Origin of the sequence: Paludibaculum fermentans (genome assembly GCF_015277775.1) — a bacterium.
Taxonomy (GTDB): domain Bacteria; phylum Acidobacteriota; class Terriglobia; order Bryobacterales; family Bryobacteraceae; genus Paludibaculum; species Paludibaculum fermentans.
Map to the genome: position 1 here is coordinate 7,171,120 of NZ_CP063849.1, position 57,671 is coordinate 7,228,790.

Here is a 57,671-nt window from a genome sequence, read left to right on the forward strand (position 1 = left end):
GCCGAAGACCTGAAATGGCAGGTCAAGGCCGCCGAAGCCACGATGCGCGATCTGGAAGTGAAGCTGGAAACCGCCAAGTTGGATCTGCGGTCGGCCGTTGCCCGCGTAGAGAGTGAATTCGTCCAGGCCAAGTTGAAAGCCGAGCGCGATGACGCCCTGGGCAAAGAGGGCTTGACGCCCGATCTGACCATCCGTCTCTCCCGCGCCGCCGCCGACGAAGCTGGCAAGCGTTTTGACATCGATAAGAAGCGGCTGGAAATCAGCGGCGCCTCGGCGGAAGCGCAAATTGCCGCCCAACAGGTGAATATTGAGAAACTGCGCGCCGCTTATGTCCTGAAAAAGCAGCAGGTAGACGGCCTACGGGTGGTTGCCGGCTTCCCTGGAGTTCTCCAGCAGATGGCCGTGGAAGAAGGACAGCGCGTCGCACCGGGCACAATTCTGGCAAAAGTCGTCCAGCCCACGCACCTGAAAGCTGAGATTAAGATTCCCGAAACGCAGGCAAAGGATATCACCATCGGCCAATTGGCTCAGGTAGATACGCACAACGGTGTAATCCAGGCCAAGGTCTCGCGCATCGACCCGGCGGCGATCAACGGCAACGTAACCGTCGACCTCCGGCTGGAGGGCGATCTGCCCCTGGGCGCCCGTCCTGATTTAAGTGTTGATGGAACTGTGGAACTTGAGCGGCTCTCAGACGTATTGTATGTGATGCGTCCGGTATTCGGTCAGCCCAACAGCGTCATCGGCCTCTTCAAGGTAACTCCCGACGGGAAGGAAGCTTCCCGCGTCCAGGTAAGAATCGGCCGCGTTTCCGTACAAACAGTTGAGGTTTTGGATGGTCTAAAGGTGGGCGACCGAGTGGTGCTTTCCGACATGGCTGCCTGGGACGGCCACGACCGCCTGAGGCTGAATTAACAAAAGTATCCGTCCGGCCGTTGAATGATGAGACGACAATCCTAGCCAACGCGAGCAAAACAGGAGATTGCAGTGCAACTGAGCGACCAGTCGATGATCAAACTTGACGGCGTCACCAAGGTATTCACCACCGAGGACGTCGAAACCCATGCCCTCTCTGGTATCCACCTGGATATCAAGAAGGGTGAATACGTCACCATTGCGGGACCGTCTGGCTGCGGTAAGTCTACGCTGCTCGCCATTCTGGGGCTGTTGGATTCGCCCAGCGGCGGCTCCTACACGCTCAACAACCAGGCGGTGCAAAGCCTGAAGCTCAGCGACCGGGCGCGGATCCGCAACCGGGAGATCGGCTTCATCTTTCAGGCGTTCAACCTCATCGGCGACCTGACGGTGTACGAAAACGTCGAGCTTCCGCTCACTTACCGTGGGATGGGCTCCGCCGAGCGCAAAAAGCGTGTCCACGAAGCGCTGGAGCGCGTCGGCATGTCGCACCGCGTAAAGCACTACCCCTCACAGCTTTCGGGCGGTCAGCAGCAGCGTGTCGCCGTCGCCCGCGCCCTGGTGGGCAGCCCGTCGATCCTGCTCGCTGACGAGCCTACCGGAAACCTGGATTCCGCCAACGGCGAATCCGTGATGGAACTCATGACCGAACTGCACCGCGGCGGCGCGACGATCTGCATGGTGACGCACGATCCCCGTTATGCCCTGCTGGCGCAGCGCACGGTTCGCTTGTTTGACGGCCGAATAGTTGAAGAAAGTGTGGGCATGGCGTCATGAAACTGAAGTTCGCCTCATTTCTGCGCACGAATCCCGACGTCGTCGCGCTGGCGTTGTTGCTTGCCGTGTGTCTGCCCATGTCGGCAGTCGCCCGGCCGAAACTCCATCTGACCTTCGCGTCCGACCAGCAGCACGAGCGCTCCTTGAACAAGCTGGAAGAACGCGGTCAGCGTGTCTGGCAGCGCCTCGAGGATCGCATGCGTCGTTTTGAAGAGAAGTTCGACAAAATGTCCATGCCGCGTACCAAGTCCACTTACTGTGATGGAGTAGAGTCAGACTGAAGAAGTAGAGGCTTGACATGCTCGACGACCTGCGCGGCGCACTCCGCCGTCTGTGGAAGAACCCGGGTGCGAGCGCTGCGGCAGTGCTCGCTTTGGGCATTGGGATTGGTTTCAATACCGCCATCTACTCCGTGGCGGACGCACTGCTTTTGAGACCGCTGCCACTTCCGGAGATCGACCGGGTGGTCATGCCTGCGGGCCAGAACGAAGGCGATCCCCGCAGCTTTCGCTCGATTTCCCCCGCCGACTATCGGGAATGGCGGGCCTCGGCCCAGTCTTTTCAGAGCCTTGCCGTCTCCCACGGGTGGTCGGCCAATCTGACCGGTGCGGGTGATCCGGTCCCGTTGGAAGGCTCCCAGGTCACTGCCAGCCTGTTCGACGTCCTCCAGGTTCAGCCGCTGCTGGGCCGCGGGTTTCTGGCGGAAGAGGAAGAGCCAGGCAAAGACCGTTCAGTCGTATTGAGCTACAACCTGTGGCAGCGCCAGTTCGGCTCAGATCCTGCGATCCTTAGCCGCTCCATAGAGTTGAGCGGACGCAAGTTCACCGTGATCGGCGTCATGCCGAAGGGCATCACTTTTCCGCAGCCCAGCGAATTCTGGGTGCCCTTGCCCATGAAATCGGAAGATTGGAACGAGGCGGGCAGTTTCTATTTGAAGCCCGTGGCTCGTTTGAAGCCGGGGGTGACCCTGGAGGCGGCGCGCGCTGAACTGCAGGGCATCGCCCAGCGCATGTCCGCCCAATTTCCTTCCAGCCACCGCAAACTGGGCGCCCGGGTCGAGTCGCTGCGGGAACGGATCTCCGGTGACCTCACCGCCAGCTATACCCGCGTGACGGTGGCTGCGGCGCTCTTCCTCCTGCTCATCGCCTGCCTGAATGTCGCCAGCCTCCAGTTCGCGCACGTCGTCTCGCGGACCAGGGAAATGGCGATTCGCGGCGCCTTGGGCGCGCCACGCCTGCGTTTGCTGCGGCAGATCCTCACCGAAAGTGTCCTGGTGGCGCTGGCCGGAGCGGTTTTCGGACTGCTCGTCGCGGTCTGGTCGCTGGATCTGATGAAATCGTCCATGCCGCCGGAGGTCGAACGCTGGCTGCCGGGTTGGCAGAAGCTCGGGTTGAACGGTCTTGTCCTGGCGTGCACCACGGTCACCGCCATGGCTGCCGGGTTGTTATCCGGCTTGGGGCCGGCTCTCTGGCTCAGCCGCACGCCCATCCTGGGCAATCTGCACGATTCCGGACGAGGCTCGACGGGTTCAGCGGCGCGGCAGCGGCTGCGCAACCTCCTGGTAGGCGGGGAGATCGCCCTGGCAACCGTGCTGCTTTCCGGCGCCGTGTTGATGGTGAAGGGCTTCCACGCTATCGGGCAGTTGCACCTGTCTGTCGATCCGGCGCAGATTCTTACACTGAGGGTGAACCTGCCCCAGCAACGCTACCCGGACCATGCCTCCGTGGCGCGCTTTCAGCGGGACCTGCTCGATCGACTCAGAGGAGCCGCAGGCGTCACCAGCGTGGCGGTCACCTCCAATCTGCCGTACTCCGACTTCATGAACCGGTCGTATGTGACCTTCGAAGGCCGGGCCGACGATGGCCGCCCGAAGGCAATCGCCCAGATCCAGAATGTGTCCGGCGGGTTCTTCGGGACGTTGGGCATTCCTGTCCTGGACGGGCGGGCCTTTGCCGGGTCTGAGACAGACGATTCCCAGAAGGTGGCCATTGTCACCTCGGCGTTTGTCCGCCAGTACTTCCCCGATCAGAACCCGATCGGGCGCCGCTTCCATCTAGGCGATGGCAAGTGGTGGACGATCCAGGGTATCGCTGGGGATGTTGCACACGACTTTACTGAGCGGACTCCGCAACCGGTGGTCTATCTGCCCTATACCCAGTCCGGATGGGGTGCTTTCGATCTGGCCATCCGAACAACCGGGGAACCCATGGCGCTGCTGCCGGCCGTCCGGGCGGCCGTCCGGGCGATTGATCCGGCCCAACCGCTGGCCCTCATCCGGCCGTTTCGGAAGCTCATCAATGACGCCATCCTGGGCATCGGACACATGGCTGCAATGTTGACGGTACTGGCGGCGGTGGCTTTGTTCCTTTCGGTTCTGGGGATCTACAGCCTGATGGCGTGGTCGGTTCGCGAGCGGACCAGGGAGATCGGCGTGCGCGTCGCGCTTGGCGCCCAACGCGGTCAGATCCTCCGTATGGTATTGAAAAAAGGAGCCTGGATCGCCGGTCTCAGCCTGCCCCTCGGGCTCGCCGGCGCGGTTGCCGTCGCCCGGCTGCTGAGCCAGTTGCTCTTCGGAGTCTCCGCATCGGATATCCTGGCATTCATTGGCATGCCTCTGGTTCTCGCACTTGCCTTGACGGCCGCCTGTCTGGTGCCGGCGCGGCGGGCCACACGCACAGACCCGCTGGCGGCATTGCGACACGAGTAGAAACAACATGATTTCCTTACGAAATATCGAGAAGTTCTATCAGCAGGGTCCTGACCGGTTCTATGTGCTGCGGCGCATTAACCTTGAGATCAAGGAAGGCGACTTCATCGCTGTGATGGGGCCGTCGGGCGCGGGCAAGTCGACCCTACTCCACGTGCTGGGGATGCACGACACCTCCTGGACCGGCGAGTACCAACTCTTCGATCACAGCATCCACCGCATGGACCGCAAACAGCGCATGGAGGTCTATAAGAAGTACTTCGGTTTCGTTTTCCAGAGCTATCACCTGCTGGACGACCTGACCGTGGCCGAGAACCTTGATGTCCCGCTCTCTTACCGCAACATTAAGAAGACAGAGCGTCAGGCGATTGTGGCCGACACCCTGGACCGGTTCCAGATGGTGGGGAAGAAGGACCTGTTCCCCAGCCAGCTCTCGGGCGGACAGCAGCAGTTGGTAGGTGTGGCGCGCGCGATTATCGCCAACCCCAAGGTGATTCTGGCCGACGAACCCACGGGCAACCTCCACTCCTCGCAAGGCATTGAGATTATGGAGATGTTCAAGAAGCTGAACGAGGCCGGCGCGACTATCGTGATGGTCACGCACTCAGAGACCAACGCCTCGTATGCCCACAAAATTGTCCGCATCGTGGACGGCTGGATCGAAGGCGACCCCAGAGGTTAAGCGCCGGAAACGGATCAGGTTCGCCGGAGTGGACCCGGCCTCTGCTTTGCGCTAGGAATAGTAGTTCCGCAATGTCATCCTATCGAACCCAAACCCGGCTTCTGGTGGCCGACGACCAGGAAGACGTCCTGGCTGCACTCAGACTCCTGCTGAAGCCGGAAGGCCTGGCGCTCGATTGCGTCACTTCGCCCCATGCGGTGTTGTCCGCGCTCGACCAGAAGGAATACGACCTTCTGCTGATGGACCTCAACTACACCCGCGACACCACGTCGGGTCAGGAAGGGTTCGAACTGATGAGTAAGGTGCAGCAGGTGGATTCCATGCTGCCCATCGTGGTGATGACTGCCTGGGGCAGTGTCGAAGTGGCTGTCGAAGCCATGCGGCGTGGAGCGAAGGACTTTATCCAGAAACCCTGGGACAATGCCCGGCTGTTGGCTATCGTCAAGACCCAATTGGAGTTGTCCGCCGCGCTGCGGCGTGGGGCGCGGCTGGAAGCGGAAAACCGGCTGCTGCAGGCAGACGGCCGGCCGGTGATGATTGCCGAGGCGCAATCGATGCAGCCGGTGCTTCAGCTTGTCTCACGGGTAGGTCCGTCGGACGCCAACGTACTGATTACCGGCGAACCCGGCACCGGCAAAGAGGTGGTGGCGCGCACGATCTTTGCGATCAGTGAACGCTCCACCCAGCCCATGGTCACCGTGAACATGGGTGGGCTGGCGGAAGGCATCTTCGAGAGCGAACTCTTCGGACACGTGAAGGGCGCGTTCACCGACGCCAAGACCGACCGTGTCGGCCGGTTTGAACTCGCCGACGGCGGGACGATCTTCCTGGACGAAATTGCGAATCTCCCGTTCAACCTGCAGGCCAAGCTGCTGCGCGTGCTGGAAACCGGCGAAATGGAGCGCGTCGGTTCGTCGAAGACGAAACGCGTCAACGTACGCGTCATCTCGGCCACCAACGCCAACCTGCACCAGGAGGCGGCCGAGAACCGCTTCCGGCAGGATCTCCTATTTCGCCTGAACACGATTGAGATCCACCTGCCGCCACTCCGTGAACGCAAGGAAGATATCCCGCTGCTAGCGGCGCACCACCTGTCGCAGATGGCGCGGCGCTACCGCAAACCGGTGGGCGGCTTCGATCCTCCGGCACTGCAGGCGATGCTCGAGCATCCCTGGCAGGGCAACGTGCGCGAGTTGAACCACGTGATCGAGCGCGCTGTCCTCATGGCGCAGGACCACGTCATCCGCAGCAGCGATCTGGCTCTCCGGCCGTCCCGTGAAACTGGCGGCCGCCTGGAAGATATGAGTTTGGAAGAGGTCGAGGCCTTTCTCATCAAGAAAGCCCTGGCCCGTTACGGCGGCAATGTCAGCCAGGCCGCTGGTGCCCTGGGGCTCAGCCGCAGCGCGTTATACCGGCGCATCCAGCGTTACGGTCTATGAACCCATTCCGCCGCATCTCTTACTGGTTCGCCTCGCACGAGAATCGCGTACTCTACGCCTCGTTGATGGCGGGCTCAGTGGCGGTGATCTTCTCCCTGGTGGTGCTGTGGTCGGGCGACACGTTTTCGGCCAAGGTGCGTTGGACCATGACGGTCCTCATCATGGGGTTCTGGCTGGGTTTCGCCTTCTCGGCCCGTGAGCGGGTGGTCTCGCCTTTGCGCACCCTCGCCAACCTGTTGGAAGCAATGCACGAGGGCGACTACTCCATCCGCGGCCGGGGCGCGCGCCAGGACGACGCGCTGGGCGAGGTGATGATCCAGTTGAACGCCATCGGCACCACCCTGCGGGCGCAGCGCCTGGGCGCCGTCGAGGCGACCGCCCTGCTCACCAAGGTGATGGAGGAGATCGAGGTCGCGCTGTTCACGTTTGACGACCAGGAGCGGTTGAAACTCGTCAATCGCGCCGCCGAGCGCCTGCTCGCCCTGCCGGCCGCCCGGTTGCTGGGCCGCACTGCGACGGAATTGGGGCTGGACGAGTTCCTCCACTCGGAAGCGTCGGAAACCATTGCCCGCTCGTTCCCGGGCAGCGCCGGACGCTGGGGGATCCGCCGTACCTCTTTCCGGGAGAGCGGCCTGCCGCACACGCTGCTGGTTGTAGCCGACCTCACCCGGGCCCTTCGTGAGGAAGAGCTCCAGGCCTGGCAGCGCCTGGTCCGAGTGCTGGGGCATGAGCTAAACAACTCGCTGACGCCCATCAAGTCGATCGCGGGCAGCCTGGCGCAACTCCTCAACCGCCAGCCGAGGGCGGATGACTGGGAAGACGATATGAAGGACGGGCTCAGCGTCATCGCGTCCCGCTCAGAGTCTCTCAGCCGGTTTATCGGCGCCTACTCCCGGCTGGCCAAGCTGCCGAGGCCGGTGCTGGCGCCCGTGGAACTCTACCGGTTGATCCACCGCGTGGCCAACCTGGAGACGCGGGCTCCTGTGAAAGTGCAGAACGGCCCGGCCATCACCCTGCAGGCCGACGCCGATCAGCTGGAGCAGATGCTGATCAACCTGGTCCGCAACGCGGTGGATGCATCTAAAGAGACGGGTGGCGGCGTGTCCGTGACCTGGGAGGTGGAAGGCCCAATGGCGACAGTCCTCGTCCTGGATGAGGGGCTGGGCCTCTCGAACACGGCCAACCTCTTCGTTCCGTTCTTCACTACAAAGCCCGGAGGCTCGGGCATCGGGCTGGTGCTATCGCGGCAGATTGCCGAGGCGCACGGCGGGACTCTGACTCTGGCGAACCGAGCCGGTGTACGCGGGTGTCAGGCGCGGCTCCAACTGCCTCTTTCCCAGAGCTTTTAGCGATAACCTGCGAATTCCCCTCATTTCAGGTAGGATATTCTCTGAACGGGGAGTTGCGTGTGCGAAGTCTGTTGGAAGACGTGCGGTACGCTGTCCGGCTCTTATTCCGCCAACCCGGATTTACTTTGGCAGCGGTGCTTTTGCTCGCATTGGGCATTGGGGTAAACAGCGCCATCTTCAGTATTGTCGATAGTGTCCTGCTGCATCCGCTGTCGTACAAGGATCCCGACAAGTTGTATGTGATCTGGACGAAAAACCAGATCCGCAACAAACAGCAGGGTGCATTCGCAGCACCGGAGTTCCAGGAATATGCCGGGCGGCAGAAGAGCTTTTCCCAGTTTGCCGCGTATATGCACTATCCGGCTACGTTGACCGGCAGGGACGAGCCGGCCCGGGTGGCCACTGTCCTGGTCAGTGCCGGCTACCTGGAGATGCTGGGTATCTCACCGTTCCTGGGCAGGGGGTTTGCCGCCGAGGAGTATCAGATCGGCAGGAATCAGGTCGCTCTGCTGACGGAACAGTTTTGGCGGGAGCGATTCGGCGCCGATCCGGCGATTGTCGGAAAAGTCCTGCGGCTGGATAATGAACTTCACGTCGTCGCCGGTATCTTGCCCCGGATAAAAGGCGAAAATCGCCAGGTCGACATGTATCTTCCTCTCGCGCTCTCTCCGGAAGCCGCGGCGTCGTGGGATTCCCGCTTTTTGTATGTGACAGGCCGCCTGAACGACGGAATCACCAGTGAACAAGCTTCAGCGGAGTTGAAGTCGATCGGCGCGGCCATTTCCGCCGACCATCCGGAATCCAACATCGGCACGGAACCGTATCTCGTTCCGGCCGAACGGGAAGCGCAGGGTGATGCCCGCCAACCTCTGCTGGTGCTGTCTGCCGCCGTCGGGTTGGTTCTACTGGTCACGTGTTCGAATGTGGCCAACCTGCTGCTGGTCCGTGCCGCCGCCCGCCATAAAGAAGTCGCTATTCGCAGCGCCATGGGCGCATCCCAGGGCCGGGTCTTTCGCCAGATGATTACCGAAAGCCTGACGTTGGCCCTGATGGGGGGGGCCGTCGGCCTGTTCGTCGCATGGTGGGGTGTCCGCATCATCGGGCGGTGGAGTTCCACCACCATGCCCAACATGGCCCTGGCGCAAGTGGATTGGCTTGTCGTCGGCTACACGTTTGTGGTTTCCGCGGTGGCGGGCATCCTGTTTGGCGGAATTCCGGCGTGGCAGGTGCTGAGGCTCAACCTGGCGGACACTTTGCGCGACGAGACCCGCGGCACCTCGGGCGGTGCCCGGAAAGGGCTGACCCGCTCGCTGCTTGTGGTGTCGGAGGTCGCGCTGTCGGTCATTCTGCTGGTTGGTGCGGGCCTGTTGCTGCGCACGTTTATCGAACTCAGCCGCCTGGACTTGGGCTTCAACTCGGACCATGTGCTGACTCTCCGCACCACCCTCGCCGAGACTGCCTATGCCGACGATGCAGCCAAGGCGAATTATGTCCGCCGCATCATTGAGCGGCTGGAGCGCGTGCCTGGGGTGGTTTCGGCCGGCGTCAGCACGGCCCTGCCCATGATGCAGGTCAACTGGCTGACGGATTTCTCGGTGGACGGCCGCCCTGCGCAATCGGGACAGAAGGAATCGGCGACCTACACGGCGGTGACACCGCGATATCTGGATACGATCGGTGCCCGCCTCGTCAAGGGGCGCATGATCTCCGAGACCGATAACGAGACGGCGCCGCCGGTAGTGCTGATTTCCGAAGCGCTGGCGAAACGGACGTTCCCGGGTGAGGACGCCGTGGGCAAGTCCATCAATATGCGGGTGGGCCGCTTCAAGACGCATGCCCAGATCATTGGCGTCGTCCACGATATTGCCTACGCTAAGCCGGACGAGAAGCCGCGCCCCATCATCTATCAGCCGCATGCGCAGAGGTCCTGGCCCTTTCTGGCGTTCGCCATCCGGACGAGTGCCGACCCGATGTCCCTGGAAGGGGCTGTCCGGCGGGCGTTCTTTGAGGTGGATTCATCGCTGCCGGTGGAGAAGGTGCAGCCTCTGGGCGCCCTGATGGATAAGGTATTGGCCCAACAGCGCTTGGCTTTGGTGCTTCTGATTGTGTTCGCCGGGCTCGCCGTCGTGCTGGCGGCTGTCGGGCTGTTCGGTGTTCTGGCCGTTGCCGTGGCGCAGCGCAGCCGGGAGATGGGCATCCGGATGGCGTTGGGCGCCAGTGGCCAGGACATCCTGCGACTCGTTTTGACGCAGGGCATGGGGCTGACCACGGCTGGCATTTTCGCCGGTCTGCTCGCGGCTCCGTTGGCCAGCCAGGTCATGCGCCAGATGCTGTACGGAGTTCAGCCGCTGGATCCTATCACCTTCGCTGCCGTGGCTTTGCTGGTCCTGGCCGCTTCCCTGGCCGCCTGCGTCCTGCCTGCTTGGCGGGCGTCGAAGGTGGATCCGGGCAACGCACTGCGCGGAGAATGACGGCGCTCCTGGCTGGGCTCACGGGAAGGCCTCGCCCCCTGAAGCAAGACAGGTGAACTGTCCGAGACCTCCCCGCGGCGGTCCGGTCGGCGGTGGATCAGAGTTGTAGGCCAGCCCGCAACCGGACGGTATCCCGAGCGCGCATCCCGGAAAGGAACCGCGGACCAGGGACATTGGTTCTGACAGTGAACCGCGGGACCTGGAATCAATTTATTCGCCGACCCGCTAACCCTGCTCTTCGAACATTCCTGTCTGGCGATTCTTGCGCACCTTGCCAGCCGCGAAAAAGCGGCCGTTCATGGCGACGTAGACACCCGGCGGCAGGGTCTGGGCGAAGGCCAGGGCACTGCCCAGGTTGAACAGGCCGTCGGAACTGCCGAATTTGTAGGGCACCATGGCGCCGGTGAGCACGATGGTTTTGTCCTGGATCTCACCCGCCAGCATTTGAGCGGTTTCCGTCATCGTGTCCGTTCCGTGCGTAATCACAATTCGATGCTCGGCGGCGGAGCGGCACTGTTCCACAACCAGGCGCCGGTCCGCGTCGGACATGTCCAGGCTGTCGATCATCATCAGCGTGCGAACCTGCAGCGGCAGGCCGCAACGGCCGAGCTTGAGCATCTCGGGCAGGTGCGACTCCTGAAAGAAGAGCCGGCCGGTGAGTTCGTCGTATTCCTTGTCGAATGTTCCGCCGGTGATCAGGATGCGGATCGGACCGGCGTCCGCGGATGTGGCCATGGCTTCATTGTGGAGCAACACGGCGGCCGGTGGAGGGCAGCGCCGGTCCGCCTTCAATTTCCAGCTTCGACATGGTACATTCGCCTCAGCCCATGCTGAAATTCACTGCTTTTCTCCTGATGGCGCTGGCGGTATTCGCGGCGGACGACCCGTGGACCAAGGTGAGCGCGGTGAAGAGTGGAACGGAGCTGCGCATCCTGAAGCGGGGTTCGAAGCAGCCGGTGCTGGCCAAGATGGATGAACTGACCGAATCCAGCCTGATCGTCATCGTCAAGAATGAGCAGGTTGCGATTCCGAGGGAAGAGATCGAGCGCATCGATGCCCGGCCCGCTCAGGCCGGCAGCCGCGTGACGAAGGAAACGAAGACCAGCCGCGAAGTCGCGGGGGCCCGCGATGCAGCCAGCCCAAAGCCGAATCATGAGGGAGGTCCTTCCTCGTCAAGCTCCAGCTCAGTTGCCTTCGGTTCGAAAGCCGAGTTCGAGACGATCTACACCCGGTTGGCGCCCGCTCCGATGAAGCGTTAGGTGGACCTGGCTGCATCCGTAGTCGAGCCCAGGATCGCGTAGATCCGGTCGAGCCACGACTCGTGTTCCGGCTTCATCAGCACCGAGCGCAGGCAGACGATCGTAGGCTGATCCGCCTGCAGGTCCGGCCAGGCCGCCCGGAAAATCGACACGGGCAGGTGGATCAAAGCCAGATGGAGTTGCTGCTCCGCCGCCAGGTCAAAGATCCTCTGCGACAGTCCGGATGACTCCGAGGCGGATGGCGCGCGCGGCGCCCAGACTATGATATCGAGTTCCGGATCGAACGGAACCACGAAGCGCGGGTCGTCTTTCAATCGGGCCGCGAACGTCAAGGCGGCGCGCCTGGAGGCTTCCAGTCCCTGCGCGAATTCTCCTCCGGGTACAGTCGGCAGCAGCCGCTGTGTCGCCCATAGGGCCACCGCCGAAGCGCCGGGCCGGGAGCATTCCAGGCTGATCTCCCCCAGGTGCAACTCGTGGGAGGAGAAATAGGTGTAGGGCGACTCGTGCTTGTAGAGCCGCCCGACGGCCGGGTCGCGAAACAGGACACAGCCGCAGCCGTATGGCTGCAACCCATGCTTGTGCGGATCGATGACGATGGAGTCTGCTTCGCCGATCAGGTCATAGGCGGCGCGGGTGGCCGGCGCAAGGTTCCCGGCCAGCCGGAAATAGCCGCCGTATGCGGAATCGACGTGCAGGCGGAATCCATAGCGTTCACGGAGCTTGAGGATCTCCGGCAGCGGGTCGACTGCCCCCACCCCGGTGGTGCCGAGGGTCGCGACGACACAGCCGATGCCGCCCTGCTCCAACCGCCGCTCCAACGCCTGGCAATTGAGACGCCCGTGATCGTCCGCGTCGACCTTTGCGAAAGGCAGGTGAAGCACACCGCTGATGCGCTCGTGCGTATAGTGCGCCTGGCTGGAAGCAGCAATCGCCTGGCCAGGCTGCAACTGTCCCGCAACCCACAGGGCTTCGAGATTAGCCATTGTTCCACCGCTGGAGAGATGGCCCAGGTGCTGGTTCCACCCGAACATGGCGGCCAGTTCCGCCACTGCTTCTTTTTCCATGGCGGAACTGGCGCGGCCGCCGTCCAGGGCATGATTGTTCGGATTAATCCAGGTGGCCAGCGCATACGCCGCCCGCGCAAGCGGGTGCGGCGGCTTCAGCATCTGACCGGCGTAGAGCGGGTGAAAATACGGGAAATTGTCTCCCAACCGGGCGGCGGTCTCGCGCAGCACCCCGAGCATCCGATCCTGCCCTTGTACTTCGGCCGTGAACTCTGGCAGATGGGCGAACGAGCGGTCCAAATCCTCCAGCGCGGTGTTCAGTGCGCTGGGCGCGAATCTCTCCATGGCCATCTGGCGGGTCCTCCGGTGCTAAGGGGAGACATGCTGCCTGAGCAGGTCTCCACCTTTATCATGCGTCAATGGTTTGGACTTCAGGCGGCTGGCGCAGGAGTGATGCTCAACGCCACCGGTCCCGCTGCCGGCGAATTGGCGGGCAGTTCGAACGTTGTGCCATCGCCCGTTTTCTTCCATGCCACAGAGCGGCCTCCGCTCAGTCGAACCGTGGACCCGGGCGCGAGCGTTAGTCCCACAACAGTGGACGGTCCCGCGGCGCGGCCCAGCAGGAAGGCGTACAGCGCATCGCCTTTCTTCGTGAACCGGACGTCGCCGCCCGCCGTCGTCTTGGCGGAGGGGCGCACCCACGGCCGGCTGCCGAAGATGCCGTCCCCGTTGGTCTTGAGCCACGCGCCGAGGGCGTTCAGGCGGTTCAGCTGGATCTCCGAGATCGTTCCGTCCGGCTTGGGGCCGATGTTCAACAGCAGGTTGCCGTTCTTGCTGACGATATCCACCAGAAGTTCGATGAGCGCTTCCGGCGCGATGACGTGCTCCGGCCCTTCCACCTGGTTGTAGCCGAAGCTGAAGCCGAGCCCGCGGCAGGACTCCCATTTCTTGGGCGTGATCTTGTCGTACTTCGCGTATTCAGGCGTGGTGAAGTCTGAGTACTCCACGCTGAAACGGTTGTTGATGACGCCCTCGGGCACTGCGTTGTAGTAGTCGGCGAAGAGTGCTTCGGGTTTGCCCAGTTTCGGATACCCGATGTCGTTCCACAACACGGAGGGCTGGTAGAGGCGGATCAGTTCGCGCCAGTGGGCATCGGCGTAGCGGGCATACTCTTCGGTCTGGGGCGCCGTGGTCCGCAGGTCGCCCATGGTGGCGATGGGCCGGGTTTCGAAGGTCCAGTCCAGGCCGCCGGAATAGTACAGTCCCATGTGCAGCCCCGCGCCGCGCACCGCCTTGGTCAGGTCGCCGACGAGGTCGCGCGGTGAGTTGATGCCGCCCTGCGGCCGCTTGGGATTCGGAACCTTGCTGGGCCACAGCGTGTAACCGTCGTGATGCTTGGTGGTGAGTACGACATAGCGCGCGCCGGCATCTTTGAACAACGACGCCCAGTTCTGCGGCTTCCACGCGCGGTTCTGCTGCTCGAACGCCTGGCCGAAGCGGTAGTAATCGAAGTCCGCGCCATAGGTTTCGACGTGGTGCTTGTAGCTGGGCGAATCTTTGAGGCGAATGGAATTCAAATACCACTCGGCGTAGGCGTTCTGGTAGAACCACCGGCTCATGTCGACCTTGCCCAGCTCTCCGGATGGCGGAGCCCAGGCTGGTACCGAATAGAGGCCCCAGTGGATGAAGATGCCGAATTTAGCGTCTTCGAACCAGTTGGGGACCGTGTGGGCTTTCAGCGAAGTCCAGTCAGGCGAATACTTTTGCGCGAAAGCCGCGGGCAGGGCACAGCCGGCGGCGGTGAGGGCAGCGAGGAAGCCTCGGCGATTCATAAATGCTCCGAATTCAGGCCGTAAACCATTGGGACGGAAAGGCCGGCCGCAATGGCGGTCCCATTGTATCGAGATCCGGATCGTGCGCCGGCTTTACGTTCCACGCACAGCCTTTACATTAGTTAACGCCTTTCGGGCCCTGGGGTTGTACGCTGGCCCGTGCCGCGGCGCGTCCACCCAATATGCCCGAACGAAACGGGGTTCGTGAAGCACAATGATCAACCACAAACGAATCGCTGTTGTTCTGCCCGCCTACAACGCCGCCAGGACCCTCAGGGCAACCGTCCAGGAATTGCCGGACATTGTGGACGACCGGATTCTGGTGGACGACCACAGCACCGACGACACCGTGGAAGTGGCGCGCAAGCTGGGCCTGCATGTCGCTGTTCACGACCGCAACCGGGGCTATGGCGGCAATCAGAAGACCTGCTATGCCCTGGCGTTGAGCCGCGGCGCCGACATCGTCGTCATGATCCATCCCGATTATCAGTATTCGCCGCTGCTCGTGTCGGCCATGGCGAGCATGGCCGCCTACGGGGTCTATGATTTGGTCCTGGGCTCCAGGATTCTTGGCGGCGATGCTCTCAGCGGCGGCATGCCGCTCTACAAGTACGCCTCGAACCGCGTGCTCACGCTGTTCCAGAATCTGATTCTCGGCGCCAAGCTCTCCGAGTATCACACCGGATTTCGCGCCTACACGCGCGAACTGCTGGAAGCCCTGCCGCTGGAGAGCAACTCGGAAGATTTCGTATTTGACAACCAGTTGATTGCGCAGAGCATCGTGCTTGGCGCGCGCATCGGGGAAGTGTCCTGCCCCACACGCTACTTCCCGCAGGCCTCGTCCATCAGCTTCCGCCGCAGCGTGACCTACGGACTAGGAGTAGTCCGCACCACGCTGCAGGCGCGGCTCGCGAAATGGGGCCTGTTGCGCGCGGCGGTCTTCCCCTCGTCTCGCTGGCCCATGCGGCCGCCCGTCTTTCTGCCCTGGGCCGAGACGGAAGAATGACCCTGGAGGCAAGCCGCCGCTGGTTGAACTGGCCTTTGGGCTTGCTGCTGGCGCTCTGCGTAGCCCGGTTCTGGCTGCTCCCGCTGAATACAAGTTTCTGGGTGGATGAGACGGTGACCGCCTTTGTGGTGCGCCAGGGCGGGGATGCTCCTTCGCTGGCGATCGCACCGCAGGTACCCCAGTCGATCTACTATGCGTTGCCCGCCGCGGTGCAGTCGGAGGCGGGCTTTTCCGAGGCCGGTTACCGCTTGCCGTCGGTTCTCGCGATGTCGGTGGCGCTCTTCTTCTGCGCCCGCATCGGCATGCGGCTCATCCATCCTGACTGCGGCTGGTTGATCGTCCTCAGCAGTTTCCTGTTGCGCGGGTTCAGCGACGCTGCTACCGACGCACGGCCCTATGCCTTCGGGCTGTGCGTCGCGTCGCTGAGCGTCTGGGCGCTGATCCGCTGGCTGGATCGGGCGGGTTGGGTGGATGGCGCCTTGTTCCTGCTCTCCGCGGCCCTTCTCTGGCGGACGCATCTCGTCTACTGGCCGTTCTACCTCGTCTTTGCGTCCTACACAGCGGCGCGGCTCTGGCGCCGGGACACGCCGGTGAACTGGAAGGCCGCGAGCGGGCTCTTCGTACTGCTTGGACTATTGCTGGTGCCGGTGGCCTGGAATGCGCTGTCTCTGGCTCGCGAAGCTTCCGCCCACGTCATCCAGCCGCCGCCCGGCTTCCGCCAGCTCCAATACGCGCTGAAGTTCGGGCTCCTCCTCGGGACCTTGCCCGCCGCCTGGATACTCAGCCGGATGCTGCGGCACACGCCTTCCACCCTCTGCATGACAAGCGGGGTGCTGTTGCTAGGCTGGTGGTTCGTCCACCCTGTCACGCTCTTTGCCTACTCCGTCGAGACAGGCAACAGCGTGTTTCTGCCGCGCTACCTGTCGCTGGCCTGGCCCGGGATTCTGCTGGGCACCGCATTCCTCCTGGCCCGCTATCTGCCGGCCTCGTTCTGGCGGCCCCTGGCTGTCCTGGCAGGAGTGTGGGCTTTGGCGCAGTCGGCCGGGCTGCCGCTGGATGCGCCCGCCCACCGGTCGGATTGGCGGGGTGCGGCGCAGGCCATTGCGGCGCTCCACGATCCGGATGTGCCGGTCATCTGTCCCAGCCCCTTTGTCGAGGCGAGAGCGCCGGAATGGCGTCCGGACTATGTCCTGCCTGGATTCCTCTACGCGCATCTTGCTGCCTACCCCCTGGCCGGACGGCCTCTGCTGCTGCCCTATGCGCCCTCGGAAGAAGGGCTGCGGTATGCACGCGGCCTGTCCTCGACGCGCCTGCCCGCCGCCGGCCGGTTCGTCATCTACGGCGGAGATCGAAACGTGGAGTTCTGGCAGCGCTGGTTCTCACAAAGGCCGGAGTTGCAGGGGTGGACGGCGCGGCAGTTGGGTGCATTCGGTGACGTGAAAGCCGTGCTGTTTGAGAGATCCAACAAGCCCGTTAGCCCAGCCTCCGGACACATCAGCGAGAACCTGCCGCCGGCCTGACGCACCGTCCCGCCGGGACCCCAAGCCCCCACGAACTGCAACACCCCGCAATTTGCGCAACACAATTTGCGCCCGCGGACTAAGGCAACAGCACGAGTCCGTCGATTATCTGTTGACCCGGTTGTACATCGCTCGCTAAAATTACGCCAATCTGAGCAGTACGTTTGGAGGAGATTTAATGAATAGGAAACCTGTGCTCAACAGGAAAGTTGCGGCCCTGTATGGCTGTCTTCTGTTGACACTCATCGGAATGGTGACTGTTGGTCCGGCGGCGGGAGCCGCATTCTCGGTCAGCGACAGCGCCACTTACATCAACGCATGGGCCACCGCGGCCAACCAGACTCAATACGCCACGTTCAACGAACCCAACTCAGCCTCGCTGAACAAGTCCCTGGATGGTTGGGGGACCGTGCTCTTTGACGCGGTCTTTACAGGCGATACGTTCCGCATCACCAATGCCGTGGTGACCTGCACCTCGACCGGCGGCGACTGCGGGCCTATTACTCTCAGGGCGGAGTTTTGGGGTTTCCCCCTGATTCCCCTGAATCAGTTGGCTGTGGATGGTACCAGCACTCAGAGCTTCACCGGTAGTTACTTTGCGTCGGTGAACGGGTCGCCCCTGGCGAGCTCGACGATCGGCGACGCCAACTTCAACGACGTTCCCTGCACGGAGTGTTCCTTCTCGGCCTCTGTCCCCTTTGTCAACGCTGAGGGCGTCGTAGCCATCAGCATGACCATCGACAGCCTGAAATCAGGCAGCGTCGTGAATCTGCCCAGCTCGCTGGTGCTTCAGAACACCAGCGCGGTGCCGGAGCCTGCCTCCGCACTGATGCTGGCCGGCGGCCTGGCTGGTTTGGCCTTCCTGCGCAAACGGCTTTACCGCTAGTTGTTGACCTCATTGTGGAAAGGCCGCCAGCCCTCCCCGGGCAGGCGGCCTTTGCTATTTTTGTTAGCGATCTCCCATGCCGAAGTCCCGCCGCTCAAAGCCTGTCTCCACTCTGCCCTCCGAACCACTCGATGCGCCGGCTGGTGAATTCGAAAGTGACGAGGACCAGGCTGGCTCGCTCAAGTGGATGGTGCCGGATTTTCGCACCACCGCGGCTCTTGCCCTGATTCTCTACTGCACGGTTCTCACCCCGGCCGCCAAGCTCTTCTTCAGCGATGCCGATGCGGGGTGGCACATCCGGGCCGGCGACTGGATCCGGGCCAATTCCGCCGTGCCCCGCGACGATTGGTTCTCCTTCGTCCAGGTGGGGCATCCCTGGTACGCCTGGGAATGGCTGGCCGAGATCGGGATGTCTGTCGTGCACCAGGCGGCCGGTTTGCCCGGCATTGCTGCCGCGTCCATCGCCGTCATCGCCTGCGGAGCATGGCTTTGGATGCACTTTCAGCGCACGCTGGGCGGCAGCATCCTGGTGGCCACTCCGCTGGCCGCCCTGCTGGTGCTCTGTACCCGCGTTCACTGGTTGGCCCGCCCACACCTGGTCAGCTGGATCTTCCTGCTGCTGCTGCTGTCGTTTGTGGAGGCTGCCCGCCCACCGTTCCGGTTGCGTCATTTCGCGGCCATGGCGCTGGGTACGGCACTTTGGACCAACATCCACGCCAGCTTCTTCCTGGCCTTCCTCATTCCGGTGGTGGTGGCCGCGGCCCTGGCCGCGCAGCTTTGGCTATTCCCTGCGCAGGCCCGTGACGGAGCTGGCGCCCGGATTCGCTTTCTGCTTTGCGCCGCGGGCGCGGCCTTGGCCGGTTCGTTCCTCAATCCCTACGGGTTTGCCGTCCACCGCCATGTGGCGGAGTTCCTGACTACAGTTGGCTCCACCCCCATCGTTTCGGAATACGAACGCCCCGATCTCTTCCGGCCGGATATGTTCCTCTTCGCGATCACCGCAATCCTGAGCGGTGTGGGGTTCGTCTGGTCGTTGGTCCAGCGGCGCTGGGACCGTGCCGTGCTCGCGGCGATGTTTCTGGCGATGGGGCTCCAGACGAACCGGGGTATCCCGCTGATGGCCCTCGGCTCCCTGCCGTATTTCAACGCGGCGCTTTCCACCTGGTGGCGCGGCCGCCGGAACCCCGGCAACTGGCCCTTGCTGGAGGCTGTTACCGCACTGGAACCCCAAATGAACGGCGCCGCCCTGCTGCCCCTGGCCGCCCTGTTTCTGGTCTATTGGACCGGCCTGCCTGGCACCCGCCAGCAGGCCGCTTTTCAGCCTCCGGTTTACGCCATCGGGGCCTTGCCGGCGATTGAACGGCTGCCGGCGCAGGCTCGCCTCTACACCACGGATCTGCAGGCGGGCCTGTTGATGTATGTCTACTCCGGCCGCCGCAAAGTGTTCCTGGACAGCCGCATCGACTACTTTGGACCGGATCTGTGCCGCGAGGCCATCCGCTTCTGGCGGGCCGAATCCACCTGGCTCGAGACCTTGAAGAAGTACCGGTTCACGCACGCGCTGCTCGACCGCAAGGCCCCCATCCTCACGCGGTTGCGGTCACTGGGGTGGGGCGCGGTCTACGAGGACGCGGATTTCGTCCTCCTCGCCAACCCTGCCTCCGAATGAAGGGGCGAAAGTTTTTTTCGCGGCCCTGATCTGTTTTCCACCCTAACGACGCATGTTTAGGTAGACCATCTTTCACACCCAGTGGCCGGCGGACAAATTGTGCCGCCGGCGTTATTTTCATCGACAGGCCTCATTTGGCCTCCTGGTACGGGTGTGCGCCCGCACCGGAGAAGACCCCCGTGAATAGAGCGTTGTTGTGGATATCAGGACTGGTTGTGCTCAGCGTCCAGGCGTTCGCCCAGGCGCCGGCCAAGCCATGCAGCGCCATTTTGCCCGCCGCCTCGCACCCTGCCGGCGACGCTGGGGCCGAGCCTCTCCGCCACATGCTCCAGGCTGAACTGGTGGCCCGCGGCATCGAGGCCGTATTGGCGCCAGGACCCCAGGAGGCCCGTGAGTTGGGCTGCAACGTCGCTCTGGTAATGACCTTGAAGCGGAAGGACCGGCCGGGTTGGGGCAATCTCCTGCGGTCGGCGGCTGCAGGCTCCGCGCCGCAACTTTCCACACACAACGGTTCTCCGGCGTCGGCCGGCGTGCAGGCTCCTCACGACGCCGCGCGCGCGACGGCCCTGTCCAGGACCAGGGAAGTGATCGTGCTCGAGGTAGTTGCCACGCCTCTCACCCTGGGCGAGTCCATCGTCCGCCGCTGCTTCAAGGCGCAGGTCGCCCAGGACGGCGAAGACGTCGCCGCGTTGCTCGTCAGGCAGGCTGCGGCCGTGAGTTGGTAGCCGGCTGGCGCTCGCGCTACCCTTCCGCTCCAGCCGGTTTCAGGTAACAATCATCTTGAGCCGCGGTGGCGCATCGTCCCCTCGGGCCATCTTGGGTCCCTGCCCATGAAGTACCTGAACGAGTTCCGCGATGGTGAGGCCGCCCGCCGGTTGGCCGGGGAGATCCGGCGCATCGCCACCAGGCGCTGGGCAGTCATGGAGGTCTGCGGCGGCCAGACGCACTCCATCATCCGCAACGGAATCGACCAGATGCTGCCCACGGAAGTGGAACTCATCCATGGCCCCGGTTGTCCGGTCTGTGTCACTCCGCTGGAGACGATCGACAAGGCTCTCGCCATCGCCTCGCGGCCGGAGGTCATCTTCTGCTCCTTCGGCGACATGCTGCGCGTGCCAGGCAGCGCGCGCGACCTCTTCCAGGTGAAGAGCGAAGGCGGGGATGTGCGGGTCGTCTACTCGCCGCTGGACGCGGTCACCCTGGCTCGGCAGAATCCTGACCGGCAAGTGGTCTTCTTCGGCATCGGCTTTGAAACCACGGCGCCCGCCAACGCCATGGCGGTGCATCTGGCCAGGCGGCAAGGGTTGGAGAACTTCTCCATGCTCGTCTCCCACGTGCTGGTGCCGCCCGCCATGGAAGCCATCCTGGGTGCCCCCCACTGCCGGGTGCAGGCCTTCCTGGCGGCCGGCCACGTCTGCAGTGTCATGGGGCTCCGTCAATACCCGCCGCTGGCCGAACGCTATAGCGTACCCATCGTCGCCACGGGCTTTGAGCCGCTGGACATACTGGAAGGCATCCGCCGGGCCATCGCCCAACTGGAAGCCGGTGAGTCCCGCGTGGAGAATGCCTACGAGCGGGCAGTCACCCTGGAAGGCAATGCGGCCGCCCTGAAGATGCTGGACGAGGTCTTCGAAGTCACTGACCGCGCGTGGCGCGGCATCGGCGTGATCCCTCGCAGCGGCTGGCGGCTCTCCGCAGCTTACCGGGCCTTCGATGCGGAGTTGCGCTTCGCAGTCACGGGCATCCAAGCCGTGGAATCGCCGCTTTGCCACGCCGGAGAGGTCCTGCAGGGAGCCATCAAGCCGCATCAATGCCCGGCCTTTGGGCGGGAGTGCACCCCGCGCACCCCGCTGGGCGCCACCATGGTCTCCACCGAGGGCGCCTGCGCGGCGTACTATCACTATGGACGCTTCCTCGATGATGAGGCCTTGGCGTCCCGTTAGAGCGCCCGCATGGCGGATACACTGCACTTCGAAGACTGGTCCTGTCCCCTCCCGTTGAGGAACTATCCGCGCATCGTGCTCGGTCATGGCGGTGGCGGAAAGCTCTCCGAGGAACTCATCGAGAACCTCTTCCTGCCAGCGTTTCGCAATCCCGCGCTGGAGAACCTGGGCGACGCGAGCGTGGTGGAGTTGCCGCCCGGCCGCGTCGCGCTCACGACGGATTCCTTCGTCGTCCGGCCCCTGGTGTTTCCGGGTGGCAGCATTGGGGAACTCGCGGTGAACGGGACGGTGAACGACCTGGCGATGTGCGGCGCCCGGCCGCTCTATCTCACTGCGGGCTTCATCCTGGAAGAGGGGCTGGAACTCTCGCTGCTCGCCCATGTTGTCGAGCGCATGGCGGAGGCGGCGCGATCCGCGGGCGTCCAGATTGTGGCTGGCGACACCAAGGTGGTGGAAAAGGGCCACGGCGACGGCCTGTTCATCAATACGGCCGGCGTAGGCGTCGTTTCGCCGGGACTGGTCCTGGGGCCCTCCTCTGCGCGAGCCGGAGACAAAGTCATCATCAGCGGAACCCTCGGCGACCACGGCGTCGCGGTGATGAGTGTCCGCGCGGGTCTGCAGTTCGAGACGACGATCCAGAGCGACTGTGCCGCGCTGCACGGCCTGGCCGCGGAGATCCTGCAAGTGGACGGCGCGGTCCATGTGATGCGCGATCCCACCCGGGGCGGGCTGGCCGCCACCTTGAACGAGATCGCCCGGGCTTCGCGGGTGGGCGTGATGCTGCAGGAGTCCGCAATCCCCGTGGACCCTCAGGTGCAGGCGGCATGTGAGCTGCTTGGCCTGGATCCGCTCCAGGTGGCCAATGAGGGCAAACTGGTGGCGATCGTGGAAGGCGGGCGGGCGCCGGAAGTCCTGCTTCGGATGCGGGCTCACCCGTTAGGCCGGCGGGCCGCAATCGTAGGGGAGATCACCGCGGACCGGCCCGGCCTGGTCGCCGCCCGCACAACGATGGGCGCCATTCGCGCAATTCCGCTCCCCCTGGGTGAGCAGTTGCCGCGGATCTGCTGAGAATCTCGTGAGGAAGTTGGAACGGACCCAGCGGTTGATCGCGTCTGAGAATCGATGATTCTGCGCCTGGCGGTGCTGCTGCTCTCAATCCTCCCCGCTGTGCTTGCCTGCTCGTGCGCCGCGCCCGGGCCCGCCTGCCGGCGGATCGACCGTTTCGACTACGCCTTCCTGGGCCGCGTGCTGGCGACCAATGAAACCAGGGATGCGGAGGGCGGTCCCTATTGGTACCGCTTCAGCGTGGACGAGGCCTTCAAGGGACTCGCGCCGGAGGTGCGCGAATTGATCGTGGATCCGGATAACTCGACCACGTGCCACAGGTCGTTTGAAGTTGGCCGCCTCTATCTGGTCGTGGGAGACCGAAGCCCCATGAACGGTCTCGCCGCCGATGCGGCGCGAACCAGCGGAGCGTTGGGTGGCCCCAAGGGAGTTCCTGCCGGCTCGCCCATCGTCTCAACCGGCCAGTGCACCGGCACCATGCTGGCCGAGCACGCTGCGGAGGATCTGGACTACCTCCGTCGCTATAAGGCTGGCCAAGTCCAGCCCTACGTCTACGGCTCAGTCCGCAGTCACGCCGATGAGGGCCTGTGGGACCCTCGGTTGCCTGGACTGCCCGAGACCTTCCTCCATCTGACGGGCGCCGGCCTGGACAGGACCGTCACGGCCGGGGTGGACGGGCGCTTCGAGATCGCAGGCTTGGCGCCGGGTTCCTATGAGTTGACCGCCGCCGCTCCGGGCTACTTCCCGGCCTCCCCCGATTACGAAGTCAACGTGCCTGCGCAAGGTTGCGGGTATGTGGACATCGCGATGCTCTCGCACGGCTCGTTTACAGGAACGGTGACCAAACCGGATGGCAGCCCCGCCCGGGATGTCGCGGTGGAGTATCGCTATGCCGGCACCGAGATATTGAACCTCCCGCTTCGGAGGCGCTCCACCCGGACCAACGAGAAGGGTGAGTTCTTCTTTCCCACGGTGCCACCCGGCGACTACCATCTCGGGGTCCATCTCGACTCGGCCCCAAACTCCGAGGAGCGGATTGCGCCCTCTTACTGGCCCGGCGTCGCCAGCGTGGCGGACGCGGGCATCCTCCATGTGGAGTTGAATGAGCAGAAGACCGGGCTTCAGCTTGCGCTGGGTCCGGTTGCCAGACTACGATCTGTGAAGGCCAAAGTGCTGTGGCCGGACGGACGGCTTGCCGTGGATACAAAGGTTCACGCCAGTGTGCGCGGGAGCACCTCCGCTGACGGCCGGACCGATGAAGCCGGAATCGCAACCCTGACCCTGCTGGACGGCGTGGAGTATACTCTCAGCGCCCATGAGATATTCAATTTCAGGTGGAAGCAGTCTTACGGCTATGAGGTGGACACTGCCGAAGCTGGCCCTGTTCCACTGCCGGCCGGCTCAGACCAGGCGGAGGTGGTCCTGGTCCTGCAGAAGCGCCAGTCGAGTCGTTGACGGGCTGATTCGGGCCATGTTTCAGGCCACACTTGCACTCTTTATCTCGTTGAGCGCATTCGCCCAGGCCGGTGGGTCGATCCGGGCCCGCTTCACTGACAGCGCAGGAGGGGCCGTCGTCGCGGAGGTCAGGGTTCTCGAGCTCAAAGATGGCGCTGAGGTATTCCACGGGCATGCTGAGCCTTCGGGGACCGTCCTTACCTCCGCGTTGAAGCCGGGAAACTACCGGTTGATCGCGAGCGCCCCTGGCTTTCGCCGGGTGGATCTTCGCGGGGTGCGGGTGAAGGCCGGCAAAATGGTTGATCTGGGCCCGCGCGAAATGGGCTTTTCTGGTTGCGACACGCCCGGAATGAGTTGTTCTTACTACGGAAGCAGCACTGAACAGATCGACTGGCGCGCTGAGATCGGGGACCACCGTGGCTCCGTTCGAGTGCATCGCCAGTGCGGTTTAGACATAGACAACGAGGTCAAAACGGTCTGTCCGGAACCCAATGAGGGGCCGAACTGGCTAATACGCAGCGGTTTCGAATTGCGGGTTGTGGAGGCGAAAGGGCATTTCTACCTGGAGGCCGTGAATGGCGCGGCGATCTCGCGACCAAACTCCTCGGACGCCAGTTGCGGAGACGCCAGGTTTACGAAGTCCAGGATTCCTGTTGACGGCCTCGGCACCGGCGTCGATTTCTGCACCCGCAGCACGCAGGGCTCAGTCGCGCACGTGTTCTTCACGGAAGATGTAGAGCGGGGCAGCGAATCGATCGCCCTCTGGGTCGTGACGCGAAAACGCTAGGGGCCTTCGGCGCCAGAACCATTTGAACTGTAAGGGGATTTGGTGGACCTGGTGAGATTCGAACTCACGACCTCTTCCATGCCATGGAAGCGCGCTCCCAACTGCGCCACAGGCCCACAGACTCGACTTCCCCAATATAACATCGCCCCTTGGCTGTTCGCTACTATGGACTCAAGATCTCATGAATCGCGATCAAGCTTGGTCCATCGTTTGCGAGTTCATCCAGAGTGATGCCCTCCGCCGCCACTCCCTCGCCGTCGAAGCCTGCGTGCTGGCTTACGCCCACAAGTTCGCCGCGGAAGGCCACTCCGTCGATCCTGAGATCTGGTCAGTCACCGCCTTGCTCCACGACTTCGATTGGGAGATCCACCCCCAACTGCCGGATCACCCCATCAAAGGGGAGGCCATCCTCAAGGAACGCGGCGTCAGCGACGAGATCCGCCGGGCGATCCTCTCCCACGCCGATTTCACCGGCGTCCCTCGCGAATCCCTGCTCGAGAAGACCCTCTTCGCCTGCGACGAACTGGCCGGGTTTCTCACTGCCATCTCCTACGTCAAACCGACCCGCTCGATTCTTGACGTAGAAGTGAAGAGTGTCCGTAAGAAAATGAAGGATAAGGCCTTCGCTCGAGCCGTCAATCGTGACGACATTGTCAACGGTGCGGCCGGCCTAAAAATGGACCTCGACGTCCATATTACGTTTTGCATTGAGGCCATGCAGCAACACGCGAGCGAACTCGGGCTCGAACGCGTAGCTCCCTGATCTGTCAATAAGATAGCTATCTGCCGACGGCGCAATTCTCGGATCCTGTCAATCAAAATTATTGATTGGCAGGAAGGCGCTCGCTTGCCTTACCTTAGGTTTCAAGCTGCCCGTTCAGCCAGCGCAAAGCCCAGTCAGCTACCCGCTTCCTTAGCCCGGACATCACCTCTACCTTGAGGTAGGTTCGGATCACATTTGGATGTTGCCGGCCCTTACGCGCTTTACCCGGTGCTGCGGTCGGCCTGCTTCCCTGCAAGGGCTACCCGCGTCCTACCCGCACTGACCAATGCAGGGACCGTACTACCTGGAACTTCCGTTCGCAGTTATTTTCGCCGGAGCGGCTTTGATGTACGCAGTCCCCGGCTCGCCGGCCCACACTGGTCCGCCGTCCTGATCATCCAAACAAGGAGTTGTTAGCCAAATGGAGAAGAAGCCCTCTCTAGCATTCAGAATCTCCCGCCTTCGTGCAAGATTGCACGATCCCGAGTGGCGGCGGTACGGGGGTTTGCTGCTTAGCGGCAAGTTGACCGGCATCGCCTTGCTGGCCATCTTGTTTCTCTTTACGAATCCGGATTTGATGAGCTTCCGCACATTCGCTGCCGACGCTCCTCCTGTGCTGAAGGGCAATGACATCGTCAATCCCCTGAATACCGTTTGGACTCTGGTGGCTGCCTTCCTTGTGTTCGGCATGCAGGTCGGCTTTACCATGCTGGAGGCAGGATTCTGCCGGTCTCGTGAAACGGTCAACGTGCTGATGGAATGTATCGTCGACACGTGCCTCTGCGGCCTTCTCTTCTACGCCTTCGGCTTCGCGTTCATGTTCAGCCATGGCAACGGGTTTATCGGATTGAACTGGTTCTTCCTGAACGGGGCGCCGGCCACCTACGAGGGCAGCGGCGTCGCCTTCCTCGCGTTCTGGCTCTTCCAGTTCGCCTTTGCTGACACCTGTTCCACCATCACCTCCGGCGCCATGATCGGCCGCACCGGCTTCGTCGGCGACCTGATCTACAGCTTCTTCGTCTCCGGTTTCATCTACCCCATCATTGGCCACTGGGCCTGGGGCCCGGATGGGTTCCTGGCTTCGATGGGCACCGCGGGCAACTTCCTGCCTTCTCTTGGAGCCAGCTTCCACGATTTCGCCGGATCCACCGTCGTCCACACCATCGGCGGCTTCGTCGCACTCGCCGGAGCCATCGTTCTCGGCCCGCGCATTGGCCGCAAGTTCAAGCGCGACGGCGGCGGCCCCATGCTGCCGCACGATCTCACCATCGCCGCTTCCGGTGGCCTGTTGCTGTGGTTCGGGTGGTACGGCTTCAACCCGGGCAGCACTCTTTCCGCCATGGACTATGAAGGCATCGGACGCGTCGCGGCCAACACCACGCTCGCGGCTTGCGCCGCTGGCCTCACCGCCATGATTGCCGCCTACGTGATGAGCAAGAAGTGGGACGTCAGCTTCACGGTCAACGGCTTCCTGGCCGGACTCGTGGCCATCACCTGCCCGTGCTACTGGGTGAGCCCTGGCGGATCCATCATCCTCGGAGGCATCGCCGGCTTCATCGTCGTCGGTGCGGTGGAAGTTCTGGAATGGCTCCGCATTGACGATCCCATTGGCGCGGTTCCGGTACACGGAATCTGCGGCATCTGGGGCACTCTGTCCCTCGGCTTCTTCGCCTGCGGCAAGTATGGCGCCACGGGCCCCCTGGCCGCGGACAATTCAGCTCCTCTCACCGGCCTCCTCTACGGCGGCGGATTCACTCTGCTGGCCGCTCAGGCCATCGGCAGCCTCATCGTCACGGCGTCCACCTTCACGGTGGCGATGCTGGTGATGTGGGGTGTCAACGCGATGGGGTTGCTGCGTGTCACCGAGGAAGGCGAACGCGGCGGTCTCGATCTCTTCGAACATGGCATCTCGGCTTACCCCGAGTACGTCATCACGACAGCCGGTCAGCCTCACGCCATCCCTCACTACCCCAGCTCTTCACCGATGGAACGTCACGTGAAGCAAAGTGCAGGCGAATCGGCAGTCTAGTGTGCCCATCCGCCGGATGGAAATGGTCGATCGAAGGGCGAGCCATTGCGGCTCGCCCTTCCTGTGACCGTCCCGCAGTTACACACGAAGAATAGAAGATCTCTCAATCAACGCTATGACTCCGGTAAAGGTGGGGTGAAGTTGCCATGGCGGTTTCAGATCTGTACGTCGCTCAGTTTCTGCTCGAAGCCACGCAAGCCTCCGATTCTCCCTTACAGTGGCAATTGGGGGACGGTGGTTCGCACTGTACCCTCCTAAATGGTGTCCGGCTCTCACTCTTCCACTCGAGAAGCATGGGTTGGTCCGGAGTCTGCTTGAGCTTCGCTCAAGGAGACGAAGTCACATACATTGAGGAGCCTCACCCCATCGCACTCTTTAGCCGCAAGTTTAATAACGATGACGACCTGCGTCTTTCCGACACTTTAAACGAGCTCTCCCGGGCTGTCAGCAGTCAGTGCAATGCCCGCAAAGTGAGGGCCTGGGGTCTTCGCGACTCCATTCGGGAAAGCCTGTTCCGTCGGGTTCTGTTCCCCGACGCTGATACGCAGTAGCCGGTTTACCATTCCTCGTATGCGTCCGCACTCCCTTTCCTCCGTCCGGGCGACCCCGCCCCCTGGGCATCGTCCCTAGTCGAATGCCGCCTGCGCCGGAACTCTCACTCCCCGTCCTGATGCTTGTGGTCTTCGCGGCCGCCAAGCTATTCTCCGAGATCTTTGAACGCCTTGGGATGCCGGGGCTGGTGGGCGAGATCCTGGCGGGCGTCGTCATCGGCCCTAGCCTGCTCCACTGGGTCACTCCGGTGCCGATTCTCCAGGACCTGTCGGAGCTCGGCGTCCTTTTCCTCCTCTTCAATGTCGGCCTGGAAGTGAAATCGTCTGAGCTCCTGAAAGTCGGGGGCACCGCATTCCTCGTGGCGATCATCGGGGTCCTGGTTCCGCTGGGCATGGGGTGGGTGATTCTCCGCGCCTGGGGCTACGGCCAGATCGAATCCATCTTCGTGGGAGCGGCTCTTGTCGCCACCAGCGTAGGCATCACCGCCCAGGTGTTGAGCGCCAAGAAGATGCTGCACGAAAAATCGAGCCAGATCATTCTCGCTGCGGCCGTGATCGACGACGTGTTGGGCCTGATTGTCCTTGCCGTGGTCAGCAGCATGGCCCGCGGGGAGTTTAAGGTGATCGACATTGGTCTCACCGCGATCCTGCCCATCGTTTTTATGATTGTGATGGCGAAATGGGGTTCTCACACGGTCAGCCGGGCGGTGCCCATGCTGCAGGCTCGCCTCCGCGCCAGTGAGGCTCAATTCCACTTGGCCATCGTTCTTCTGTTTGCGCTCTCCGTTGTCTCGATGCATACCGGCGTGGCCGCCATCGTCGGAGCCTTCCTGGCCGGCATGAGCCTGGGCGAAAGCGTCAGCAAACGGGTACACACCCTGGTTCACGGCACCACCGAATTGCTGGTGCCGTTCTTCCTCGTGGGCATCGGCCTGAAGATCGACCTCTCGGTCTTCAAGGACTCCTCCATGATCCTTCTCACCGCCATCGTCCTGCTGGCCGCCGTGGTCTCCAAACTCATCGGCTGCGGCGCGGGGGCTCTCAGCCTCGGACTCCGCGACGCCATCCGCATCGGCTTTGGCATGGTGCCGCGAGGGGAAGTCGGTATGGTGGTGGCCCAACTCGGTTTGGCCATGGGCGCTGTTTCCAAGCCCATCTATGGTGTTGTCGTCTTCACGGCTCTTGCTACGACCCTGGTGGCGCCGCCGCTGCTCAATCTTGCCTATAGACAAACGCCCACAGTGGGTGATTGAGGTTGCAATGGCAGTCTCTGATCTATATGTCGCGCAGTTTCTACTCGAGGCCACGCAGGCCGCCCAGGCTCCTCTCGAGTGGCAGGTGGAGGAAGGCGGATCCTATTTCGCCCACCTGAATGGTGTGCGCCTCTCGCTCTTCCATTCCCGCACCATGGGCTGGTCGGGCTTGTGCCTCAGCTTCTCGCGCGGCGACGAAATAGCCTACATCGAAGAGCCCCGCTCGGTTGCCCTGTTCGGCCGCAAATTTCGAAATGAAGACGATCAGCGTCTCGCCATGGCCTTGAAGGATCTCTCGCGTTCGGTCAGCGCCCAGTGTCACGCCAGAAAGCTCCGTGCCTGGGATTTGCGCGACTCCATTCGCGAGAGCCTCTATCGCCGGATCCTCTTCCCTGACGCCGATCGGCGGTGACTCTGGCTCGGTCCTCCCCCCCTGCTCGCCTGCGCTCCTGGCGCCGCCGCCACACTCAGGGCGGCCCTCAAGCCCACTTCCCCCGATTTCTGACCGCCCTCGTGTCTATTTCCGTTCGGCTCGATCGACGAACAGTTGAGAGCCGGATGGAGATCGAGGAGAACAGACTATGAAGTTTCTATGCATCGTCTTCGTCGATGAGGCTAGGTTGCACGCCTTGTCCCCCAGGGAATCCCAAGCATTGGATGACGTGAGCCTGGCCTATGATGAGACCTTGCGCGAGAGGGGCCACCTTCTCGCCGCGCAGGCGTTGGAATCGGTCAACACCGCTGCCGTAGTCCGGGTGCGAGATGGCAGGGTTTTAGTGACGGACGGTCCATTTGCCGAGGCACGCGAACAGGTCGGAGGCTTCATCCTGATCGAGGCCAGGGACCGCGGCGAGGCAATCGAAGTGGCCGCCCGGATTCCCGCTATCCAGTTGGGTGGCATTGAAGTGCGGCCGGTCAAGGAATTGGTTGCCAGCTCCAGCCTGCACGAGAAGCCTCAATGATTCCGCGGACTGCCGCAAAGACCGGCCACTGACATCCAGGAGAAGGTAGATCCCCCTGGCCGCCAATGCGGTGAAGCACCCTCGGTAGGGCAGGGAAGACTCCGCGGCCAACCCGCTCAGGCTGGACTGCCGGCCAGTTCGTAGCGGCCCTTTCTGCCTCCGCTCCACGAAAGATAGCTGGCTGCCTGACGGTTGCGAGGCGATCCTCGCGCACTGTGAGGTGGAACCTCGGAACTGCCGGCTTCAGTCCAGGCCAAGCTCGGGCTACCCGGCGCGGGACCGCCATCGTGGAACGGAGTCCTTCCGGCAACGGAGACACGCTCTCCCTGGAGGGCCAGGGAACTGGGCGGAGAGGTGTCCTCTGGGGGATCACGCAAATGACAAGAGCTGGTTCGACGATTGCCTTAGTGTTGCTGGCGGGCTGCTTGCCCTGTCACGCCCAAGGGTTGATTCAAACCGTGGCGGGTACCGGAACTTGCTGCAACGACAGCGATGGTCAGGCGGCGACCAAGGCCTGGATCCCCGGCCTCTCGGGCATTGCCCTGGACCAGAACGGCAACCTCTACATCTTCGATGTCGCGTCGTCGAAGGTTCGCAAAGTGAACTCCGCGGGCATCATCAGCACGGTCGCGGGCAATGGCGTTCCGGGCTTTGGGGGCGACGGCGGACCGGCTGTGAATGCGCAGCTCTTCGGGACGAACAACTCCGGAATAGCCGTCGACAGCCAGGGCAACCTGTACATCAGCGACGGGAATAATCAACGCATCCGCAAGGTGGACGCCAACGGCATCATCACGACCGTTGCCGGAAATGGATCCGCCGGATTCTCGGGCGACGGCGGACCCGCGCTGCAAGCCGCCTTCTTCTACCCCGAAGGCATCGCCCTTGACGCCCAGGGCAACCTCTACATCGCCGACTCGTCCAATAACCGCATCCGCAAAATCACGCCCGCTGGAGCCATCAGCACCGTGGCGGGCAACGGCAATGTGTCCTTCTCTGGCGATGGCGGGCAGGCCAGCCTGGCTGGCGTCCACCGGCCGGAAGGAGTCGCTGCGGATGCCCAGGGCAACCTCTACATTGCAGAGACCAGCGACAGCCGCGTACGCATGGTCAACGCTGCGGGTGTCATCAGCACCGTGGCGGGCCTGACGGCCAAGACCAATGGCTTCTCCGGCGACGGGGGGCCGGCGGCTGGCGCAACCCTGCGTGGCCCCATCGGCATGGCCGTCGACGGCTCCGGCAGCCTCTACATTGCCGACAACGGCAACGGCCGCATTCGCAAGGTGGACGCGGCAGGCATCATCACCACAATTGCCGGCAACGGCACCTCCGGCTTCTCCGGAGATGGTGGCCCCGCCACGTCCGCCGGGCTCGGCGTCCCCATCGCCGTCGCTCTCGATAGCGCCGGAGGGCTCTATATCGGCGGCAGCGCTTCGGGCGCCAAGCGCGTGCGGAAAGTCGCTTTCGCGGCGCCGCCTGTCACGTTGGCGCCCGCCTCGCTCTCGTTCTCCTACACGGCCGGCGGCGACCTGCCGCCCAGCCAGAACGTGACCGTATCGAGCACCGCCGGCGCGCAGGACTTTACGGTCTCCACCACCATCCCGGGCAACGGCGCCTGGCTCGCCGTAACCCCCAACGCAGGCACAACGGCCGCATCGCTCACGGTCTCGATCGATCCCACCGGGTTGCCTGGCGGGGTCTACCGGGCGGCCCTCACAGTCACACCCAAGGTCAACACCTACCCTCCTCAGAGCCTTGCCGTGACATTGACTGTGAACGGGCCCGCGGCGCCCACTCTGCTCAGCGCGGTCAATGCCAGCGGCTACCAGGGCACGCTCGCTCCGGGGGCGCTGGTCCTCCTCACCGGATCAGGACTCGGACCCGATCCCGCCGCAGCGGCGACGGCGCCAGGCTATCCAACCTCCCTGGGCGGCAGTTCCGTCAGGTTCACCGCGCTCAACGGCGGCGGATCGTTCGATGCCGCTCTCGTCTCCGCGGCATCAGGCCAGGTAACGGCCCAGATCCCCTCTTCCGCCATGCCTGGTGACTACGCGGTGAATGTTAGCTACAACGGGCTCACCAGTTCTGCCGTCACCCTCACCCTGGCCGCCGCCAGCTTCGGCATTGATACTGTCAATGCCCTGGGGACTGGACCCGCCAGGGCCTCCATCGAAAACGTCAACGGCGGCAATAGTCTGGTCCGCTTCACTTCCGGCACCTGGACCCAGAACGGCGTCGATTGGACGCTTACGCCCGCTCACGGGGGAGACACCATTGTCCTTACCGGTACAGGCGGCGGGGCGGATCTCGCCAACGACACGGGCGGCACCTCCGGCGATCAGGCGGTGGCCGGCAACTTCAGCGTGCTGGTAGGCGGCCAGGCCCTGGTGCCCTCTTTTGCCGGAGCCACGGTGGGCCTCCCGGGCGCCTGGCTGATCCGGTTTACTCTGCCCGTGGATATTGCACCCGGCTGCTTCACCACCTTGCAGGTGAGCGCTAACGGGCTGGTCGGGAGCCTCTCGACCCTTGCCATTGCGGCTCCCGGCGAACCCGTCTGCCAGGACACTCAGTTGAGCGCGAACACCCTTGCCATCCTCGACGCCGGCGGCGCCCTCAATATCGCGGGTTTCGCGGTCACCAAACTGACGCAAACCACCACTTACATCACCGCCGCCGGCGCGGCGCCCACCGTGATCGTCGGCAAGCAGGAGATGATCAGCGGCGGCATCAGCCGCTACACCGCGGCGGAATGGGCGGCCATCTACACCGGGATCAAATTCGATGCCTGCACTGTGGACGACCGCACTGCTCCGGCCAATGCGAAGAGCCCCGCGGCGCCGGATGGATACCTGGATGCGGGTGTGACCATTCCCACCAGCGGCCCGGGCGTTCCGCCCGCCGCTGCCTTGGCGATCTACGACTCTTCGAAAGGGCCTGTCTATGATCTGGTGTTGACCGACGGCACCATCCAGCAGGGCGGAACCTATGCTCTCGCCGCGACCGGTGGAGCGGATGTGGGTGCCTTCGACGTCGCCGTCCCATTCCCCATCAGCTTCGACGTCACCGGTTGGGCCAACTTGAACTTACTGGATCGCAGTCAGCCGCTGACGGTGAGTTGGACCGGAGAAGGCTTCAACCTGGTTCAGATCGTCATCGGCACATCGAAGACGTTGGGCAAGGACGCCACGGGAACGAACATCGTGCACAACGTCTCGATCAGTTGCCAGGTACCCGCCGCGCCAGGCAGCTACACGATCCCCGCGGCGGCCATGGCCTATCTGCTACCCGAAGGAATTGACTCCGCAAGCCTGGCCACCGGCAGCGGCATCCTCGCCGTGGAGGGTCTGAACATCCGGCCGTTCAACGCCCCCCTCGTCGGAGGAGGCCAGACAGACTACGGCGGGTTCACTTCGATTCTCTCGCTCGGAAAGAACCTGATTGTTCAGTAGGCGTGAGCAAAAAGGGCGGCTTCGCCGGATTGTCCGAGCAGCCGCCCCATAAGCTCCAAACTCGGTTGATCCGGGGATTCCACGGTTCGTATCACAGCGGCTTGGCGCGGTGGATGAATCTGCATGGCCGGATTCCCAGCTTGGTCACGATCTCTTCGAACTCTCGGTCATGATTTGCTGACGGCACCTCAATCAACACATAGCCCTGATCATCCACTCCGATGATTCTGGCTGCGTACACGCGAACGAACGACTCCGCTGGGGAGCGGTGCTCGAACGCTGGGGCCACCCGCGCCCCTTGGCTCAAACTGGCGTCAAGTCCACCTTTTGCATTGCGCCCAGTCGCAGTCCTTGCGGCCTGAAAGAGGCGGCCCACTCGCCATCCTCTCCCCTTAGGTTCTCCTGGTGGTTCCTCCCACCCGGTGCACAACGTCGTAAGCCCCATGCTCCCCCTCCGCTCTCAATGTTTACCCATGATTTTCAAATTGCGCTGGCGCTTCGAAATCAGGAGATTGTGAAGCGCCACCATGCAGCTCAAGAGTATTCGACAAACGAATCATTTGTTCGGGGCAGGCTGTGAAGTCCACTGTTAACCTCGTCCATCCCGCTTGCCTGGCAGCGCCTCCTCAACGCACGCCTCAGGGGCGGGTCCAAGCCGGCTCAATACTTGCCTTGCCGAGGCTAGGCGAAGTTCCAGAAATGCAATCATCTGGCTCAGCCGGGCAATCTCCTCTGCCGAATTCGGTTGGCGAAGACGGAAAATTGGACTGTACGTGCCAAGGGGAAGTTCTATCACCACTTCGTCACTAGCCCCCTCGCCCGCGTAATACTGCTTCAACATTGCCCGAATTTCGCGGGCTGCGACCCTCACATGTGCGTCGACACAAGGATCGTAATCGGGTTTGTAAATCTCAATGCCGACGGTCGTCTCTTTGATCTCGTTTCCGAGGATCGATTCCTCGACGACATACCGCAGAAACTTGCACTTTTTGGCCGAGTCGCGAAAGATCTGTGACTCCACGACTCGATGAAGTTGAACTAATTTTGCCTCTAGATCGGGATCGGACGATCTGAGATGCAGGAGTTGTTCCATCCGCGCTGATAGCACTTCTGTGTACCTTTCCGGGGCACGTCCGACGTACATGGAAGACACACGCCCCAGAGGTCTCAAAGCTGCAATCTGCGCCCCTCCACCATTCCCCACTCTGCAGCGACCGGACCTGACTGGTGTGCCGGAGGTTCAAACTGGGAGTGCGCTCCGACGCTTGGTGTATTGCGAGATTACATTTGTCTGCTCTGGAAAGAAAGAGCTTTCTTGCAGTGTTTTTGCGTTTGCGGTGGTAAAAACACCATCTCTATAGGATTGATAATAAACGGCTTATCGGAGTGCTGCGCGATCGCCTCTCGTCGGGCGCGCCCTCAGCTAGAAATGCTTGACGAGAGTCTCCAGTTTTTCTCTCGTGAGCCCCCCGATCGATTCCTTGATGCGGGCAAAGTTCTTGGGCAGCTCGGATGGTTCCAGGCCGAACTGCCTAGCGAGGCTCAATAGGTATTGCCTGGTGAGCTCCCGCTTGGCCCCCTCAAAATCAAACCCGGGCTCGAAGTGAAAGACGCACAACTGCGTCTCATCCAGCTTGGCGCGCAACCTATTCAGCCGCTCATGGAGGAACATGTGCTCCATCTCCCGAGCCCGCACTGATGCTTTCTCGAGTGCGAGTTCTGCATCGCGTACCCGGCTGAGCCGCCACAGCATGTCTGCGATCTGCTCCCGGCACGCCACCTCAAATGTCAGGCTGGAATGCCCAGCGTTCAGCGCGCCTTCAAACAGTTCAAGTCCCTTCGACGCATAACCATAGCTGGACGAGGACTTCGCCTTCTGCTGTGCCGCCCAAGCCGCGTAGATCTTGCCTTCAACGAAATTAAGCTCCGCTGTCATCTTCCGCCGGGGATTAGAGCCTGCGGTCAACCGGGCGTCGCCCACGATCTTCAGGGCATGCTTGAACTTGCCTTGGCAGGTAAGGGTACGGGCAATGGCCAGCCGCGCGTCGAGCCTGACGCCCGGCAGGCGGAGTTTGTCCGCCTCGCGCGACACGCTTTCCAGTTCAGCAACCGCTTGCGGCAGAGTAGGGAACGTGAGCGATTCCTCAGGAGGGGGACGGTCCGCGTGGCGCAGGTAGACGCTCGCTTTGGCTGCCTCAATAGTGGCGACGAGTGCATAGGGCCGGTGGGCTGAGAGCCTCCGGCAACACTCCCGCATTCGCCCTACAACGCTCCACCCATTCTCGAAAAAGGAGCTCTCGTCGCGCTCGATTCGGCAGTTCAGCAGGGCAGCCATCTGAGGCAGGAGTGCATCCTGGCTGACCCGCAGAAGCAGGCCGGCTTCTTTTGCATGGCGCTTTGCCGACCGCAACCTCCCTTGTTCGTAATCCAGTTGCCCAAGCTTCAACTCCAGTTTGCCCAGGCAGTAGATGGCGAACAGCCTCTCGGTTTCGCGTTGTGCGGGGTCACCAGTCAAACGCTTCTCCGCCCTGGCAATACAACAAATCAGAGACTGATCGTACTCTTGAGCCGCCTTGGCCAGATCGTACTCGGACTCATACAGATGCCCGAGGAAATAGTGGAGCCGCGCCCTTGTTCCGTAGCAGGGGAATCCAGCCGGAGCAAGACAGGTCTCGACAAACATTCGCGCCACATCGAGGTGCTGTGCCCCTTCGGCCCGCTGCAACCGCAGGCTGGCAAATCCCATTGCCAGCCCACCCATCGCGCGCTGGCGCCATAGGTCATATCGGCGGCTTCGTTCTTCTGGTGTGACTTCTTCCGGAAAGTACGTGGCCACAAAATCCTCGTGATTGAGGGTTGCTTCGCGAATCAGTTCACTTCCCATTTCAATAACGTGTTCTGCCATGAGCCGGTCGGCTGCCACGGCGTATTCGCCGCGTGCATCGTACACTTCCCACGCGAGCGTGTGGATCCGCATTCGATCCAGGCTCTCGAGCGGCAATTGGTGTCGCGCATCCCAGCATTCACTAATTAGCTTGTCGTCGGAGAAATCGCCGGAGCGAACAGCCCGGCGAATCTGCTCTACCTTCGTGATTAGTGTCGATTCGGCCATTTCAGGGAGACGGAATCATGTTGGCAGTTGTTACATCAGTTGTTTTAAAAAGTACTATTGAAGGTCGAATCATGTCAGGAGCTGAATCAATCGACGTCGACACGTACGTCGGCACTCGCCTGCGGTATCTTGCAACATCCAGATCAACGCATTGCGCTGCAAATCCTAAGTTTCGGTCGAGCCGCGATGCCCCGGGCCATCAATCTGCGCATGGAGCGCCTCCCTCTTCCCCAGAGGTGATTCTCGTGCCGGTTCGAACCTGGAACAAGGAAATAGCGCTATCGGCCGGCGCCGGATCCAGCCAGCGCCACAGAATAGGTTTCACCTGGTTTCGTCGCGAACTCGATAACCCCGGCCTCGGGCTGTGTGACCACCACGGATCTGCCCCCACTCGTGACAGCAAACGAACCCGGCGTCCGGATCCGGCAGGTCTTCCCCAGGCTCGACAGAATGGTCGCCTTCTCCAGTACTCCGGCTTGCCACCGGAAGTCCACCTCGAATCCACCCCTGGCCCGCAAACCCTTTGCCGATCCCGACGCCAGCGATTGCGGCAGCGCCGGCACAAACCGGATCTCCCCGCCGTCCGACTGCAGCAACATCTCTCCGATCGCCGCGCTCATCCCGAACGCTCCGTCCACCTGCATCGCATTCGAGCAAATCGAAAACAGGCTCGTCGTCGTGTAGTGGCCCACCGCATAGCGCACATTCTCCATGGCTTTGTCGCCATTGCCCAGCCTGGCCCAGCACGCCGCCTTCCAGGCCGACGACCAGCCATTGCCCGGCAGGCCGCGCTGCTCCAGCACCACCTGGCTCGCCGCCGCGAAGGCCGGCGTCTCTCGCGGAGAAATCTCGTGCCCCGGATACAAACCCCACAAACCGGAGATGTGGCGGTGGCTCTTCTCCGTCTCATCCCAATCGTCCAGCCACTCCTGCAGATTTCCCTTCCGCCCCACCTGCAGCGGGGCAAGCCTGGCGCGCGCCGCCGTCAAACGACCCCGCAATTCCGGATCGAACCCCAGAATGCTCGAAGCCTCGGCCACCTCGCTGAACAGTTCTCGCAGAATCTCCATGTCGATCGTGGAACCCGCCGTGAGGCTCGTCCCGGTCTTCATCGTCGTGACCTCATCGAAGAACTTCACATTCGCCGGCCCGGCCGGAAAGTTCTCCGGCGAAGTGGACGGATTGGTGACCAGCCACCCTCGCTTCGGATCGGGCTTCAGGAAGTCCAGGAAGAACTCCGCGCTCCCCTTCAGAACCGGATAGTACTCACGCAGAAATCCGGTATCGCCTGTGTAGAGATAGTGCTCCCACAAATGCGTGCTGAGCCACGCGCCGCCAGTGGTGAACGCCCCCCAGCTTGGTCCGTCCATCGGAGCCGTCACGCGCCACAGGTCGGTGTTCTGGTGCTGCACCCAGCCGCGCGCCCCATAGAACTCCTTCGCCGTTTCAGAGCCTTGGTCGGTCAGCTCCCTGATCATGCGGAACAGCGGTTCTGCACACTCGCTCAGGTTGGCTGTCTCCGCCATCCAGTAATTCATCTGCGTGTTGATGTTTGTGGTGTACTTCGAATCCCACATCGGATTCATGTCCTTGTTCCACAAACCCTGCAGATTCGCGGGCTGGCCGCCCGGACGCGAGGACGAGATCAGCAGGTAGCGCCCATACTGGAACAGCAGCCCGGCCAAGGCCGGATCGTTGGATCCATCGAATGCTTTCAATCGCTCGTCGGTCGGCAGTTTCGAATTCTCCGTGGCCGGCAGTTCGATCGAGGCCCGCCGGAACAGCCGCTGATGTTCTTGGGTATGAGCCTGCTTCAAGCGCTCGAAGCTCAACGCCACGGCAGCCTTCATCACTTGCTCGACCCGTGCCGCCGGATCCCCGGTCACATCCTTGTAGTTGACAAAGTTCGTGGCCGCCGCAATCACCAGCGTCACCGCGTCGGCCCTGCTCACGCTGAGCACATCGTCGTCGACCCGCACCGTCCCGCCCGTCGCGCTGGCGCGCAGCCGCGCCTCATATCGAAGTTTCCCTCCAACTCCCATGTAGTCCGCTGACCGCCCGCGCAACACCAGCCCGTCCGATCCCTGGCCCTCCATCTGGAAGTAATCGGTCGCGTAGTTCGAGTGGGCCGTATTCCGGTACCCGCGCAGCTGCGCGGTGAACGAGATCCGCCCTGGCTGGTTGGCGGTCAACCGCACCAGCACCACCTGGTGCACGGGACTCACCAGCACCTCGCGTGTATACCGGACCCCGTCCTGCACGTACCTGGTCGTGATCACCGCCGTGTCCAGATCCAACTCGTGGCGGTACTCCGAAACATCGCCCGTGGCGTCCAGCGACAACACGAGGTTTGCCAGCGCCTGATACTTCTGCTGCTCCACGGGGTAGCCCATCATGCGACGCCCAAACAGCACGTGGGCCTGCTTGTACTGGCCTTCAAAAAGGAGCTTCTGGATCTCCGGCAGCGCCTCCCGTCCGCCTTTCACTACCGTGGAGTAGGGGCCGCCGGACCAGTAGGTGGCTTCGTTGAGTTGGATCTGCTCCTCGGCTGTGCCTCCGAAGACCATCGCCCCCAGGCGGCCGTTGCCGGCTGGAAAGGCGTTCTCCCACTTCTCCGCCGGATGAGTGTAGAACAGCACCGCATCCGGTCCCGCCCAGGCCTTGCCCGGGGTAGCGCCCCCCAGGAGGCAGAGAATCAACCCTGCTGCGATCTTTGTTGCACTGGCTCGGCCCACCGTAGTCATTCAGTCATTATGGAGGAGACCCGCTGCTCTCGGGCAGCCGCCTCTGCCCCGGCATTGGCTTCCAGTCCCCTCCGCCGCCATCGCCGGAATGATCACAATTCTGCACCTGCTCGCCACCTTATGATTGAAGTGTCGTCTGGGGAAGGGGAACCGCTATCATGATCTGCCAATCGCTTTGTTTGAAGCTTGCCGTAATTACCTGCTTTGTACCGCTTTGCCTTCCGGCGCAGGAGTCTGGCCAGGCTTGGACTGTGGCGGTGGACGGGGTGCCTGGCGAAGCCCCGACGGTGACGGTGAAAGGCAAGGTGTATGTGGATTTGGACACGATTGTTCAACTGCTGGGGGCCAGCCAGCAGCGTACCGGAAATCGCGTCATCGTCCGCCTTCCGAAACGTGGCGCCGAGGATCCTGACAGCGAAGCGAAACTGTCCAGGCCCTTCATCGTGGCCGGCATCGAACTAATGAGCACGATCCGGGAATGGCGTCACATGATCATCACTGCCACCGCGGGCAGCTATCCATTTCTGGAGGACAGGGCTGGACCCTACGGCAGGAACGCCGACAGCAAACTGGCGCTGGTCACTGGAGCGGCGGTGACGGAGGCGGATCGCAGCGTGCTGGACCTGCTGAACAAGGAAACGGATCTCATGCGCAAATTCAGCGATAAGTACGTTGGCTTGCGAAAAGCATCCTTGGGCGTCCTTCCGGAAGATGTGGAAAATGACCCGCTAGGTCTCCAGATTCTGGATTGCGCCAGGGGGCTGTCCGCGCTGGCTGGTTCCCAGCGCTTTCAGGACGTAATCGCCTGCCACTGAGGACAGCCACGCCGGCGAGACAGGCGTTGCGCGCGGCCGGCCGGGCAGCTTTGCGAACTCACCGGTCCTCACTCACGCAGGGCCGCGCACACGCCCGGTAGTCCCGACCTCACACTCGCACTGCCGGAGCGGCTCCCCCGCGCGGTGCCGATCCGAAGCCGGTCCTGTCCGGATCACCCCTTTGCGCCGCCCCCAATCAGTTCCAGTTCCGCCAAAACCGCCGCCGGAATCTCCAGTTTGGCGGCCGCCAGATTCTCTCGCAGGTGCCCGCGCGACGACGTGCCCGGAATCAGCAGCACATTCGGAGCCCGCTGCAGCAGCCAGGCCAGTGCCACCTGCATCGGCGTAGCGCCCAGCGCCTGCGCCGCCGCATCCAGCCGGGATGATTGCAGCGGACTGAATCCACCCAGCGGGAAGAACGGCACGTACGCGATCCCCTGGGCCGCCAACTCGTCAATGAACTGCTCATCCGTCCTGTGCGCCAGGTTGTACAGGTTCTGGACGCAGACGATCTCCGTGATCTTCCGCGCCTCCGCCAGTTGCGAGGGCGTCACGTTACTCAAGCCGAGGTGACGGATGAGCCCTTGCCTCTTCAACTCCGCCAGCACCGTCAGCGGCGCTTCGATGGATCCTTCCGCCGGCCCCATGATGGCGCCCACTCGAAGATTCACAACTTCCAACGCATCGAGTCCCAGGTTGCGCAGGTTGTCGTGGACGCCGCTGGTCAATTCCTCCGCCGACAGCGCATGAATCCACGACTTGTCCTCCCCGCGCCGCGCACCCAGCTTGGTCACCATCACCAGGCCGTCCGGATAAGGATGCAGCGCCTGCCGGATGAGCTGATTCGTCACATGCGGCCCGTAAAAGTCGCTGGTGTCGATATGGTCCACGCCGCTGGCCACCGCCTCGCGCAGCACCGCAACCGCTTCATCAACATCGCGCGGCGGCCCCCACACCCCCGGGCCCGCCAACTGCATGGCGCCATACCCCATGCGATTCACCGTCAATGCGCCTCCCGCCAGCGGAAAGCGGCCGCCGGGCAGGCTCTGTGTCGTCATCATCGTTTCTCCTCGGTCTCCTGTTACCTGAAGTCCTGCGTCTACATCACATTGGATGTGGCCTCGCGCCAAAAAGGAGTTCGCATTTGCCCCAACGTCCGCCGGCCTTCATAGAGCCCCGTAAATCGCCGGTTCAGGCGCGTTCCACCGCCAGCGTGGACGCGATTCTACAGGCCACCATTCAGGTTTTGCTCCAGGTCGGCAAGGAACGTCTCACCACCACCCGCGTAGCCCATCGGGCGGGCGTCTCCATCGGCACCCTCTACCAGTACTTTCCCAACAAAACGGCCCTCCTGCAGGCGGCCTTGAAACGCCACTTGGCTGAAGTAGTGGCCGTCGTGGAACACGAATGTAGGGAACAACAGGGGAAGACCGCGCGGCAGATGGTCACCGCGCTCATCACGTCTTTTCTCAACGCCAAAATGAGGAAGGTGAAGACAAGCGTGGCCTTCTACTCGGTCGCCGCCGATATCGATGGCACGAAAATTGCCCAACAAATGCAGGCCCGCATCGACCACGCCATAGTCGGCATGCTCTCCACCGCCTGCGACTCGCCCGGCGCCGACCCACAGCTCATCGCGGATACGCTCCAAGGCGCGATGACCGGTGTTACCCGCCGGCTGCTCGAAGCCGGCGCGTCCGAGAAGCAGTTCGAGGCCATGAAGCACGAGCTGATCTTCCTGGCCTGCGCTTACCTGGACGCCTCTTCCACTCGCGCTACGGTCCACTCCGCGGGCAACTGATTCTCGAACTGCTGGCCCGGGCCCCGCTACTCCTCGCGCAGGTACGCCGCCGGATCCACCTCCGCCGCTCGCGTCGCCGGCCCGTACATCGAGGCCAATGCCGCCGTGCCCACGAAGCACATCACGAACAGAAAGGCTGGCGGGTCGTAGGGACTCAGGCCGTAGAACGAACCCATCAGCAGCCGCGCCAACGCCGCCGCGACAAGCACCCCGATCCCCAGGCCCAACGCCACAATCCGGAAGCCCTGGCGGAAGACCATCGCCAGGATGATCCGCTTGCTCGCCCCCAACGCCACGCGAATGCCGAACTCACGCCTCCGCTGGCCCACCAGGTAGGTCATCACTCCGTATAGCCCCACGCCGGCCAGGCTCAATGCCATCACGCCCAGGCACATCGCCAGGGCGGAGCCCGCCAGGGGCAGTAATCGCCAGCGGTTCAGCACCTCGCCCATCGACTCGATCGACACCGGCAGTTCCGGGTCGATCGCCCGGAAGGTGTCCGTCAATTCGGTGCGGGCCGCGGGCGTATCGCCATCCAACTGCACCAGCAGGGCGCTCAGCTCCAGCTTGCTCGGATCGAATGGCAGGTACACATAATTCTCATCAACCCGCGAGAGCCACACGCTACGCGTATCCTCGGCGACCCCCACCACCTCCCGCCACGGCTGCGGTGTGTCGTTCTGTACGCGAAATCGCTGCCCGATGGGTGGCTCGCCGGGCCACAGCCTGCGCGCTGTCGCCTGGCTGACCACCGCCACCGGCGCCCCCTCTGCAATCTCCGCTTCTGTGAAGCTGCGCCCGGCCGTGATCGCGATCCCGAACAGCCGGAAGAACTCCGGCGACACCTGGTTGTATGGACTGCTGGCGCGCCGGTCGCCCTGGGGCTCGCCCGGAACGAGTATCGAGATCGTCGGCCGGTCGGACAGCGGCGGTGACGAGGCTAAGGCCATGGAGCGCACAGAGCGGGAGGACCGCAGGCGCATCGCCACTCGCCTCTGGAATGCCGTAGCCTGTGCCGAGGTATAACCCGCACTGGCGAGATCGTAATGCACCGTTACCACCCGCTCCGTCTTGAAGCCCGGATCCGTCGCCAGCGATTGCTGGAAGCTGCGGATCATCAGTCCGGCGGCGCATAGCAGCACCGTGCACACCGCGACCTGCGCCGCCATCAGCGCGTTCCGCAACCTTGAACCTTGCGCCCCGCCGCCCTCCTGGCGTACAGCCGCTGCCAGGTCCAGCCGCGTCGCGTTCAACGCCGGTGTGATCCCGCAGGCCACCGCCGACACCAGCGAAATCCCCAGCATGAACACCCACACGCCCGCATCCAACTGGAGGGCGGGCAGCACCAGCCCCATGGCCGCGGCCTGTTGGCCCAGGAACCGCGAGGCGCTCTGCAGCAGTTGCGCGGCCACCAGCGTGCCCGCCAGGCCGCCCATCAGCGCCAGCACCACGCTCTCCGTCATCAGTTGCCTGATCAGCCGTCCGCGCCCCGCGCCCAGGGCCACGCGTGTCGCCATCTCCTTCCCGCGCCGCGAAGCCCGCGCCAGCAGAAGATTCGCCAGGTTGGCGCACGCGATCAGCAGCACCATCCCCGTCGGAGCCATCAGCAGAAACAGGAACGGCAGCATTTCGGCGTTCAGCGGAAAGAGAACCGCCGGACGCAGCTCAATCGGGAAGACTTCCGCTTCGTCCGGCCGCCGCTCCGGCACCCGGGCGGCAATCGCCGACAGCTCCTCCTGCACCTGCCTGCGCGTCACGCCCGGCGCCAGGCGGCCCACTAGAATCAGCCGCCGGTTGTCCTGATCCTTCCGGATGTCGTATCCAGGCCGCAGCAGCCCCTCGTCGCTCAGCCGGATCCAAAGGTCGGGCAGCATCAGGTCGGGCCCCTGAAACTCAGCCGGCATCACGCCCATCACCGTGAAGAGCTGCTGATTCAGCCGGATCGTCGCCCCAACCGGATTCGCTTCGGGCCCAAAATAGCGCGCCGCCATGCGATGGCTCAACACGGCGAAAGCGGCAGGCTCCACCGCGCCCGGCTGGAACACCGACCCCCGCGGAGGGCGTGTGTTCAAAACTCGGAAGAAGTTGTCCGACACCAGTGCTGCCCGTGCTTTCCCACCGGAAGACTGCGCGGTACTGCCCACCTGCACGGTCGCATAAGGATCGTAGGCGGCGACATCGATGTGCTCTTTGCCCTGCTCTCGCAATGCGTCGTACAAGCGGTACGGCAGCACCCGGTGTCCTCGAGTAATACCCGCGATCCGTTCAGCGCCGGGCAGCGGCAGCGGCCGGTAGCACAGCGCCCGGACGATCGACACCAGGCCCACGTTGAGTCCAATCCCCAAACCCAGCACGGCGATGGCGGTCAGCGTAAACGCCGGAGCCCTGCGCAGTGCCCGCAGGCCATACCACGCATCGCGCACGATCGACTCGATTACCGGAAACGTCATCCCATCGCGATACTCTTCCTTGGTGCGGGTAGTGCCCCCAATCGCGCGGACTGCAGCCTGCCGCGCCTCCTCCTCCGTCATCCCGCGAGCCAGGTTCTCTTCAGTCAGCGCATCCAGGTGGAACTGGAGCTCGTCGTCGATCTCGCTGTCGACCCGATTCCGGCGCACCAGGCGGCCCACCCGGAACAACAACGCCCTCAGTAGGTCCGGGGTCATTCCGACCCCTTCAACAGGCGCGCCATCGTGCCGGCGAGGACATTCCACTGCGCGGTCTCCACGGCCAGTTGCTTCCGTCCCGTGCGAGTAATCGAGTAGAACTTGGCCTTGCGATTGTTTTCGGAAAGCCCCCACTCCGCCGTGATCCAGCCCCTCTCCTGCAGGCGGACCAGCGCCGGATAGATCGTGCCCTGCTTCAGCTTCAGAGCCTCTTCGCTCACCTGTTCCAGCCGGCGCGCGATCCCATATCCATGCAGCCGCCCCATGGAATGCAGGCACTGCAGCACCATCACATCAAGTGTTCCGAGAGGAATATCCGTCATGTAGAGGCTCTGCAGGAAGCCTATCATTCCTTCCTGCAGAGCGTCAACAGGAGAAGCCAGCCCAAGCCCTGCACGGCGAGCCGATCCTACCTGCCCACCCGGTGCACGCGCATGTCGCCCCGCCCTGCGGCCCGCCAAAGCGAACAAACCCCGTATTGAGCCGCGACCGTCAGGGAGCGGAGGAGTCACCAAAAGGCCGCACTCAATTCAGCAGTGCGACCCTTTGCCTGCGCGTCTTCGATGCGTCCCCACCGCGTAACGAAAGGCGACCGTGAGGAAGTAGGACGCCGATCTGGGTGCGTCATCACCCAGCCAATCACGCCCAGCGGCCCGCCACGGAGGACGGGCCTCCCGATCGTAACCTCACCTCTATCGAGAACAGCACCAGCGCCACGAAACCAGCCCGCGCAGGTCGCCAAAGCGGCCCCGCCTCACGCAACCTCCTGCGAACCCTGCCCCCCCTTCAACGCATTCCTGGCCGCTTCCGTCAGCACATCGGCCACCTTCTCCGGTTCCTGCATCATGGCGACATGACAGGTAGCCACAAATACCGGATGCCCGCCGGATCTGTGCGCACCCGCCTCCTGCATCGCCGTCGGCAGAATCCGGTCCTTGGTGGCGATCACATGCCAGGACGGCCTCGTCTTCCATGCGGCGCGCGTCAGCTTCTCATCGAACATCGGGCCATAGCTTTGCCCCTGCACCGCGAACATCAGCCGCCGTTCCTGCAGGGTGAGTCCCTCCGCCACATAGTCCATCATGCCCTCCAGCGAGAGCGACGCATAGTATTCCGCATCCACCCGGATCTGCTTCTGGCCGTCCGTCACACCGAAGGGGAGGCTGGTCTCGTTGGCGGAGTGGCCCGCCTCAGGAGCATAGGCGGCCACATACACCAGGCCCGCTACCTGAGGGTGGTCGCCCGCTTCCGTGATCACCGCCCCGCCCCACGAGTGACCAGCCAGGATCACCGGTCCCTCCTGCAGCGCAATGGCCCGCCGGGTCGCCTCCACATCGTCCTTCAGTGAAGTCAGCGGATTCTGGACGGCCGTGACATGGAATCCCCGGGCTTCCAGAATGCGGATCACTTTGCCCCAACTGGTCCCATCGGCGAAGGCGCCATGCACCAGGACGATGTTCCTGACCATCGGTGGCTCCGCCGCATCTCCGGCCGAACCCGATGTCGCGATAGCCGCATCGCTGCTGGCCAGTAGAGTCGAATCTGTCTTGTCTGTCAAAGGGGAATCTCCTGCCTGGAATCGAGCGGATGGTGGACCGCTCTCCGCTTCCCTCCCAGCATCCGGCAACGACTTCGAACCCGGACACGCCCGATCGGGCATCCCGAACCTAACTCATTCCGGTAAGGTGTATCGTCAAATCTCCTTGCCCTGCAGCCGCAGCAAACCGATCCGCGGGGGCGCTTCCTGACCGCAATTGTGGTAGCGTTGGTTCGCGGTGATTCAGAATGAGCAATCACGCGCTGATCCGGATTTCCAGTCACAATCGCTGATAAAGGAGCAGGCATGGGCGACAAGGGCGGCAAAAAAGACAAGGACAAGAACAAGCAGCAGCAGGTGACGAAACACAAGCAGGAGGAGCAGAAGAAGCAGGACAAAGCCCCCGCTAAGAAGCTCCCACCCGTAAAGTAGCAAAGCCGGTTCGTGAACGCGGCGAACTGTGCTGGTCCGCATTCTCCGATGCGCGGCCCTCACGCTTCTGATTCGTTGAACTGATAGCCGTGGCCTTTCACGGTGCCGATCACCCATGCGTCGCCGCCTAGTTTTCTGCGCAGGCCTCGAACGACCACATCGACAACGTTGCTTCCGCCGAAAGGCTGCTTCCAGACTTCACGCAGCAATTCATCGCGTGTCACCACCCTGCCGGGGCGCTGGGACAAGTAGGACATCAGCTCGAACTCCAGTTAGGTAAGCGGGAAGCGGCCGCCGTCGCGGATGGTTAACTGCCGGCGTGCGACATCCAGTTCGACCTGCGGTTCCGCGGAACCAATCGGCGCACGAGACAGGTCGCTGCCGGCGAACTCCAGCATCCAGTGCATCGGCCCCTGGGGCCCAAACGCAAGCACTGCGGTGTGAATCACCGACGCACCGATCTCAACACTCAGGCCGGGATGCAGCTCAAACCCGAGATCCATCACCGCCTGGGGAACCGTCGCGGGTTCCCGGATCGCCGTAAACACCCCCACCGCCCGCGGATTCTCCAGATACGCCCTCTTGGCATCCAGGACACAGGCGGCCCATTCCGGACCCTGCCGTTCCCCCAATGCGCGCGACAGCAGGCACCGGACCAGGAGGTGAGGCCGCTGCGGATCGCCGCCTCGATCCTCCGCGTGTCGCAGCCAGGCTTCCAGCAACGGATCGCACTCCGCCAGGGATCGGGGCACATCGTGATGCCGCCCCATGACGTAGAAACCGGCCACTTCTCCAGCGCTTCCTCGAACCACCGAAAACAGAGGAGCGGCTTGTTTCCACCACTCGGACAGGATGGCGGCGCCTCCGTCGCCATCATGGATTCGGACAATGTCCAGGATCGCGTCACGGTCGGCCGGTCGGGCCCTTTCCACGGGGAGCATCGGCCCCGAAGGGAAAAATGCCTCCCGCAAGACTGGCCGCTCCAGCAGGAATAACAGGTCCGCTATGTGCCGCCAGGTATCCCGGACGCCGGCAGCCAGCAGTTGATCGCGCACGCATTTCCAGGCTGCCCGCTTCAGTCTGCGGGTTCGTCCCGGATCCATGGCCGCCACACGGGCCTCAATCGCCACTCGAAAAGCATCGTGCAGCACAAGCCCGTCGGCCGCCGCCTCGACGAACGAAAGTTGGCGCAGACTCGCCAGTATGCTCTCAGCCGAACGTTCCGGCAGCATCGCTTCCAACACGGGCCGGGTCACCCGCCGCACGAGCGAGGCCGCTTCAATCGCCTCCCTTAGCACTGGGTCGGCGATCTCGTTGACACAGGTGAGCGCCAGGTAGTCGATCACCTGATTGAGTTCCAGGTCGCCGCCCAGAGTGTCGGGTTTGTCCGCAAGACTGGCCGTGCACAACTGCAGGGCCAGCGGATTCCCCCTGGAAAAGCCGGCAATCCGGTCCCGGGCTGCTTCCGTGAACCCGCGGCTGGCGAGAAAGGTGGCAACCGCTGCTTCTGGCAGAGGCCCCAACCGCAGATTCAGCACATGGTCCGCCCAGCCGGGCGCGGCAATCCAAGGGGCGGTAGCCAGCGACCGGCCCATAATAATGAACCGCGCCGTGACTGGCAGGGAAGGTAGGAACTCCGTGCGCAGCCAGCCATCCAGCAGGCGCAGGGCTTCGTAATTGTCCAGCGCGAACACAACTGGCTCGGCGAAAGCGACCACCGCGGCCCCCACCTCGGTTACACTTTTCAACTCCAGGCCCAACGAGGCTCCGATGGCCGCCACAAACGCGGTTGGAACTGGTTCGACGCCTCGGCAATCCAGCATTCGCACCTGACGGCCCCGGGCAGCCGACTCCCGCTCAAACACGCGCACCAGGCTGCTCTTCCCGATCCCGCCCACGCCATGCAGCAGCACAATCAGCGGTCCCGAGGGATCGAATAGTGTGGCCAGCCGCGCCAATTCCCGCTCCCGCCCGCTGAAACGGTCAGCGTGCGAGCGCTCAAGACTGTCCTTGATGGTGCTCATACGGCCTCGAAATCAGTGGAAACACGGAGAGTTAACAACGCTCGGGATTTCTCATCCCGATCTCATCTCAGCCTCATGCTCGTCCCAGCCAACGCACCCCAAACTGACAGTGTAAAGCGAGGGCCAACACTTCCGCAGCCCCCGCGGAACACAACCAAAATCCAAGGAGCCCACACAATGTGGAAACGCTTATTGTTCACACTGGCAGTCGCGGCCGCCCACTCGCACGCCGCTGTCAACCCCGTCGCCTTCTGGAACACCATAGCCGGAAGGGCATTTGCCCCGACGCAAGGTACCAACCCTGTCGCCCAATCCAGGACCTATGCCATCCTGCACGCCTCCATTCACGACACTTTGAATGCGATTGACGCCCGCTACGGCTCGTACACGCCAGGACTGCCGCGGGATCCGGCGGCGTCTGTCGAGGCGGCCGTCGCGGCCACCTCCCATTGGGTCCTGGGGGCACTCGTCCCCGATCAATTCAGTCTGATCAACGCCGTCTATGCCAGCGAACTGGCCACCATAGCCGACGGACCGGCCAAGGCCCGCGGCATCGCTCTCGGCGAGGCAGTTGCACAAGCGACTCTCCGGCGGCGGGAACAGGACGGCGCGGACCGCTCGAACGACCCGATGTTCCTCCCTCGGACCGGCCCTGGCGAGTATCAGTTCACTGAGCCCTTCAACTTCGCGGCCTTCCCGGGCTGGGGCCGGGTGACGCCCTTCGCCATCGATCTGAAGGAGCACGATCTCGATGGCCCGTTGCCACTCTCCAGCGCGCGCTATGCACGGGATTTCCAGCTCGTAAAGGAGCTCGGGAGCCTGGACAGCCGCACGCGCACTGACGAGCAGTCCGAGATCGCCCGCTTCTGGTACGAGGATTCGCCCCTCGGTTGGAACCGCATCGCCTTCGTGGTCATCCGCCGCAAGAATCTGGATCTCTGGCAGACCGCCAGAGCCTTCGCTCTGGTCAACTTCGCCATGGCCGATGCCTACATTGCCGGCTTCGACGCGAAGTACAAGTTCCGGTTCTGGCGTCCGGTGACCGCCATCCAGAATGCCGGCAGCGACGGTAACGATCGCACGGAGCCCGATACCGGCTGGCAGCCTTTTCAACCGACTCCTCCGGTGCCCGACTACCCCTCCACGCACAGCCTCGTCGGCGCGGCCGCGGCCGAGGTCCTGATCGATCTCTTCGGCGACCGCATCCGCTACGAAACAACCAGCTCAACCCTGCCGGGGGTCACTCGCAGCTTCCGCGGCTTCTCTGAGGCAGCCGAGGAGAACGGCGAGTCGCGCATCTTTGCGGGCATTCACTTTCCGCATGCCGTGCGGGACGGACTCCGCCAGGGACGCGGCATCGGCAGGGCCGTGGGCAAGCTGCTGCCCCCTGTTCGCAAATCATCGACCGACTGACCATCCCAGCTCAGAAGGAGAACAAAAGAGGCCAAGCCATGAATATCAACGAACAAAAACTGCATGCCCTCCTGGGCAAAGCTGTGTCGGACTTCGGAGCCGTGTTTTTAGCCCCGCTGATCCTCATCGGGGACAGTCTCGGCCTGTACCGCGCCATGCGGGGTGGCCACCCGGCCACATCGGCCGATCTCGCGGGTCGCACCGGCACAGCCGAACGCTATGTGCGCGAGTGGCTCAATGCGCACGCCGCGGCAGGCTATGTCGATTATCACGCCGAAACAGGAACCTACTCGCTCTCACCGGAGCAGTCCATGCTGTTCGCCGAGGAAGGCGGACCCGCGTTCATCGTGGGCGCCTTCCAGGTGGCGACGGGCGCGGGGGCCATCCGTCCGGCTCTGGAACAGGCGTTTCGAACCGGCGAGGGACTACCCTGGCATCAGCACGACCACCAGGTCTTTCATGGCACCGAGCGCTTCTTTCGCTCCGGCTATGTGGCCAACCTGGTCTCGAACTGGATCCCCGCTATCGCCGGAGTTCAGGAGTCCCTGACGAAGGGGGGCTGCGTGGCCGACGTTGGCTGTGGCCACGGGGCTTCCACCCTCCTGCTGGCGCAGGCCTTCCCGAACTCGCGGTTCTTTGGGTTCGATGCGCACGCCGCTTCTATTGAGGCGGCGCGAGAGCGGGCCGCGGCCCAGGGTCTCTCAGACAGGGTCCAGTTCGCTGTCGCCCACGCCCAGGACTTTCCGGGGACCGGCTACGATCTGGTGACGATCTTCGATGCTCTCCACGATCTGGGCGACCCGGCCGGCGCCGCCGCGCATGTCCGCTCCACCCTGAAGCCGGACGGAGCCTGGATGATCGTTGAACCCTTTGCGGATGATCGGTTGGAGGCGAACTTCAATCCGGTTGGCCGCGCGTACTTCTCGGCTTCGACACTGCTTTGTACACCGTGCTCCCTGTCACAGGAAGTCGGACTTGCGCTGGGAGCGCAGGCTGGCGAGGCACGCCTGCGGGCCCTCGTGACCCAATCGGGGTTCAGCTTGTTCCGCCGGGCCGCCCAAACACCCTTCAACCTGGTCTTTGAGGCCCGGATTTGAAACACCCCTTCGCCGGCGGCATGCACTCCATGCCGCTGGCCTCCGAATGGGAGACGCGCTTCACATGATTCTGCAGATCAACTTCACCCTCGATGCGCCAGTTGCGAAATACCGGAATCTGGTTGATTCTGGCGCCCAGGCCTTCCTCGATGTCCCTGGACTCAGGTGGAAGATCTGGCTTCTGAATCCGGCCGCAAGGGAGGCCGGCGGCATCTATCTCTTCGACAGCCAGGCGTCCCTGGATGCATACCTGGATGGTCCCTTGGTAGCACAACTGAAAGCGCTCACGGGCATACGAAACCTCTCGATGAAGCGGTTCGAAGTCATGCCGGAGCCTACGGCCTTGACCCGCGGGCCTTTTGATGCGGAGCGCGCGTCAGGCACATCTGGACTCCCCGGCGGAAGAGGGTGACTCCTCACTCCGTCCAGGCCGGCGTCGAGCACGCCGGAGATGATTCGTAGTCTGTGAGCAGCCCGGAACCCCTCATCCACCCGTCCTTCTCCGCCATTCTCCCCGGCGCAAGCCCGGAACGGAAGAGCCGGTTCAGTCTTCGCTAGCCGGGCCGCGCAGTTTCTTAGCGGAGGAGCGTTGCGATTTTGCCGTGAGCCGCCGGAGCTTCGAGCCGAGCGTGGGACGGCTCGGACGGCGCGTTTTCGGCACAACTTCCGCGCGGGCGATCAGCTCGTCCAGTCGCGCCCTGGCTTCGGCTCGATTCGCCTCCTGCGTCCGGTGCACGCGGGACATGATGATCACCACGCCCTCCTGCGTGGCGCGATGGCCGGCTAACGCCAGCAGGCGCTGGCGTACATCCGGGGGCAGCGAGCGGGATTGGTTGGTATCGAAGCGCAGTTCCACCGCGGTGGAAACCTTGTTGACGTTCTGGCCGCCGGGACCGGAAGCGCGAACAAAGGTCATGGTGATTTCAGAATCTGGAATGAATATGGGCAAAATCTATTTCTAGAATAGCCCGTAACGGCGCGGCAGCACGCGAAGGGACTAGTGGCGAACGGCTTGGGCACGCAGTCGTGCAGGCCAATCGAAGGCCGGCGCGCCTCGAGCCAGGTCGTCCATGGATGCCCTCTTCCGCGCGACGGGATCCTCGCGCAAGCACCGCCCTCCCCTGACAAAACCACCTCGGCCCAAACCAGGGGGATCTGGTCTGGGCCGAGGTGCAGGAGGAGCCTCGCTACTCGTTAATGGTATGAGGCATCAGTACACAGCCTGTTCGCCTTCCGAGGGGCAAATGTCGGCTGGACCTTCCTCCTGATCCCGTCGGGTTACGCGCTCTGCGCCTGGGCAGCTGCTTCGCCGGTGGAGGAGATATCTTCGGCGCCCGATTGTTTCAACACATCCTTCGCCTTCGAGATCTCCGCCGACGTATCACAGTGAACCGAGAGCAATACGCCCCCGTCCTTGACTCGGCCTTCATACCGCTTGGCCTCATACTCCGGGATGCCCATGCCCACCAGCGCTCCGATCAATCCGCCGACAGCGCCGCCGACACCGAGGCCAGCCAGCGCCCCCATGATCGGTCCGGCCGCGATGAACGGACCAATGCCCGGGATGGCCAGTGCTCCGATGCCGGCCAGCAGACCGAGCGTGCCGCCCAGCACTCCTCCCGTTGCAACGCCCGTCGTTGTGCCCTCAGGCGCCTTGGTGCTCTTCTCGTGCGCGAAATCTTTCGAGCTCTGCGCGTCCGGCAGCAGCACCGAGATGTCGTTGTTGGAGAATCCCGACGCGATGAGGTGATCGACCGCGCTCTCCGCGTAAGTGCTGTTCTTGTAAATGCCGAAGACTGCTGTGTTCTTGCTTTCCATGTGTTGTTCCTTTTTGTATGAACTCGGGCCTAGTGCTTGATCGAAATCTGATCGGTCACTTTGCTCGCATCGCCGGTGGCTTCCACAGCCTTTGCCACGATCGACTTCTTCTCGGCTTCCGTCTTGACCGGTCCCTTCAAGGTCACAACGCCGTTCTGGCTGATGATCTTGACGTTGTGGGCATAGGTGGAAAGTGTCTTGTCCGCCATGACGGCTTGCCGGATCTTCTGAGTGAGCGCCTGGTCCCCCTCATTCGTCTTCTGCTGGTCGGCGGTGGCCTGACCGGCGTTCCGGTCACGCTTGTTCACCTTCGTGTTATCCGCCTTCGGAGCGGTGGTGGAAGGCGTCTGTCCGTAGCCGATGGCGGCTGCGGCACAGAAGAATACAGTGACAACTGCCGTTTTGTATCTCATGGAATGATCACGGCCCGGAATACATCGCGCATTCTGAAGCCGTATTCCTTTCTTGGTGATTTGTGGGCCAAACTTCTGGATAACTGCCCCAGGGTGCTCCGCGGCAGGGTCAGTCGGTCGCTTCATTTCCTTCGATCTCTAAGCTCGCTTTGCTTCCAGCTCGCCTGGGGATCTTGGGCTGTGCGCCGTCATGCCTGCCTGGGCCAGGCTCTTCGCGGGTAAAACCGGCCCACCGCGCCGCGGCAGGGGCCCTTGTGCATCACTTGATCCAATGCAAGCAATGAAAGAATAAGCAGCAGAAAACTCTACCTCATCAGAATCCAGATAATGATCAGGACCCCGGGAACTCCCAATGCCCAAGCTGCTAAATACTTCATGACGTGTTCCTTTCTGTTGTCTTCGGCCTGTGGAAATATGAGCCTCGCCCCCGCGGCAAACGCGGCAGCCGGACAATCGTTCTCTGTGGCAACACGGCTCAGCCGTCTGCTCGGATGGATTGGTGCAGGTAGGCCCAATCCACAGGGGCGAAGCCCGGCCGGCAACTGGCCGATGCCTGTCGCTTACCTCGGGAATCACAACCGCAATTCCAAGCCGCCATCGGCCATGCTGGCAATTCTTGAGGCGAGTGCTATGGGCAGCCGCCTGTACCCCACGGCCGGGCGCCTATCGGGCACCCGCCGCGGCTGGCGACGAACGCTTACTATGTCCGGTGGAGCCGTTGCCGGCGCTCCGTGTCCCTTCCTTCTCAACGGACAGCTCCTGCAAAGCCTGAGCCGGAATCAGTTCCCAATCTCCGCCCTGGTTCCATGGGCCGCGCGCGTTCGGCTCGCCCCGGTCGCCGGTTCCCGTAGAGGAGTCGAAGTATTGGTTGACGAGGCCGGCCGTCGGGGGGAGGCTCCCGATTGAGAAGCGATCCTTCCCTAGGCTTTCCAGGGCCGCGGTGAACGCCTTCAAATGCGTTATTTCCCGGGTCATCAGGAACTGCAGCGCGTCGATCGTGCCTGCGTCATCGCAGAAGTGGATCAGCCGCTCGTAGACAATCTTGGCTCGCGCCTCCGCTGCAATATTGCTTCGCAGGTCGACGTCCAGTTCCCCTGTGATCTTGAGGTAGTCGGCGGTCCAGGCGTCACCCATCGAGTTCTGCAACGCCACGCCGCCGCCGCCCGCGATGGCGATCAGCGGATCGGCTTCCGCCGCCGAACGGCTGTTCTTCAGCGGCCGCAAGTGCATGCGCGCCAGTGAGCCCACAATCTCCAGATGGCTCAGTTCTTCGGTGCCGATATCCATCAGCATGTCCTTGCGTTCAGGATCGTCGCAATTCAACCCTTGAATCGAATACTGCATCGCCGCCGCCAGTTCGCCATTGGCCCCGCCAAACTGCTCGAGAAGCATGTTCCCAAAGCGAGGATCCGGTGTGCCGATGTGAACCGTATACATCAACTGCTTGACATGGTGATACATATGGGTTTTTGGCCTGAATGCGATGCAAGCCGTCTACTTTCCCGCTTTGGCGGACTTTCTCTGCGTCTTGCTCATTGCGGAGCTGGCTTCCTGCATCAGTGGCTTGCTCAGTTCCGTCAGTAGGAAATCGGCGCTCTCCTCTTCACCCAACGTTTGCGTGAGCAGCCTGGCGACTTGCGTTTCGCCGATCTGCCGGGCTAGGCTGCGGGCCGTCCCATATCCTGAGATCTCGTAGTGTTCCACTCTCTGCGCGGCGGCGATCAACCCGAGGTCGGCGGCAATCATCGGCCTCTCCTCGCCCTCTTTGATGGTTTCGGCGCCCTCTGTCACCAGCCCCATCATTGCCTTGCAGGGCTTCGGCTCCGGCTTCTCGCCCAGCAGGTCGAACGCGGCTTTTAGCCGTTCCACCTGACCCTCCGTCTGGTGGAGGTGATTCAGGAAGGTCTCCTTGAGCTTTGGATGATGCGCGGCCTTAGCCATCTTCGGCAGGGCTGTCAACAACTGGCCCTCCGCATGAAGAAGGTCGCGTAATTCGTCAACGAGCAGGTCTTTCAGTTGGTTCATGTGCTTTGATTCCCTGTCCAAGCTTTCTAAATCTGCGGCTGCCCTGCGCAACTGCGCCCTCCTGGGCAAGGTCGGGCACTTCGCGGACGTCAGGAAAGACTTCCACCAGGCAACCCGGAAGGCGCGTTGCGGACACTCCCGCCAGCGCGTTCCTGGAGCTGACCCGGGCCTCTGGGCCTGCTCCCTGCCTGCGGCTGGCCTCCGGTGCGATGCGGGCCGCGCGGGTTCTGCTTCGGGCTGTTCACGAGACGCACCTCCGGTCACACCGTCTCCTGCGTGTTCCGAAGTACGCCAGGTAAATCGTCCGCGAATGAACGGACGGCTCCCATCGCAGACCAGCCCGTGTCGGTAGCGTCCTTACTCGCTGTTGCTGCTCCGGAAGGCTCTGCCCACCAGGAAACCGATGACTCCAACGGCAAGAAGGGAAGGGCCTGGATTGTTTCTGACCAGCCGCTTGACGCCGGTCATCATTCGTTCGGTGTCGTGCTCCCGTACATATCCTGCAGTGGCGCTGAGCTTATCCGCCGCTGAGTGTGTCAGCCCGCTGATCGTGTCAACGCCAGGTAAGTTCTCGGCCTTTTCATGAAGGGTGGCCGCGGCCTTGTCCAGCCCGTTGGCCGCCGACCCCAGGTTCTGGTCGATGGCATCAATAGCCCTCCGGCCGAGCTCTGATGCGCTGCCCTTCAACTGCGTTGTACGTTCAGCCAGCTTGGCTCCAATGGCGGCAGCTTCGTCCACCAGTTTGTTATCGGATGCTTCTGGATATTGATTTTTCATACATCGTTCCTCAGCAAATACAAAGCACGCAGGTGGCCAAGCGAGAGCCGGCCGGCCGCGGAAGGTTGGCACGATCAGAGGCGGGAGAGTTCAAATGGCTTTGCCCCTGGGTGATTCTGCTAGCAGTCTGTGGTGGAAGTCCCGCTCGCCGCGCGGCACGGGCTTGCGAGCCCAGGTCGCGAAGAGCCGGCCGACCCAGTGCCGGCCACACGGAGGCCGGCTCGACACTGCCATGGGCCGTAACCCCTTGTCGCCCTTTGGGTTCGCTCCGGCGCCGGCCTTCCGCCCAAAAACAGGCGACTCTCTTCGGAACCCCTTTGGAGTCGCCCGTGAGCAGCCATTCTGGTGGCGGCCGCGGTGCGAACGCCGCTGCGCCGCTTCCGCCACAGGCTGCCGGTCACACCACAACGCTCCTCCTGATGGGTATTGATTCCAGCGAGGAAAAGGTAAATCGCCTTCTTTTCGTGCGAATAGTGTCCTCCTGTCGTCAGTTTCGGTCGTTGTTTGCCCTTGTCCCATCGAGGCTGTGCAGTGGTTGCATCACGATCCTCCAGGAAAGGAAACGCTCAGTGCCTTACACCGGCGCCATGGTTCGGCAGTAATTGTTACCTGCCGGACAGGGAACAGCCTGGAATCGAATGGACATATAGCCCGATAAATCGTGCTGGCGCCGCAGTGACGCCCTGTCGCCTACTAACCACCTATAGTCAAGAATCCCTGGGCCGGCTCCGGCTGGCCTGCGCGTCAGGCATTCGGGAGCCGGCCCCGCTTCCGGCCGTGCCGCACTGGGAACACCGAAGCCGCCACGGGCTGGACTCACAGGAAACGCTTAAGCCCTAAGCCGCAAGGATGCTCGCGGAATACCCCCAAACGGATGAGCTATCACTGGCGCCGCGTTCATGCGCCCCTTCCCCCGGCACACAGCACGAACGGCCGGTCCTTGACTCGCCGCCCCTTTTTCGGCAACCGCGAGCGGCGAGTTTTCCCAAGCCCTGCGCCGCCATCAGGGCGCCGGCCTCCTTCATTTCATCCAGGACTCCATTTTGAGGCAAGGCAATGGGCGCCCAAACCAATGAGGAATGCGTAGAAGCGATCCGTACACTCGCCGTGCTCCGGCCGTGGAGCGTGGCATGGAGGATGGAGATATCCTGCCCCCGGGAGTACAGCCGTTGGGGTATGCAGAGTGTTCTGCGAGTGTCGACTACGCTACCAGTTCAGTTTTGG

General features: G+C 62.9%; 47 protein-coding genes, 1 tRNA gene and 1 pseudogene (1 of these 49 running past the window's edge). 30 read left to right on the forward strand and 19 right to left on the reverse strand.

Annotation, left to right across the window (positions count from 1 at the left end; genetic code table 11):
- The 8 genes from IRI77_RS28420 to IRI77_RS28455 form a co-directional block, all read left to right on the forward strand.
- Positions 1 to 915, forward strand: the 3' portion of a protein-coding gene (locus IRI77_RS28420) for an HlyD family secretion protein (protein ID WP_194448351.1). 339 nt of this gene lie to the left of the window's left edge; the window shows 915 of its 1,254 coding nt (coding positions 340-1,254); its start codon lies beyond the left edge, outside the window; it ends in the stop codon at positions 913 to 915.
- 93 nt (positions 916 to 1,008) lie between these two features.
- A complete protein-coding gene (locus IRI77_RS28425; RefSeq protein WP_194453825.1) occupies positions 1,009 to 1,692 on the forward strand; it encodes an ABC transporter ATP-binding protein in 684 nt (227 codons plus the stop codon).
- Positions 1,689 to 1,973, forward strand: coding sequence for a hypothetical protein (locus IRI77_RS28430; RefSeq protein WP_194448352.1), 285 nt, complete (start codon positions 1,689 to 1,691; stop codon positions 1,971 to 1,973). Before IRI77_RS28425 ends, IRI77_RS28430 begins: the two co-directional genes overlap by 4 nt.
- A 17-nt stretch (positions 1,974 to 1,990) precedes the next feature.
- Entirely contained in the window at positions 1,991 to 4,399 is a 2,409-nt protein-coding gene (locus IRI77_RS28435; RefSeq protein WP_194448353.1) for an ABC transporter permease, read from the forward strand.
- A 7-nt stretch (positions 4,400 to 4,406) separates the two neighbouring features.
- Positions 4,407 to 5,081 carry an ABC transporter ATP-binding protein gene (locus IRI77_RS28440; RefSeq protein WP_194448354.1) on the forward strand — a complete coding sequence of 225 codons (675 nt, stop codon included), beginning with the start codon at positions 4,407 to 4,409 and terminating at the stop codon, positions 5,079 to 5,081.
- Positions 5,082 to 5,152: 71 nt separating this feature from the next.
- A complete protein-coding gene (locus tag IRI77_RS28445) occupies positions 5,153 to 6,520 on the forward strand; it encodes a sigma-54-dependent transcriptional regulator (protein WP_194448355.1) in 1,368 nt (455 codons plus the stop codon).
- Positions 6,517 to 7,869, forward strand: coding sequence for a sensor histidine kinase (locus IRI77_RS28450; protein WP_194448356.1), 1,353 nt, complete (start codon positions 6,517 to 6,519; stop codon positions 7,867 to 7,869). The genes IRI77_RS28445 and IRI77_RS28450 overlap by 4 nt, the downstream gene beginning before the upstream one ends.
- A 59-nt stretch (positions 7,870 to 7,928) precedes the next feature.
- A complete protein-coding gene (locus IRI77_RS28455) occupies positions 7,929 to 10,340 on the forward strand; it encodes an ABC transporter permease (RefSeq protein ID WP_194448357.1) in 2,412 nt (803 codons plus the stop codon).
- A 225-nt stretch (positions 10,341 to 10,565) separates the two neighbouring features.
- On the opposite strand, the gene IRI77_RS28460 is transcribed toward IRI77_RS28455, so the two are convergent.
- Positions 10,566 to 11,075 (reverse strand): asparaginase domain-containing protein, encoded by a 510-nt coding sequence (locus IRI77_RS28460; protein WP_194448358.1) that lies wholly within the window; start codon positions 11,073 to 11,075, stop codon positions 10,566 to 10,568.
- 92 nt (positions 11,076 to 11,167) lie between these two features.
- Between IRI77_RS28460 and IRI77_RS28465 the strand changes: the two genes are divergently transcribed.
- Positions 11,168 to 11,599 carry a hypothetical protein gene (locus tag IRI77_RS28465; RefSeq protein WP_194448359.1) on the forward strand — a complete coding sequence of 144 codons (432 nt, stop codon included), beginning with the start codon at positions 11,168 to 11,170 and terminating at the stop codon, positions 11,597 to 11,599.
- Here IRI77_RS28465 and IRI77_RS28470 read toward each other — a convergent pair.
- Together IRI77_RS28470 and IRI77_RS28475 are read right to left on the reverse strand one after the other, a co-directional pair.
- The gene (locus IRI77_RS28470) at positions 11,596 to 12,954 is read right to left on the reverse strand and encodes a pyridoxal phosphate-dependent decarboxylase family protein (protein ID WP_194448360.1); all 1,359 of its coding nucleotides are present in this window, start codon (positions 12,952 to 12,954) and stop codon (positions 11,596 to 11,598) included. The two genes, IRI77_RS28465 and IRI77_RS28470, sit on opposite strands and share 4 nt — an antisense overlap.
- A gap of 80 nt (positions 12,955 to 13,034) precedes the next feature.
- The gene (locus IRI77_RS28475; RefSeq protein WP_194448361.1) at positions 13,035 to 14,435 is read right to left on the reverse strand and encodes an alpha-L-fucosidase; all 1,401 of its coding nucleotides are present in this window, start codon (positions 14,433 to 14,435) and stop codon (positions 13,035 to 13,037) included.
- 214 nt (positions 14,436 to 14,649) lie between these two features.
- Between IRI77_RS28475 and IRI77_RS28480 the strand changes: the two genes are divergently transcribed.
- From IRI77_RS28480 to IRI77_RS28520, 9 genes are all read left to right on the forward strand, one after another.
- A complete protein-coding gene (locus tag IRI77_RS28480; protein ID WP_194448362.1) occupies positions 14,650 to 15,441 on the forward strand; it encodes a glycosyltransferase family 2 protein in 792 nt (263 codons plus the stop codon).
- A complete protein-coding gene (locus IRI77_RS28485; protein WP_194448363.1) occupies positions 15,438 to 16,961 on the forward strand; it encodes a hypothetical protein in 1,524 nt (507 codons plus the stop codon). Before IRI77_RS28480 ends, IRI77_RS28485 begins: the two co-directional genes overlap by 4 nt.
- Positions 16,962 to 17,139: 178 nt before the next feature.
- Positions 17,140 to 17,847: a PEP-CTERM sorting domain-containing protein gene (locus tag IRI77_RS28490; protein WP_194448364.1), complete on the forward strand. Its 708-nt coding sequence runs from the start codon at positions 17,140 to 17,142 to the stop codon at positions 17,845 to 17,847.
- A gap of 76 nt (positions 17,848 to 17,923) precedes the next feature.
- Positions 17,924 to 19,516: a hypothetical protein gene (locus IRI77_RS28495; RefSeq protein ID WP_194448365.1), complete on the forward strand. Its 1,593-nt coding sequence runs from the start codon at positions 17,924 to 17,926 to the stop codon at positions 19,514 to 19,516.
- Between the two features lie 179 nt (positions 19,517 to 19,695).
- On the forward strand, positions 19,696 to 20,241 hold the full coding sequence (locus IRI77_RS28500; RefSeq protein ID WP_194448366.1) for a hypothetical protein: 546 nt from the start codon (positions 19,696 to 19,698) through the stop codon (positions 20,239 to 20,241).
- Positions 20,242 to 20,346: 105 nt separating this feature from the next.
- Positions 20,347 to 21,459: a hydrogenase formation protein HypD gene (gene hypD / locus IRI77_RS28505; RefSeq protein WP_194448367.1), complete on the forward strand. Its 1,113-nt coding sequence runs from the start codon at positions 20,347 to 20,349 to the stop codon at positions 21,457 to 21,459.
- A gap of 9 nt (positions 21,460 to 21,468) precedes the next feature.
- Positions 21,469 to 22,527 carry a hydrogenase expression/formation protein HypE gene (hypE, locus tag IRI77_RS28510; RefSeq protein ID WP_194448368.1) on the forward strand — a complete coding sequence of 353 codons (1,059 nt, stop codon included), beginning with the start codon at positions 21,469 to 21,471 and terminating at the stop codon, positions 22,525 to 22,527.
- 54 nt (positions 22,528 to 22,581) lie between these two features.
- On the forward strand, positions 22,582 to 23,979 hold the full coding sequence (locus IRI77_RS28515) for an MSCRAMM family protein (protein WP_194448369.1): 1,398 nt from the start codon (positions 22,582 to 22,584) through the stop codon (positions 23,977 to 23,979).
- A gap of 16 nt (positions 23,980 to 23,995) precedes the next feature.
- On the forward strand, positions 23,996 to 24,766 hold the full coding sequence (locus IRI77_RS28520) for a carboxypeptidase-like regulatory domain-containing protein (RefSeq protein ID WP_194448370.1): 771 nt from the start codon (positions 23,996 to 23,998) through the stop codon (positions 24,764 to 24,766).
- A 40-nt stretch (positions 24,767 to 24,806) separates the two neighbouring features.
- Here the strand turns inward: IRI77_RS28520 and IRI77_RS28525 are convergent.
- A tRNA-Ala gene (locus tag IRI77_RS28525) sits at positions 24,807 to 24,882 on the reverse strand.
- Between the two features lie 65 nt (positions 24,883 to 24,947).
- Here IRI77_RS28525 and IRI77_RS28530 point away from each other — a divergent pair.
- The 6 genes from IRI77_RS28530 to IRI77_RS28555 all read left to right on the forward strand — a co-directional run bounded on the left by IRI77_RS28530 (position 24,948) and on the right by IRI77_RS28555 (position 33,773).
- A complete protein-coding gene (locus tag IRI77_RS28530; protein ID WP_194448371.1) occupies positions 24,948 to 25,529 on the forward strand; it encodes an HD domain-containing protein in 582 nt (193 codons plus the stop codon).
- A 472-nt stretch (positions 25,530 to 26,001) separates the two neighbouring features.
- Complete coding sequence (locus IRI77_RS28535) at positions 26,002 to 27,558, forward strand: ammonium transporter (RefSeq protein ID WP_228486364.1); 1,557 nt, start codon at positions 26,002 to 26,004, stop codon at positions 27,556 to 27,558.
- Positions 27,559 to 28,192: 634 nt separating this feature from the next.
- Positions 28,193 to 29,362: a cation:proton antiporter gene (locus IRI77_RS28540; protein WP_194448373.1), complete on the forward strand. Its 1,170-nt coding sequence runs from the start codon at positions 28,193 to 28,195 to the stop codon at positions 29,360 to 29,362.
- Positions 29,363 to 29,369: 7 nt separating this feature from the next.
- Positions 29,370 to 29,774 carry a hypothetical protein gene (locus IRI77_RS28545; protein ID WP_194448374.1) on the forward strand — a complete coding sequence of 135 codons (405 nt, stop codon included), beginning with the start codon at positions 29,370 to 29,372 and terminating at the stop codon, positions 29,772 to 29,774.
- Between the two features lie 169 nt (positions 29,775 to 29,943).
- Positions 29,944 to 30,324, forward strand: a complete 381-nt coding sequence (locus IRI77_RS28550; protein WP_194448375.1) for a YciI family protein — start codon at positions 29,944 to 29,946, stop codon at positions 30,322 to 30,324.
- A gap of 377 nt (positions 30,325 to 30,701) precedes the next feature.
- Positions 30,702 to 33,773 carry an NHL domain-containing protein gene (locus tag IRI77_RS28555; protein ID WP_194448376.1) on the forward strand — a complete coding sequence of 1,024 codons (3,072 nt, stop codon included), beginning with the start codon at positions 30,702 to 30,704 and terminating at the stop codon, positions 33,771 to 33,773.
- Positions 33,774 to 34,362: 589 nt separating this feature from the next.
- On the opposite strand, the gene IRI77_RS28560 is transcribed toward IRI77_RS28555, so the two are convergent.
- The 3 genes from IRI77_RS28560 to IRI77_RS28570 all read right to left on the reverse strand — a co-directional run bounded on the left by IRI77_RS28560 (position 34,363) and on the right by IRI77_RS28570 (position 39,584).
- On the reverse strand, positions 34,363 to 34,866 hold the full coding sequence (locus tag IRI77_RS28560) for a hypothetical protein (protein ID WP_194448377.1): 504 nt from the start codon (positions 34,864 to 34,866) through the stop codon (positions 34,363 to 34,365).
- Positions 34,867 to 35,196: 330 nt separating this feature from the next.
- Positions 35,197 to 36,885 carry a hypothetical protein gene (locus IRI77_RS28565; RefSeq protein WP_194448378.1) on the reverse strand — a complete coding sequence of 563 codons (1,689 nt, stop codon included), beginning with the start codon at positions 36,883 to 36,885 and terminating at the stop codon, positions 35,197 to 35,199.
- A 278-nt stretch (positions 36,886 to 37,163) separates the two neighbouring features.
- On the reverse strand, positions 37,164 to 39,584 hold the full coding sequence (locus IRI77_RS28570) for a glycoside hydrolase family 95 protein (protein WP_228486365.1): 2,421 nt from the start codon (positions 39,582 to 39,584) through the stop codon (positions 37,164 to 37,166).
- Between the two features lie 311 nt (positions 39,585 to 39,895).
- On the opposite strand from IRI77_RS28570, the gene IRI77_RS28575 reads away from it, so the two are divergent.
- Positions 39,896 to 40,444 carry a hypothetical protein gene (locus tag IRI77_RS28575; RefSeq protein WP_194448380.1) on the forward strand — a complete coding sequence of 183 codons (549 nt, stop codon included), beginning with the start codon at positions 39,896 to 39,898 and terminating at the stop codon, positions 40,442 to 40,444.
- A gap of 173 nt (positions 40,445 to 40,617) precedes the next feature.
- Here IRI77_RS28575 and IRI77_RS28580 read toward each other — a convergent pair whose 3' ends face one another.
- A complete protein-coding gene (locus IRI77_RS28580) occupies positions 40,618 to 41,502 on the reverse strand; it encodes an aldo/keto reductase family oxidoreductase (protein ID WP_194453826.1) in 885 nt (294 codons plus the stop codon).
- A gap of 86 nt (positions 41,503 to 41,588) precedes the next feature.
- Here IRI77_RS28580 and IRI77_RS28585 point away from each other — a divergent pair, with 86 nt between their 5' ends.
- Entirely contained in the window at positions 41,589 to 42,245 is a 657-nt protein-coding gene (locus IRI77_RS28585; protein WP_194448381.1) for a TetR/AcrR family transcriptional regulator, read from the forward strand.
- Positions 42,246 to 42,271: 26 nt separating this feature from the next.
- Here the strand turns inward: IRI77_RS28585 and IRI77_RS28590 are convergent, their stop codons facing one another.
- The 3 genes from IRI77_RS28590 to IRI77_RS28600 form a co-directional block, all read right to left on the reverse strand.
- Positions 42,272 to 44,911: an ABC transporter permease gene (locus IRI77_RS28590; RefSeq protein WP_194448382.1), complete on the reverse strand. Its 2,640-nt coding sequence runs from the start codon at positions 44,909 to 44,911 to the stop codon at positions 42,272 to 42,274.
- Entirely contained in the window at positions 44,908 to 45,261 is a 354-nt protein-coding gene (locus IRI77_RS28595) for a PadR family transcriptional regulator (protein WP_228486366.1), read from the reverse strand. Before IRI77_RS28595 ends, IRI77_RS28590 begins: the two co-directional genes overlap by 4 nt.
- Positions 45,262 to 45,665: 404 nt before the next feature.
- Entirely contained in the window at positions 45,666 to 46,469 is an 804-nt protein-coding gene (locus IRI77_RS28600; RefSeq protein WP_194448383.1) for an alpha/beta fold hydrolase, read from the reverse strand.
- Between the two features lie 285 nt (positions 46,470 to 46,754).
- Between IRI77_RS28600 and IRI77_RS38425 the strand changes: the two genes are divergently transcribed.
- Positions 46,755 to 46,880 (forward strand): hypothetical protein, encoded by a 126-nt coding sequence (locus IRI77_RS38425; protein WP_267239353.1) that lies wholly within the window; start codon positions 46,755 to 46,757, stop codon positions 46,878 to 46,880.
- A gap of 59 nt (positions 46,881 to 46,939) precedes the next feature.
- Here IRI77_RS38425 and IRI77_RS28605 read toward each other — a convergent pair whose 3' ends face one another.
- Positions 46,940 to 47,137 (reverse strand): winged helix-turn-helix domain-containing protein, encoded by a 198-nt coding sequence (locus IRI77_RS28605; protein WP_194448384.1) that lies wholly within the window; start codon positions 47,135 to 47,137, stop codon positions 46,940 to 46,942.
- 15 nt (positions 47,138 to 47,152) lie between these two features.
- Positions 47,153 to 48,904 carry an ATP-binding protein gene (locus IRI77_RS28610; protein WP_194448385.1) on the reverse strand — a complete coding sequence of 584 codons (1,752 nt, stop codon included), beginning with the start codon at positions 48,902 to 48,904 and terminating at the stop codon, positions 47,153 to 47,155.
- A 177-nt stretch (positions 48,905 to 49,081) separates the two neighbouring features.
- On the opposite strand from IRI77_RS28610, the gene IRI77_RS28615 reads away from it, so the two are divergent.
- From IRI77_RS28615 to IRI77_RS28625, 3 genes are all read left to right on the forward strand, one after another.
- Positions 49,082 to 50,317, forward strand: coding sequence for a vanadium-dependent haloperoxidase (locus IRI77_RS28615; RefSeq protein ID WP_194448386.1), 1,236 nt, complete (start codon positions 49,082 to 49,084; stop codon positions 50,315 to 50,317).
- 38 nt (positions 50,318 to 50,355) lie between these two features.
- Positions 50,356 to 51,414: a class I SAM-dependent methyltransferase gene (locus tag IRI77_RS28620; protein WP_194448387.1), complete on the forward strand. Its 1,059-nt coding sequence runs from the start codon at positions 50,356 to 50,358 to the stop codon at positions 51,412 to 51,414.
- A gap of 64 nt (positions 51,415 to 51,478) precedes the next feature.
- On the forward strand, positions 51,479 to 51,826 hold the full coding sequence (locus IRI77_RS28625) for a YdhR family protein (protein ID WP_194448388.1): 348 nt from the start codon (positions 51,479 to 51,481) through the stop codon (positions 51,824 to 51,826).
- Positions 51,827 to 51,958: 132 nt separating this feature from the next.
- Here IRI77_RS28625 and arfB read toward each other — a convergent pair whose 3' ends face one another.
- The 6 genes and pseudogenes from arfB to IRI77_RS28655 all read right to left on the reverse strand — a co-directional run bounded on the left by arfB (position 51,959) and on the right by IRI77_RS28655 (position 56,447).
- On the reverse strand, positions 51,959 to 52,363 hold the full coding sequence (arfB, locus tag IRI77_RS28630) for an alternative ribosome rescue aminoacyl-tRNA hydrolase ArfB (RefSeq protein ID WP_194448389.1): 405 nt from the start codon (positions 52,361 to 52,363) through the stop codon (positions 51,959 to 51,961).
- Positions 52,364 to 52,692: 329 nt separating this feature from the next.
- Entirely contained in the window at positions 52,693 to 53,232 is a 540-nt protein-coding gene (locus IRI77_RS28635) for a general stress protein (protein ID WP_194448390.1), read from the reverse strand.
- Positions 53,233 to 53,261: 29 nt separating this feature from the next.
- Positions 53,262 to 53,645, reverse strand: a complete 384-nt coding sequence (locus IRI77_RS28640) for a BON domain-containing protein (protein ID WP_194448391.1) — start codon at positions 53,643 to 53,645, stop codon at positions 53,262 to 53,264.
- Between the two features lie 759 nt (positions 53,646 to 54,404).
- Positions 54,405 to 55,106 (reverse strand): annotated as a pseudogene (locus IRI77_RS28645) (manganese catalase family protein); the annotation flags it as partial.
- 33 nt (positions 55,107 to 55,139) lie between these two features.
- Positions 55,140 to 55,670 (reverse strand): ferritin-like domain-containing protein, encoded by a 531-nt coding sequence (locus IRI77_RS28650; protein WP_194448393.1) that lies wholly within the window; start codon positions 55,668 to 55,670, stop codon positions 55,140 to 55,142.
- A 357-nt stretch (positions 55,671 to 56,027) separates the two neighbouring features.
- Positions 56,028 to 56,447 (reverse strand): hypothetical protein, encoded by a 420-nt coding sequence (locus tag IRI77_RS28655; protein ID WP_194448394.1) that lies wholly within the window; start codon positions 56,445 to 56,447, stop codon positions 56,028 to 56,030.
- Positions 56,448 to 57,671 lie beyond the last annotated feature (1,224 nt).

What these genes read in the sequence shown, in the direction of transcription:
- IRI77_RS28425 (WP_194453825.1), top strand. Translation starts at nt 1,009, where the DNA reads ATGATCAAACTTGACGGCGTCACCAAGGTATTCACCACCGAGGACGTC.
- IRI77_RS28430 (WP_194448352.1), top strand. Translation starts at nt 1,689, where the DNA reads ATGAAACTGAAGTTCGCCTCATTTCTGCGCACGAATCCCGACGTCGTC.
- IRI77_RS28435 (WP_194448353.1), top strand. Translation starts at nt 1,991, where the DNA reads ATGCTCGACGACCTGCGCGGCGCACTCCGCCGTCTGTGGAAGAACCCG.
- IRI77_RS28440 (WP_194448354.1), top strand. Translation starts at nt 4,407, where the DNA reads ATGATTTCCTTACGAAATATCGAGAAGTTCTATCAGCAGGGTCCTGAC.
- IRI77_RS28445 (WP_194448355.1), top strand. Translation starts at nt 5,153, where the DNA reads ATGTCATCCTATCGAACCCAAACCCGGCTTCTGGTGGCCGACGACCAG.
- IRI77_RS28450 (WP_194448356.1), top strand. Translation starts at nt 6,517, where the DNA reads ATGAACCCATTCCGCCGCATCTCTTACTGGTTCGCCTCGCACGAGAAT.
- IRI77_RS28460 (WP_194448358.1), bottom strand. Translation starts at nt 11,075, where the DNA reads ATGGCCACATCCGCGGACGCCGGTCCGATCCGCATCCTGATCACCGGC.
- IRI77_RS28465 (WP_194448359.1), top strand. Translation starts at nt 11,168, where the DNA reads ATGCTGAAATTCACTGCTTTTCTCCTGATGGCGCTGGCGGTATTCGCG.
- IRI77_RS28470 (WP_194448360.1), bottom strand. Translation starts at nt 12,954, where the DNA reads ATGGCCATGGAGAGATTCGCGCCCAGCGCACTGAACACCGCGCTGGAG.
- IRI77_RS28475 (WP_194448361.1), bottom strand. Translation starts at nt 14,435, where the DNA reads ATGAATCGCCGAGGCTTCCTCGCTGCCCTCACCGCCGCCGGCTGTGCC.
- IRI77_RS28480 (WP_194448362.1), top strand. Translation starts at nt 14,650, where the DNA reads ATGATCAACCACAAACGAATCGCTGTTGTTCTGCCCGCCTACAACGCC.
- IRI77_RS28485 (WP_194448363.1), top strand. Translation starts at nt 15,438, where the DNA reads ATGACCCTGGAGGCAAGCCGCCGCTGGTTGAACTGGCCTTTGGGCTTG.
- IRI77_RS28490 (WP_194448364.1), top strand. Translation starts at nt 17,140, where the DNA reads ATGAATAGGAAACCTGTGCTCAACAGGAAAGTTGCGGCCCTGTATGGC.
- IRI77_RS28495 (WP_194448365.1), top strand. Translation starts at nt 17,924, where the DNA reads ATGCCGAAGTCCCGCCGCTCAAAGCCTGTCTCCACTCTGCCCTCCGAA.
- hypD (WP_194448367.1), top strand. Translation starts at nt 20,347, where the DNA reads ATGAAGTACCTGAACGAGTTCCGCGATGGTGAGGCCGCCCGCCGGTTG.
- hypE (WP_194448368.1), top strand. Translation starts at nt 21,469, where the DNA reads ATGGCGGATACACTGCACTTCGAAGACTGGTCCTGTCCCCTCCCGTTG.
- IRI77_RS28515 (WP_194448369.1), top strand. Translation starts at nt 22,582, where the DNA reads ATGATTCTGCGCCTGGCGGTGCTGCTGCTCTCAATCCTCCCCGCTGTG.
- IRI77_RS28520 (WP_194448370.1), top strand. Translation starts at nt 23,996, where the DNA reads ATGTTTCAGGCCACACTTGCACTCTTTATCTCGTTGAGCGCATTCGCC.
- IRI77_RS28530 (WP_194448371.1), top strand. Translation starts at nt 24,948, where the DNA reads ATGAATCGCGATCAAGCTTGGTCCATCGTTTGCGAGTTCATCCAGAGT.
- IRI77_RS28540 (WP_194448373.1), top strand. Translation starts at nt 28,193, where the DNA reads ATGCCGCCTGCGCCGGAACTCTCACTCCCCGTCCTGATGCTTGTGGTC.
- IRI77_RS28545 (WP_194448374.1), top strand. Translation starts at nt 29,370, where the DNA reads ATGGCAGTCTCTGATCTATATGTCGCGCAGTTTCTACTCGAGGCCACG.
- IRI77_RS28550 (WP_194448375.1), top strand. Translation starts at nt 29,944, where the DNA reads ATGAAGTTTCTATGCATCGTCTTCGTCGATGAGGCTAGGTTGCACGCC.
- IRI77_RS28555 (WP_194448376.1), top strand. Translation starts at nt 30,702, where the DNA reads ATGACAAGAGCTGGTTCGACGATTGCCTTAGTGTTGCTGGCGGGCTGC.
- IRI77_RS28560 (WP_194448377.1), bottom strand. Translation starts at nt 34,866, where the DNA reads ATGGAACAACTCCTGCATCTCAGATCGTCCGATCCCGATCTAGAGGCA.
- IRI77_RS28565 (WP_194448378.1), bottom strand. Translation starts at nt 36,885, where the DNA reads ATGGCCGAATCGACACTAATCACGAAGGTAGAGCAGATTCGCCGGGCT.
- IRI77_RS28580 (WP_194453826.1), bottom strand. Translation starts at nt 41,502, where the DNA reads ATGACGACACAGAGCCTGCCCGGCGGCCGCTTTCCGCTGGCGGGAGGC.
- IRI77_RS28590 (WP_194448382.1), bottom strand. Translation starts at nt 44,911, where the DNA reads ATGACCCCGGACCTACTGAGGGCGTTGTTGTTCCGGGTGGGCCGCCTG.
- IRI77_RS28595 (WP_228486366.1), bottom strand. Translation starts at nt 45,261, where the DNA reads ATGATAGGCTTCCTGCAGAGCCTCTACATGACGGATATTCCTCTCGGA.
- IRI77_RS38425 (WP_267239353.1), top strand. Translation starts at nt 46,755, where the DNA reads ATGGGCGACAAGGGCGGCAAAAAAGACAAGGACAAGAACAAGCAGCAG.
- IRI77_RS28605 (WP_194448384.1), bottom strand. Translation starts at nt 47,137, where the DNA reads ATGTCCTACTTGTCCCAGCGCCCCGGCAGGGTGGTGACACGCGATGAA.
- IRI77_RS28610 (WP_194448385.1), bottom strand. Translation starts at nt 48,904, where the DNA reads ATGAGCACCATCAAGGACAGTCTTGAGCGCTCGCACGCTGACCGTTTC.
- IRI77_RS28615 (WP_194448386.1), top strand. Translation starts at nt 49,082, where the DNA reads ATGTGGAAACGCTTATTGTTCACACTGGCAGTCGCGGCCGCCCACTCG.
- IRI77_RS28620 (WP_194448387.1), top strand. Translation starts at nt 50,356, where the DNA reads ATGAATATCAACGAACAAAAACTGCATGCCCTCCTGGGCAAAGCTGTG.
- IRI77_RS28625 (WP_194448388.1), top strand. Translation starts at nt 51,479, where the DNA reads ATGATTCTGCAGATCAACTTCACCCTCGATGCGCCAGTTGCGAAATAC.
- IRI77_RS28635 (WP_194448390.1), bottom strand. Translation starts at nt 53,232, where the DNA reads ATGGAAAGCAAGAACACAGCAGTCTTCGGCATTTACAAGAACAGCACT.
- IRI77_RS28640 (WP_194448391.1), bottom strand. Translation starts at nt 53,645, where the DNA reads ATGAGATACAAAACGGCAGTTGTCACTGTATTCTTCTGTGCCGCAGCC.
- IRI77_RS28650 (WP_194448393.1), bottom strand. Translation starts at nt 55,670, where the DNA reads ATGAACCAACTGAAAGACCTGCTCGTTGACGAATTACGCGACCTTCTT.
- IRI77_RS28655 (WP_194448394.1), bottom strand. Translation starts at nt 56,447, where the DNA reads ATGAAAAATCAATATCCAGAAGCATCCGATAACAAACTGGTGGACGAA.